The organism is Nostoc sp. (assembly GCF_036917815.1).
GTDB lineage: Bacteria > Cyanobacteriota > Cyanobacteriia > Cyanobacteriales > Nostocaceae > Nostoc.
This window is the reverse complement of the sequence record NZ_JBALEK010000014.1, coordinates 57,672-103,835: the sequence shown is the minus strand read 5'-3', so window position 1 is coordinate 103,835 and position 46,164 is coordinate 57,672. Positions and strand designations below refer to the sequence as shown.

The following is a 46,164-nucleotide window of genomic DNA, read 5'->3' as shown; positions in this document are numbered from 1 at the left end:
CGCCTCTGGACTGTTGTAGCCGACTACCTTGGATGAAGGAGGAAGAAATCTCTATTCTCAGCTTTGGCTAAGTTTAGGTAAGTATTTTGAAGCAGTGTTAGAGATAAAGAGCCTTTACTGCTCTGTTTTGAAGCTGACCCTGTGGCAGCAACCGAAAGTATCTTAGTTAACCATTAATAGCTGCTTAGAGTAAGCCTGTAGTCCCTGCCTCAAGTGTGGGGATTTTACTTTATGGGTGCGAACGCGCAGAGAGTCTCCAAAAGTTACCCGTCGCAGATATCGCTCCTTTGTCGATTTCCTCTCCGCGAGACGCGAGTAGCGCGTTCGCTTCAACCGCATCGCACCCCAATAAAATAATATTAGCGCCTACCTAAATATAGGTAAGCGCTATTGTTTTAATTAAATTCAGGGAGAAAATATAGTGAAATGAATTCCCTGATTTTTAGGATTAATTGATTCCAATTTAATTGATTACACAGCACTGCGACGATTCAGCAAGTTCCACAAGAAAACAGCGACAATTGCGCCAAGAACCGCTACTGCAATACCGGGAATGCTGAGTGTGGGGGCGGCTAATGTCAAGGTTCCTGTACTGAAGAATACACCCAAGCTACCACCAACAAAAGCACCGATAATTCCTAATAAGATTGTTGCTAAGATTCCGCCGCCTTGATGACCGGGGTAGATAGCCTTTGCGATCGCACCAGCAATTAGACCTAAAACAATCCAAGCAAGAATATTCATTGTTTTAATTCGATAGACGTTTTTTACTGACAAATAAACAATAGCAATCCCAACATTGACATTCAATCTACCAACAGAACCAATTATTAATAGCCTTGAGGATGAATGCTGTTACTTCTGGTGATATACCCCCTAATTGAAATGGATAATAAATAAAAAAGCTCCTATTAGGTCTAAAACTAGGAGCTAATAAATTCATTGCTTGATAATTGCAGTATATGCATTTTTAATGATTTCTCTCATCTACTTAAGGAATTAAGCTCCAGTTGAAAGCAGATACTCTTGTGCAATAGCGTAACCGCCCGTCGGAGGTGATCGCACTTACTCAACTTGTAGGATTCTGGCGCTATCTAGTGATGGTGATTGAATAAATGTGAAATGTGATGCCTACCCAAAAGAAGCGATCGCTGTTGGGGTGCAACTTTTTCTCTCTTGATTTGGTGGGGGCGATGGTCGGGAGCGATCGCTTGTATTTGCTGGGGAGCGATGGCAAGAGTGTAGTTTCTTTCTCAGTCAACATTGTGCTTAAACTCCATTTGGGCGAAGTGGTCTTGCAGTAGTTTGTGGATGAAGCGGTAGCGACCACCTACACGCTGAAGGAATAGGCGATCGGTGCAGTAATTGAGGAAGCGGGCATCGGTGAGAGGTTATGTAGCCTGCCCATTTTTCAAGCGAACGCGAAGAGCGTCTCGTAGAGAGGAAACTTGAGCGATCGCCTGATGCCCAGCTGGGGAGCGATCGCTCTTCTAGCCCCGGAACGGTTACGAAAGATTAGGACTTTGAGGTTCTTATTCCTCGAAATAGCCCAATCGCAGAATGGCGCATTACAAAAGATCCGTAACTTCAGTTATAAGTTTTTTATTTCGATTGCGGAGATTGTGGAATTTAGAACTCTAACCATGTAGTAATAAATAAGATGCCGTGCAAAAGAGGTAGCAATATGGAGCCATTGACTGCTGGTGCGATCGCCATTGGGACTGTGATTGCGACTAAGGCTTTGGAAAAAACAGGCGAAAAAGTAGGCGAAACTTTATGGGATAAAACTGGTCAGTTTCTCGTAACTCTGAAAAAACACTCTCCCCATACTGTAGTTGCTATTGAGAAAGCGCCCTCTCAACCACTTGATTATGGTCAAGCTGTATTAGAGGTAGAATCTGCTGCTATTGCTCATCCTGAAGTAAATCAAGCTGTGCAGGAATTGGTTGCAGAAGCATCCGCTAATCCACCATTAAATTTAGCGGAAGCATTGAAAGAAATTGCCAAAATTTTAGCAGAATCGGCAATACAATCAACAGGTGACAATATTCAGATGAGCGGTAAGTCCTACGACCAAAGTACTTTTAAGCAAGTAGGGAAAATTCAAGCAAACGAGGTGAATTTTTAGTAGGAGCGGATTGTAAACATCCCCTGTAAGTAATACTTGTTATCCGCAATGGCAGAAGCAAACAACTCTAATCCTTCAGATAAGTTCAACCTTGAAACCACAGCGCACGAAAAGAGTCAAGTTAATCAAGTAGGGCAGATAATAGCAGATACGGTAATTTTTGGGACTGCACAGCGAACTGGCAAACCCTTCCAAGCACCACCTCTGCCAACTTACTATGTAGACCGTCCAGAATATAGTCAAGACTTAAAAAAACGTTTGCTTACACAGTCGAATGATGTGCGTACTTTGGTAGTGACTGCCATTCATGGCTTGGGTTCGGTTGGTAAATCTACCCTCGCAACGGCTTTAGCGCACGATCAAGAGGTACAAACTCACTTTTGCGACGGTATTCTCTGGGCAACATTAGGTCAGCAGCCTAATCTTCTATCCCTGCTTAGTGGCTGGGTACAGGCATTGGACGATTACAATTTCAAAGCCACTAGCGTAGAAGCTGCTTCCACTCAACTACGCACATTGCTGTATGACAAAGCTGTGCTGCTAGTAGTAGACGATGCTTGGAATACAGAAGATGCCCAAGCTTTTAATGTTGGTGGAGCGCGTTGTCAAGTTTTAGTAACAACCCGTGACGCTGCGATCGCTCATGTATTAAGAGCAAGCACTTATAGCCTAGATGTCATGACACCAGAGCAGGCTATAGAACTGTTAACTAAGAAGTTAGGACGCGCGATTACTGGTGCAGAACATCAGTCAGCGTCCGATTTAGCCAAAGCCATTGGTTATCTCCCACTAGCATTAGAATTGGTAGCTGCTGAAGTGGCTAGTGGTACAACTTGGACTCAATTGTTAGAAGATTTTCAGCAAGAGATAGCCCGATTAAAAACTCTTGACCGACCAGAAGCAGAAGAAATTACTGATGAAGCCATTTTAAAACGCTTCAGCTTAACAGCATCATTAAATTTGAGTGTCAAGAGAATGCCTAAAAAAAAGCAGGAGCATTTCTCTTGGTTGGGAGTATTACCGGAAGATGTCACCATAACTAAGATGATGGCAACGACTTTGTGGAAAATGGATGTACGTGATACTGCCAAGACATTGCAATATTTGCAAAATAAAGCACTGTTATTGTCTGGAGTTACTTTGGCAGATGGCACACCAACCTACCGTTTACATGACTTATTTCATGACCTTGCACGTAATTTGTTAACCGCTCCACCAAACCCAAAGTCCGAAGGCGATTTACCAGGGTTAGGTATAACTCTTACTAATGCTCATGCCACCTTTATGGAGAAATACCGACAAAAAACCCAAGATAGTTTGTGGCATACCCTGCCCAATGATGGTTATATCCATCAGCATCTAGTTTGGCATTTGGAAAAAGCTGAAAAGGTAGAAGAAATTCATTCATTATTGCGGGAGGAGTCAAAAACAGGAGCTAATGGTTGGTATGAGGCGTGCGATCGCTTGGGACAAACTGCCAATTTTGTAACTGATGTTGCTCGTGCTTGGCAATTGGCAGAATCCACCTGGACTCTCGCAACCCTACCTCAAGTTATTGGATTGCAGTGTCGCTATGCTTTGATTATTGCATCCCTTAATAGTCTGGCAGCTAATTTACCAATTAAATTGCTTCTGGCGTTGATCGAAAAAAATGTATGGACTCCCGAACAAGGACTTGCTTACGTTCTACAAAGCCCGAATCCAATACAGAAAGTATACTCGCTTACTAAGCTAGCCAATCATTTACCACCAAACTTAAAAGAATTAGGACTCTCAAAAGCACTGACTGTTGCTTGGGAGATTCCGGATAAGTCGAATCGCGCAAGAGCCCTAATTAGTTTGGCTGATAAATTGCCAGAATTGTTACCTGAAGCACTGGCTGCTGCTAGGGAGATTCCGGATGAGCAGAATCACGCCGATGCCCTAATTAGTTTGGCTGATAAATTGCCAGAATTGTTACCTGAAGCACTGGCTGCTGCTAGGGAGATTCCGCATGAGAGTAATCGTACCCATATCCTACGTAGATTAACTGATAAATTGCCAGAATTGTTACCAGAGGTATCGCGCAAAAGCCCTAAGTAGTTTGGCGGCTATTCTGCCAGAATTGTTACCAGAAGCACTGGCTGCTGCTAGGGAGATTCAGTCTCAGGATAATCGCGTCATTGTCCTAAGCAGTTTGGCTGGTAAACTTTCACAAATACAAAAAACTCCACTTTTTGAGTACTGGCGAGAAACACTTCACATCTTATCTGTTCACACTCGCACAGACTTACTCAAGGATATAAAAGCATTAACTCCTGTTATATTTATTTTAGGTGATAAACTTGCGCAGACCGGCACGGGTACGCTCTATGGTCAGTTCCCGCTCCATCTCTGCGAGGCTTGCCATCACATGAAAGAAAAACCGCCCCGAAGCTGTACCGGTATCTATGGCATCGGTCAGGCTCCTGAACTGCACACCCTGTTTATGCAGGCTTTGCACCATATCCACCAGTTGCTTGACACTACGCCCCAGCCTGTCCAGTTTCCAGACCACGAGCGTATCGCCCTTCCTGAGCATATCCATTGCCTGGTTAAGCCCAACGCGCTCGGTGCGGCTGCCGCTTACCTTATCCTCAAAGATGCGTTCGCAACTTGCTGCTTTAAGCGCGTCATATTGCAAAGCCAGGTTTTGATCCACAGTCAGTAGACCGAAAAGTTTTGCGATCGCTAAAAAAAAGTAGTCTGTGATACCGTTTATTCAGGAATGTACAAAAGCTGATTTCGAGAAGTGAGTTATAAGCTCAACTTATAGAAAGAGTGGTAAAACGACCAAAATCAGCCAGATGGTAAACAAACTTCGCAGGCTACGCCATACTCGCGGTCTACGGCTTGACATAAAAATTCAAGCATTTGTTTGAGCGTAAATAGGTGAGAAAGAACTTGTCTAGAACTTCTTTTTAAACGGCTGAGATAATGCCAAACTAGATAAATCCAGATGTTAATAATTAAAAAGGATAAGGCTACAAATAGAAAACGGATGGTAGGATTTTTGATAGTAGTTTTAATCCGACACTGGTTTTTCATCCGGTAGCTGCTCTCAATCCCAAAACGAAGGCGATAATCATCATGTATGAGATGTAAAGACATCTGTACTTTATAGACTGCATAAATAAAGAACTCACGCCCATGCGCTCTTCTTTTACCGTTTTTGTATGTACAAACTATCCATACTTGAAACGTAACTGACCCATATTTATCACTGTTCAAGGTGTAAGAGGTTTTATAACTACGCCTACCTCTAATTAATTGTCTAGTTCCTCCAGTTTTACCTCGAATAATAGCTGGCATCTTCATTGGGTATATCCAAAGCTTGTAACCATCTAATCACTGGTACACAGAAGAATTCTCTATCTAAATAAAGGCGCTCAATTTTCAAGTTAATTGGTTCAATCAGCGCTAGAAGATAAGTGATAATTGCAACTAAAGTATCCTGCTGCCGAACAGCTTTAATGGATAACGTTACTCGTTTATGCTTTTTAATTACATACAAGGTGGCATAAGCATAAAAAGAACAAGTACCGTTTTTTGCTTGACTTCTATAAATATATGGCGCTTCTAATGGCGATGGCTCACCATAATAAGGAATTAAATTAAAGTCAATGGCAATTTTTTGTTGTCCTTGTCGAATTCCGCTTGGCAGGCGGCTTTGAAGCGCCTCATTTAAATGCTTTTCTAAAGAAGCAAGGTCTGAATATTTCTCTAAATGATAACGAATATCGTTAATTGTAGGAACATTATTCAAAATTTTAGTAGTATTTTCAATACTATCTCTTTGAGTAGCTGCTCGAATTAAAATTTCAAATATATTTTGTTGTTCACACTTGCCTTGAGTTTTAATTGAAACATTTTCTACTAAACAGTTAACTACTTCATTCAAAGTTTTACTATCAGTTAGAACTGGGGTAGTTGCAGTCATAGCCAAACCAGATATTCCTCTAGCTTAATTGTCACGCAATTCCTTAACAAAATTTTCTGAAACAGTGTCTCAACATGATTGTGCTTCCAAATTTGCTTTTAGTTAATGATTACTTTTACTTATATATCAATTACGAGTTAGCAGTTCACCACTAGTATTTAAAAACACATATTTTTAAGTAAGAATTTACTTAAAAAGCTATTTATTACATAGCGATCGCAAAACTTTTCGGTCTACTGAATTTGGGAAAACCAAGTACAGAGAATTTAATCGATGATCGTCCTTGAGAAAACTTTGCGATTACTGAAATTGACTTTGACGTTTCACAGATGGTAGCAGTAGAAAAAATGCTTGCAGACTCGTAGTAGTATGAACAAAAGTCAAGATATGAATTTTTATACAACGTCAAAAAATAGGAGTAATCTGAATGTCTACATTTACCGTCACTAATACTAACAACAGTGGGGCAGGTTCACTGCGGCAGGGAATTCTAGATGCCAATGCCCTGACAGGGAAAGACATCATCAATTTTGGGGGACTATTTACTGATGGGCTGGCTCATACCATCAGTCTGGCTGGTAGTGGTCTGAGTATCACAGATAGCCTGACCATTGAAGGCACAAATCCGAGCTTACTAACTATTAAGGATGATACTGCTGACCGTGTTTTTGATATTGGCAAAGGTGTAACAGCTGCAATCAACGGGCTGACTATTACCAATAGCTACGATGGCACAGGAGGAGGCGGTGGTATCTTCAATGAAGGCTTCCTTGGACTGAGCAACAGCATCATCAAGGGCAACACCGTGACGATAGGCACTGGTAGCTACGGCGGCGGTATTTACAATACTGGCAGCCTCACTGTGAACTACAGCACCATTAGTGACAATACTGCATTATACAACAATAATACTAACACTATCAACTATGGCGATAGCTACGGTGGGGGCATTTACAACACTGGTAGCCTCACACTGAACCACAGCAGTATCACTGCAAACATCGGTGGCATGGGCGGCGGCATCTACAATCATGGTGGTAGCCTCACAGTCAACTATAGCACCATCAGTGGCAACACTGGAAACGCCATCATTGTAGATGCCGACGGCGGTGGTATCTACAATGATGCTACTGCGACTGTGAGTAACAGTACCATTAGTTACAACACTACAAACGGTGGCTCCGGCTACGGCGGCGGCATTTACAATAAGGGCAGGCTTACACTTAACCACAGTACCATTAGTGACAACACCATTAGTGTCAACACTGTAGACAGTACCTCCCGCAGCTTTGGCGGCGGCATCTACAATGATGGTACTGCGACTGTGAGTAACAGTACCATTAGTTACAACACTGCAAACGGTAGCTCCGGCGAAGGCGGCGGCATTTACAATAAGGGCAGGCTCACAGTTTACTACAGTACCATCAGTGATAACACTGCAAAGGGCGATGAGCGCAGCGGCTACGGCTACGGACTAGGCGGCGGCATCTACAATGATGGTACTGCGACTGTGAGTAACAGTACCATTAATGACAACACTGCAAAGGCCGGTGCTTTTGGCTTTGGCGGCGGCATCTACAATGATCGTACTGCGACTGCGACTGTGAGTAACAGTACCATTAGTTACAACACTGCAAAGGCCGGTGTTTTTGGCTTTGGCGGCGGCATCTACAATGATAGTACTGCGACTGTGAGTAACAGTACCATTAATGACAACGCCGCAAAGGGCGATTACGGCTACGGCGGCGGTATTGCCAATGATGCTACTGCGACTGTGACTGTGAGTAACTGCACCATTAATGACAACACTGCAAACGGCGGCATCAGCGGCGGTGGTGGCGGCGGCATCTACAATTATGGTACTGCGACTGTGAGTAAGAGTACCATTAGTGACAACGCTGCAAAGGGCGATTACAGCAACGGCGGCGGCATCTACAATGATGGTAATGGTACTGCGACTGTGAGTAACTGCACCATTAATGATAACACTGCAAAGGCCACTGTTTTTGGCGGTGGTGGCGGCGGCATCTACAATGGTACTTTTGCTACTATGACTGTGAGTAACTGTACCATTAGTGACAACACTGCAAACGGTGGCTCCAGCTTTGGCGGCGGCATCTACAATGAAAATGGTACTGTGACTGTGAGTAACAGTACCATTAGTGACAACGCTGCAAAGGGCAATCACAGCAACGGCGGCGGCATCTACAATTTTGCTACTATGACTGTGAGTAACTGTACCATTAGTGGCAATGAGGCACACTTTGGCGGTGGCATATACAATAATTTCCACCTAACGGTGGGCAACAGCACTATCAGGCACAATAAAGCTTTCGGCATCGAACTCAGTTCTGGTGGAGAAGAGTCAGGCAAGGGTGGCGGTATTTACAACTCTAACTCTAGCTATGGCACCGCCACAGTAGACTACAGCACGATCGCTTGTAACTTTGACACCTCACAAGAGGATTCAAATAAGCATATCAAGTCTGATGATGTGGTAGGAAAATTCATCACCAAGCACCATCATAACCGGATTGGCAACCTCAGTGGCAGTACAGGTTTTTAGAGTAACCCAAGTTGCTAGGGCATTGCTGGTTTGATTGTTTTTTCCCGTGTCCATGATTCTCTGACTGTGCCAAAACGGGGAAAATTGGGGTGGATCTAGCGAAGCTGTCATGAGGGGCAAGATAGGTGGAAACAAGCCACAGAAGCGTTTACAGATTTATTTTTTCTAATTCACCGGCATTAATCCATAGAAAAATTGTGAGGTAATGGATGCATCGCCTGAAATTTTGGGTATTTTTGTCAATTGCATTGATATTCGGTTGCTCAGATAAACTGTTTCAATTTAACCCGTCTATGGCTAACTCTAACCCAGCAGTAGTTCCAGAAACTAGTTCGACTTTATTAACAAACGCAAGTTACCTTTCACAATTGGAACAACAGGTAATTGTTGAAACAAATAAGGTACGAACAAATCCTAAAGCATACCTCCCGATTGTGGAAAACTATAGAAAGCGCTTTGAGGGGAACCTAGTCAAAGTTTCTAATAATACCTATTGGCAAACTCAAGAAGGAGTCAAAGCAGTTGATGAGGCGATCGCATTTTTGAAATCAGCACCTCCTGTGGGAGCATTGAGTGCATCTAAGGGTATGTTTTTAGGAGCAAAAGACCATGTTAAAGATCAAGAACTAAAAGGCACCATAGGTCATGATGGTAGCGATGGTAGCAACCCCTTTACTCGCATCAATCGCTATGGTACATGGCAAACAACCGCAGGTGAAAATATCACTTATGGCTTCAACACTGCTGAAGATATCGTCATCCAATTAATTATTGATGATGGTGTAAGCGATCGCAGTCATCGAAAAAACATTTTTAACGGCGCTTTTAAAGTCTCTGGTGTTGCTTATGGAACTCACAAAGTATATAGAACAATCTGCGTAATTGACTACGCTGGTGGCTATATAGAAAAATAATTTCAGTCTGGAATTGGGGATATGTAGAGCGACGAATTATTTGACCGCAGCGACAAATTAGAAGTCAAGTTTTTTACGCTTACTGTGCTTTGCTTCCAGCAAATGGTTAATGGAATTTATCTGCTTATCCTTCAGAATTGGCTTCAAAACCAACTTGCCCATAAACGATAGTTGGGAGAAGTGAAATTGGTAACGGTATAATAAGCTTTCTAGGCTATTCCAGGTAAACAACTTGCCCAAAAATGGTTATTTTTGGCAATGATTAATGCCACTTCAGAGCTTTTAACTTAAAAAATCAAAAATTTTCAAATTTAAGAAGCTGTAACTCACTCTGGACAATACTTTGGGCGATTATCTAAATTTCTTAGCGTACGATTTTCCCGTTTCGGCACGATGACCCCAATATGAGTCCTAACCAATACCAAGATATGGCGAAAACTGACTCAGATTTTGATAATATTCGTTCAGATGAACAATTTCAGGCGTTGATCACTCCTGGTTCGCTCATTTTATAGGCGGTTAGAAAAAAGACGGAACGGAAAAATAGGGGTTACAGTGTTTGTACCAGATGGCGAACCGTGATTGTCGGCGCTTTGCGATGGTCGCTCCGCGAACCGCCGCAGGCATCGCCAGCGTTGTGAATTAATCTTGGGTATTGCTTCACCGCTTGTCACCATCCAAAAATCTTAGCTAACACCAAAGGCAACCAAAACAATAGCAGTTACTAGCAAGGTGGCAACTGCGGCTTGAAACTTGTAACGATTTTGTTGCTCTGGTGAGGGATACTCAGCGTAGTAAAGCTGGGGTTCAGAAGCGTAGTTGTTGATAACGCCGTTTTCGTTAACTGTGGTGTACATAATGTTTTCCTGTATTTGTTACTTTATGTAAACTAATTTAACAATATTGTTACAAATGGTCAATATTAGTTGACAAAGAATGCCTGATAGGATTTATCAGAACTACTTATCTTGGGGCATTTTCTTAGAGGATAGCGTTGGTGCAGCCTAAGAAGAGATGACCTCTGGCTGGGCAAAGCACCATCACTCATACACTCCAAAATGAATCAAGGTAATTATCATGATCAATAACGACGCGCTCAGTTCCAGTTTTACCTAGACATTACCTAGATGTGAGCAATACTTTTTTTAAGGATATTAAACAAAAAGGCGATCGCAGCATTACAACTGAATTACCTTTTCCTCTAAGAAACTGATCGCTTTCCTGACTCCCCTGACCCAGCTTGTAGTGCTGGTGCATTGGTGATGGGTGCGTAGTTTACCGCCGCAGACATTACTTTTCCTGAACTCAAACTCAAAGGCGATCGCAGTACAACACTATGAGCCGCCTACTTTTTACTGCAATATCAGCATATTTAAGCGAAGCCAATTGGCTTTGACCCTGACAAAAGTTGTGCAGGGAACTCTATTTAGGAGAGTGATTTTTTTTCGGGGAAGATAGCAAGCAAGCGCTTTGTGTGCCCTGAGTTTCTATTTCTTCAATCGGCATCCCGTTCCACAATTTGGGCTTGCAGTACCCGATTTTGTAAGGGGGAGGCAGTACGATCAACTCTACCCACAACTACGACTGACTCTCCTACCGTAAGCGAGTCGGAGACAAGTGTGCCATCTGCGGACTCAAACAAAGCAAAAGTGGTATCAACGGTAAACGTCACCCCGGCAATGATGTACTGTGGACAAGGCCGACCTGGTTGACACACAGGTCTAATGTCAGGTGTGCGAACCGTTGCTGTCCGACCCTCAATGCTAATTACCTTACCTTGAATTACAATGAAGCGAGTTGTCTGGGTATTTGGCGGATAACAAGGACCACCATCAACACCAATACAAACACCGCTGGAATTGATACCGATTGAGCCTTGTATGATTGTCAGTGGTTTAACAACTTGAAGTTTGGTTTGCTCTTTGGCAAACGCAGGAACACTAACCATAGTAGATAGTAAAGCCAGTCCGACAAAAGCTGCGGGTATTCTAAGGCAGCTAATAAGCATAGTAATGTTTCCTTTTTAAATATCACCTGTACTTACTTATTACTGTCAAGCGCACAAGTTTTATGCAAAACGCGCCACTTCTTTACAAAAGTTCCTGCAATATTTTCATGAAAAAATGGTTTTAGTAAACCTAAAACTACTATTCCGACAAGCTGCTAGGGTGTTGGGAAGTGTTCTAGGGTGTTGAGAGCGTTCTAATAGGCATTGAGCCGAGATACGTGTAAAAACCTGCAAGATGGTCTGGAAACACTTGCTGTATCTATGTTTTAGTGTTTTTGACTGCTCGGTTTATAAGGCTTTCCGCATATTGGACAAAATTTATACCTTAACGACACGACTAACTGGGGGTAAGCCGGGATACGTGCAAATTGAGACACGCTGCAAAGAATTATTACAATGATTGTTTTCTTAGTTTCTTAACTTGCCCATAAATGCTAAAGGAGCAGATGGTCAAGAATGATGAGCTGACAATGTAGATCAGCCGATCCGCAAGCGACATGCCTGCGTCGATCTTGGGGTGCCTGAATGTCGAGCGCCAATCAGGCGGCTAGGCCAGCCCCCTCAGGACGCAGAGGATCGGGTCCGGGCAACATATCCATGCCATACCTGCTCAGAAGTTCAGGGGTCATCTTGATAATCGCGGAAGCATTCTTCGGCGGGAGAACGCGTTCGGTTGCTGGCGTCCCGAACTCCACCAGGGCCGCCTCAAGGCTGGCGGGCGTGTAGCCGTTGAGGAAACGCGCGGTTTCACTAGTCACGCGGAAGGCGTGCCGTGTATTGCGCGGGACCATGAGGAAGTCACCTGTTCGCGCCGTCTTGATTTCGTCGCCGATCAGGAAGGTAATCTCACCGTCGAGCATGTAGAAGGTTTCGTCGGACCAGGTGTGTTTATGCGGCCCTGGGCCCGAGTCCTTCCGCGCTAACTCCTCCATCATGGAGAAGCGACCGCCCGTGTCCTTGGCTGACGCGAGGACGATCCACAGGGTGTCTAGCCACCAATAGGCGGGCGCGGCGTCGACGTTATGAATGAAAAGTTCCGAGCCAGGCATCGGCGGCTGGGTATTTGGGGTTTTTGTGCTCATAGTAACGTTTGATCTCCAAATTAGTTTTGAATTGGGTATTTGGCGCTTGTACCAAAGATACTGAATGTTTTGAACGGGGCGCATCTAGCGGTTGGGGGAGGGGTAAGTGAAGAAAGTTTCTGGGATGAGATAATTGAGTAATTATGCTCAAAATTCTTGGTTGTTTGTTTTTCTGTGTCATCATTTTGGTTTTTGCTACAATCTACCGCCGGAAATCTTTGAAATCTAGATAGGGTAGGGGTTTCCAGACCATCTTGCAGGTTTTTACACTTATCTCGGCTCAATGCCTAATACTTTAAATCCCTGCCTAAGTGCCTTTAAATGGCTTCTAGGACAGGGATTTTGTGAAGCATTGGGTTGAAACGGACAGAGTGTATTCTGTTTAACAAGCAAGTTTAAGGCTTACATAGCGATTTAAGCTAACATTTTGCTCTGCTGCTTCTATAGCTAATCTACGGTGATGCTCTGGAGGAATGCGAACTTGAAATTTACCACTGTGTAGGCTGTGGATTACAGGGTCAACAGTCAAGCAATGAAAATCAATCGGCATGGTCGCGCCAAGGTTCTTACTCAGCAAGAGATACAGCTAATCTTCAGTGATGGCTTAGACAATAACCGCTCACGCACTTTGTACGGGGTTTATCAGCTCCTACTAACAGGGGGGTTGTGTTCAATCATACCCCCTATTTTTTTCCTTTCAATTGGCTATCTAGTCTAAACTCCAGTCATATCGCTTTTAGTCTAAACTCCAGTTCTAATACTTATCTGTGTAAGAAAAGTGCCTGACCGCCTTTGCATAGCAACGAAGAAATTTTGATGCTCATCTGTGATTGATGGCTAAAATTCAGTTTAGTTTGCCCCTGGATGCAGCTACCTTCGCACTATCCCAACTCAAAGGCGATCGCTTATTTGAATGCGATCGCCATTTTCCTCTAAGAAGAATTGTTAGTTAAGAGTAGCATCAGCATCTCTTACCTCTTGTAGAAAATCAGGTAACAATAACTTTAAAGAACTATCTACCTCAATTTCATCATTATTTATCTTACGAAAAACAGTCTTCATTACTTCACAAGCTTCATCAAATGAACAATCAAGCTGTTGCTCAATGATAGAAACTAACTTGGTTGTCTCGTCTAAAAGTTCAATACTATACTTCATAAATACCTCTTTTATATGAAAGCGATCGCTATCATAACCGCGATCGCCCTTTTCCTCTAAGAAAATTGCTAGTTGAGAGCAGCAGCGATCGCACCCTAAAACGCGTAGGCATTCGCGTAGCGTCTCCAAGAGTTGCCCGCCGTAGGCATCGCCTTTTTCCTCTAAGAAATTACCTGCTCAACTGCATCAAGCAACTTTCTTGATAGTTCTAGCCAACGCTTCAGCCTTGGATTTGTTTCGGCTGCTGAGTGAATTGTGGAAGGGTCAACTTCCTTTCTTCTCATAGGCTGCAAGTTTAACAACAAATACATGCTCTAGTTGGTTGCGTTGTTCTGGTGTCATTTTAGTTGAGTGCAGATACGATGCCTACGGCGGCAAGCTACGCATAACTGTTGCTCATGGTAACTTGCCGCGATCAATAAACTCACCAGCAGCCAACGAAAGTTCAAGCCTTTTTTTCCGAGCTTGATACTTTAACCAGCCCAAAATTTTTAATTCAACGTAGTTGGCTTCGACGTTGTTCTGTTTGCATAAATTTTCAATGTAAGCATTGTATATCCCATTTATTCCAGGATTACTTGCAAATAAATTCAAAGCATAGGTTAGCAAATCGGATTCACTAAAACCGATTTCTCTTGCTCTAGAACAAGCTAATTCATAGGTATTGGCTGGGACAAAGGCAGGGAATTCAGTATTGTACCAGCCGGAATCTGCTGGCTTGGGGATAATCTGCCTACTATAAATCGATTCGTCTGTCAGAAACAGAGTTAGCGCAGATTCTGCTATTTGGGATTTGGAATAGGTTAAGACTGTTCCTCTAAGAACTGCCTTGTAGTAAGTATCTTTAGGAACAAAAATATTACGTAGTTCCTTTACATCTTCGCGGATGCTTACCACTTCTTGACCATTGATTTTACCAAAATCCTCATGAGTTTCTAGAAACTGTTGTAATTGCTCGATAGTCCTTGGTATAGGCATATTATTCTCCCTTCTGTTGATTTTGGCGGCGGAGTTTTCTATAAACTTCCATCTTGGTACGAGACTCAATGAAGTCTAAAATTCCCAGTTTTATGCAGTCTGCCGCGACTGCTGATAAGGACTGTCCAGTATCATCCGCCAATTCCTGTAGCATTTCTTTAAGGTCATCTGGAATTGTTACGTCTATTTTGGCCATTAATTTTAAGATACAGCACAACTACCGCTTATTACTCTATTTTTGCCCCAAATCTGAGGCTATAGTGATAAAATCACAAAAGTTAAAGCGATCGCCCCGGCAAAGACGCGATCGCTCCCACCCGTAGGCAGTTCCATCCAAATAGACTTGGAGGCAATTAACATTATGAGTCCAGAGCAGGAAAAAAGGGAATACGTGCTTAATGCGATCGCATCCTACCCAACACAAGCCGAAGCAGCGATCGCACTTGGGACAAGTCCTAGAGTGGTTTCGCAGTGGAATACCAACAAAGCCACACCCAGAGAACTGGCAGTTAGAGTAATTCAATTATTGGATGCTTTAAAGAATGCAGGGGTTGAGATACCACCACCACTAAGTTTTAGTGGCAGTTGATAAAGCTAGAAATTTACTACCTCAGTTTATAGCTGGTGAAGAATTTATCAGATTGCTAATTACTCAGGAAATTCGACCAGACATCTCGACAATTTATAGATGGTTTAAACAATCTGGCTCTAAATACAACAAATCAACCTGTTATTCAACTGAGATAATGTTTGCTGTGATTTATCGAGCAGTTGTTTGGAAATTCATTGATACAAGGAAGAATAGAAACAATGGCTAGTTTACCATCTGGAGTAAGGCGAGTTTACAACTCTCTCTACAAGCGTAGAGTTACTGGCGGTAACTCTTATACTCCTACTCCTACACAGATTAAAGAGTATTTTGATTCTCAAGGTTTTAACATTGAGAGCATCACTGATGAACAATTCAATCAGGCTGTTAACCATTTTTCTAAAGGTGAATTGTCTTTAACAACTCAGCAAGAGTCCAGCCTATTAGAGAGCCAGTCAGTTGCCGGGGTTTCGCCGATTGTAGAAACTGGCGTTTTGAATCAGAATGATGTGAACGAAAGTGACAATATGCCTGAATCTAGCCTTGTTTTGACTGAGCAGCAGTTACAAGGCATCGTGAGTACTAAAGCCGTGGAAATGTCACTTCAGTTATCTACTTCTGATATTGAGTATGTAGCTGGTCAAATTGATAGTATTGACACCACATTAGATGATGTTCTCACTCAAACTGAAAACTTATTGTGTGCCTACGCTGACCACAAAAAGCAGGAAGGTATACAAAAAATCGATGCAATGTTTGGGCGGGTTTATAACCATGTTCAGTCTAACAATGAGGATACATCGCAGCATATCTCTAGAGGATTGCAGCAGTTTGGGCGTGATGTAGAGCAATCACAACAAGACTTTAAAAGCTCAGTCTTTACTACTCTCGAACGCCTTAAAGTTTCAAACAATTCAGCGTAGAGTTGCACTGCTAATCGTTGCATTTCTCTGGCTAATGATTGGGTGCAGTTGGAGCGTAAAAATGATGAGCGATCGCTACTCCTATCGTCAAATCCAACAGTTGAAAAAATATCACAGACAAACTGAGGTATGGAATGAATATAAAAAACCACATGAAAACTAAAGGTAGACGCATCCAATCCAGGATGCAACGTACCTTTGGAATTGACCCAGCTTTTTTAATTAAGTGCTGTGAAGGGGATGAAACATCACTGAAAAAGCTAGGACAAATGGGGCGTGAGGGTGCATTAATTACTAAACTCATGCCTAAAGTTCAGGCGGCTGCACTTTCAACAATTCAGGGAACACAGGATTTAAATGTTGGTATTGCTCAAGTTATTAAGCAAGCTGCTACCTCATCAATCGCAATTGATAGAGCCTCGGCTGAGGTAATGCTTGCTAATCAGCGTTATGGAAACGATCGCAAAGAACTAGCAGCAACATTCGCTACATCTAAGCAAACTGAAGTAATCCGCCACAGTCAAACAATTGACTACATCAAGCTTAATGCTTACATTGACCAACACATGATGCGGATTGATGGCGATACTCGTCTATTGGAAGCAAGCAATAAACCAGAGTTCCGACAAATTGACGCTGATTTGGCAAGAAAAGATAGAGTTGCTGACCACCTACTGAAATATGGCGATATATCGCAACCCGAATTAATACCCCAGAAAAACTATCTAGGGGAAGGGTTTGTAGAATCACTAGCCAAAATTAAACGGGCAATCCTCGGATTCTAGTAAAAATATAGTGACACTACCCTATGCTGTCAGAGGAATTAGAAGAACTGAGTGAAAGTGATGAAGGTGCTGTGTATGCGTCAGATACAGCGCTTCCTAAAGACTTAGCAGAGGTTTTGCAACAAGAATTGCAACGCAGAGAAGAAACTTTACTCGTCAGAAAAAAGATTTTTACTTTTTTTGTGAGTTGGACTTTTCACGCCACAGGAGTAGCGATCGCTAAATGGTGTTTGGTTATTGGTGGTAGTGGTGCTTTGTGGACAGCTGCAACACTGTGCTTGGCATCACCGTGCCAAAAAAGGTTTTTTGTACGCTAAGAAATTTTCAAGTGTCTGAAACGACGATTTTTCGTTCAAACTAGATTAAAACTAGCAGCAGAACCATAGTTATTTCACCAATTTGATGGTGGAAATCACTTCTTAAAAAGCTTACCCCATCTTGGATTAAACTAAGCGAGACTCTCACAAGTCCCGCTCGTCTTCAAAACCGGACGTGACACTTTCGCATCATCTGGCTCCTCAATGACTTGGCTCTTGTTATGAGTACCTCTAACCACCTTGGGGCTGGGCTTGACGCTATTACAGTCAGATTCACCGTTTTTGTTTATTACGGCTTTGATGCCCTTACTGCCATTGCTGGCAGTTTTTGTGTCATGGCAATGTCTGTGTAGAAGTTGAATATTTTTGTAATCATCCTTACCACCTTGCGATTTAGGGATAATATGATCAACTTCTAGCACGTATACACCCACTGTATGGTCAGTCACTTGTAATACTACAAATTCGTAAAGTAGGGCAGGAGACTAAAGTAACTGTGGAAAGTCCATTGGGAGGATTTTTATCTCTAAGAGCAACGGAAACTGACCTATGGACACAACAAGCTAAGACAACCCAAAGAGTTGAGAAGTTTTTACCTGAGAAACTACTGCGATTGAGTGAATGGGTAGCAGAGCGATCGCTATCTTTTCGGAAAGAATTTTCTTGTGTTTCTGAAAATAAAGGAGTCGAACACAGGAAAAACAATAATGAGACAAAAGCATCTACTACCAACCGCTCAACCCGAAAACTCAGAAAAGCTAAGTCGTCTAATCAAGCTAACAGCACAGTTAGTAGACAAGATACTCAGAAGCCAAAGTCTCGACGAGGCGATCGCAAGGAGTAAACCAGATGAATAGTAAAATTAGAACGATCCATTTGGAACGCCGTGCAGTTGTTTACTTGAGACAATCTACACTAAGTCAGATAGAGCTACACCGTGAAAGTACTGAAAGACAGTATGCTTTGGCTGACCGTGCGTTGGTCTTAGGTTGGGACAAAAGTCAAATATCAGTTTTGGATAGTGACCTTGGTAAAAGTGGGCAAACCACAACGGGACGTGAGGATTTTCATCGACTAATGGCTGCTGTTGGTTTAGGAGAGGTGGGGGCTGTTTTGGCTCTCGAAGCCTCAAGATTTTCTCGTTCCCAAGCAGATTGGCATAAACTTTTAGATATCTGTGCCCTTACAGATACCTTGGTAATTGACCACGATGCTTTCTCTGTCGTTGGAATTGGTTTGTCCGGTTGAACTACTGCTTCCATTGGTAAGGGATTGATTTGTCGCGTTTTAGACATATTTATTGCTACTTGTGACTTTACATTCCAAATCATCGTGAGTCCGTCTGCATATCCTCACCATTACAGTGGGGCATTCGCTTCTGACTCAATCCTGCCTATCGCCCCATGCGGTTAGCACCTACTCAGTTATCGACCTAACTGAGAGAGAACGATAGGTTACTTCGTTCCGAATGACCATTGGTTGAATCTTTAGAGTTGATACTCTCCACCGGGTTTCTTGGGAGTGCATACTGGTCAAATCGGAATTGCCAGTCCTTATCCTTTGCCTTTTGGCTCCAGCGCATATAGCCTTATTTCGCTGGTTCTGCGTGACGATGGTTAAAAACGTATCTTCGCTTGCGCTACTCATGGATTCTTGCTTGGAGGGAACCAGCTTAGGCTGCTAGTTAGGACTCCTTTTCTTCCCGCTTTACGGATTGATGGCTAGTCGCTATCGTAGGGAAGATGCTGTCACCGCTGCACCTGCGGGGTAGGATTTGCACCTACATGGTCATTCAGTTGTCATGGTTCTATGAACCAAGCTAACCGTCCCTGAGTATTTCTACTCATTTAGGTTAAACGAATCGCACTCCAGTACCACAGCCGATATCAAGTATATTTGCTGGCTCTGGTAAATCGACGTACTCCAACAACCGTTTGTGAATGGCTCGATAAAACACTGAAGGAAAGAGCCAGTCATAACTTGGTGCCCATCGATCAAAAAGTAGCTTTTTATTACTGAAAAAGTCATTAGTCATTATTTTTCGCAGCTTCCTTAAAACTTGATGCTTTTTTTTAGGGTAAGTTTAGCTACGCCTCCAAAAAGTTGGTTAACAACAAAAGTTAACTATAGCGGTTCTCGGTTTAGTGAGGTACAAGAACCCCACCCCCAACCCCCTCCCCGCTCTTCGAGAGGGGGCTAAGATGTACCTTCTATGATTAGGAAACGCTATAGCGGTTCTGAATTGGTTGTAATACCGATTTTTTGTAGGGTTAGGGACTGACAAGAAATAAATTATCCATCTTGTGGGGTGGGCAACATGAGCGCCCTAAATCTGGGACGGGTGGGGACACCAATCCCACAAAAAATTTGGGATGTTTTTTTTATTTGTCAGTTCCTTATCTTTGTAGAGAACCAAAGTTAAAGCGCTCTGTTAAGCTAATCGGCATTTAAGTTGCATAATCAAGGCGCTCATGTTGCCCACCCCACAAGATATTGAGAAAATTTTAATATGCAAATTAGATGTGTTTTAGCTTATTTTGCTGATGAATGCGGTGAAGATGTCGCAATTTATTGCTAATAGCGGATTGAATCGTTCTTTGATCAAGCTGCACAACAGTTTAATTGCAGACTTACGGTTGTTACTTGCTCAGATTTATACTAAGCTAACCTACACTTAATTAAATGTTTGGCTATTGAGTAGCTGGCATCTGGCTAAAGTGTTTCCAGACCGGATTGTTGCTTACCGTACCCTGCTAAAATCATTAACATCATCATGACGCACATCTTATTGGTTGAAGATGAAGTCAAATTGGCACGATTTATCGAATTGGAATTGAATTATGAAGGCTATCAAGTCAGTGTTGCCTATGATGGATTAACTGCACTCACCGCAGCGCGTGAGTTACATCTAGATTTAGTAATTTTAGACTTGATGTTGCCTGGTTTATCTGGATTGGAAATTTGCCGCAGCTTGCGAAGTATTGTTGATAAAGTACCGATAATCTTATTAACCGTCAAAGATGAAGTGAGCGATCGCATTGCAGGCTTAGACACTGGTGCTAATGATTACCTTATTAAACCCTTCAGCGCTGATGAATTATTAGCCAGAGTTGGCACTCACCTGCAAAGAAGCCACCAAATATCTGCGGCATCTGTTTTAGAATTTGAAGACTTGAGTTTAAATCGTAGACGGAATCATATTCAATAATTTTTGCTTATTCCCTCAGTCCCCAAAACCCACAATTATAGGAAGATTTGGGGTTTTTGACAATCTCAGCAAAAACTTATCCAACTCAGAGTTAATTATACTAGGATGCACAAAGCTGTGATCATCTAAAATCTAAAATCCAAAATGGCATGACCTATCTAGAAACAGCAGCGCAATTCTACCGCGAAGTTGCCCAAACCCCGCAAGTTGGACTTTGTTGTGTGCAAAGTACGCCCCTGCAACTACCAGGATTGAAAATTCCTTTGCTGATGCAGGAAATGAACTATGGTTGTGGCACCACTGTTCACCCCACTGAACTGGGAAACCAACCGACTGTGCTATATGTCGGCGTTGGTGGTGGCTTAGAAGCGTTGCAATTTGCTTATTTTTCCCGCTATGCAAGTGGTGTAATTGCTGTTGAACCGGTTGAGGCTATGGGGGAAGCAGCCGCACGTAATTTGCAAATTGCTGCTCAAGAAAACTCCTGGTTCGACACCAGCTTTGTAGAAATCCGCGAAGGTGATGCTTTTAACTTACCCGTTGCTGATGCTAGCGTCGATATTGTCGCACAGAATTGCCTTTTCAACATCTTTGAACCAGAAGATTTAACTCGTGCTTTAAAAGAAGCATATCGGGTATTAAAACCAGGTGGACGCTTGCAGATGAGCGATCCAATTGCTAGTCGTCCAATTCCAGCACATCTTCAACAAGATGAGCGACTCAGAGCGATATGTTTATCAGGCGCACTCACATATCAAGAGTATACTGAACGGATTACAAATGCTGGCTTTGGTCAAGTTGAAATTCGCGCTCGTCGTCCTTACCGTCTACTAGATTCCCGGACTTATAATTTAGAAGAAAATCTACTTTTAGAGAGTCTTGATTCTGTTTCTTTTAAAGTTGTAATTCCAGAAGATGGTGCTTGCATTTTCACTGGTAAAACAGCAATTTATGCTGGTTCTGAGCCATTCTTTGACGATTCAGCAGGTCATTTACTTCAGTTAGGTATTCCCGCAGCAGTGTGTGATAAAACCGCCGCTAAACTTGCGGCTATAAAGCCAGCAGAAATAATTGTTACCAATTCAACCTGGCACTATAGCGGTGGTGGCTGCTGTTAATTTCTGAAGAAAGAATTCAGGTGTCAGGAGTCAGAATGGGCTAAACCTTAGCTATCCGCTAACAGAATAATTCTGTGCGACTGGAGAATGAATGCACAACTTGAATATTTTGCTAATTTGATTCTGGATTCTGACTTCTTTTTTATAAACCCTAAAATGTTGTTAATTAGTCTGTTTTTAGCTACGCTTTTTTTAGCATATTCAAATGGTGCAAATGATAATTTTAAAGGTGTAGCAACACTATTTGGTAGCCGAACAAGCAGCTATCAAACAGCAATTTTATGGGCAACTTTTACAACTTTTGCTGGTGCAATAACTGCGACTTTTTGGGCAAGTACACTAATTAAAAACTTTTCTGGAAAAGGACTATTACCTGATGCGATCGCTAACGCCCCAGAATTTCATATAGCAGTTGCGATCGCAACTGGTTTGACTGTACTCTTTGCCACTCTTATGGGGTTTCCCATTTCCACAACTCACAGTTTAACAGGTGCGCTAGTTGGGGCTGGATTAGTTGCGATCGGACTTCAAGTTAATTTTGGCGCTTTGGGAACTTCCTTTATTTTGCCTTTATTACTAAGTTCAATGATTGCTATTCCCTTGGGAGCAGGAATTTACAGCTTATCTGCCTATATAAATTCAAAATGGCATCTACCAGTCAACCAGAAAATGATTGATAGTTGCCATTTTCTCAGCGCGGCGATTGTCAGTTTTGCTAGGGGATTAAATAATACTCCTAAGATTTTCTCACTCATTCTAATTATTGACTATTTTTCGATTCAGGGAGGAATGATCACGATTGCGATCGCAATGGCACTTGGCGGTTTACTGAACTCCCAAAAAGTTGCTATTACCATGAGTGAAAATATTACCTCAATGAATCATAGTCAAGGACTATCAGCAAATATAGTCACTGGAGTTTTGGTGATTGTAGCTAGTCGGTTTGGGCTTCCAGTTTCCACTACTTATGTTTCAGTTGGTTCTATTTTTGGTGTGGGATTGATTAACAAAAAAGCCAATACACGTGTTTTTTATCAGATACTATTATCGTGGATTTTAACTTTACCTACTGCTGCAATTATTAGTGGAATAACCTACAGATTATTGCAAGGTTAGAAAAATTTAATTGAATATATTTGTGCGATTTTTAAGGAATAGTAAATAATGCCAACTCAATCAATAATTACACTAGATACATCACTCACACCATTTAATCACAAACTCAATTCACCGTTGACAAAAAAAGGAATCACTGTTTTACAAATTAATCTAGGTAAGCGTTGTAACCTTACGTGTACACACTGTCATGTCGAAGCTAGTCCAAAACGTACAGAAGAACTTTCTCCTGAAATTTGCGAACAATTGATTTCGCTAATCCATAAATTTCCCGAAATCAAAATTCTGGATTTGACTGGTGGCGCACCAGAAATGAATTACGGATTTAAGCCATTGGTAGAAGCAGCAAGAATAACTGGTAAACAAGTGATTGTCCGATCTAATTTGACCATTTATTTTGAAGATGGTTTTGGTGATTTACCAGAATACTTTGCTAAACACCAAGTAAGAGTTGTGGCTTCTCTACCCTGTTATCTGGCAGATAATGTTGATAAAATGCGTGGTGCTGGTGTTTTTGAGAGTTCAGTCAAAGCTTTGCAGTGGCTTAACCAACTCGGCTATGGTAAAGACCAAAATCTAATTTTAGACTTGGTATTTAATCCCCAGTTACCCACGGGTGAAAAATTTTCCTTAGCTCCCGAACAGAGCAACCTAGAACAAGATTACAAAATGTTCTTGCAAGAACATTTTGATATTGTATTTAACAACCTCTTCACCATTACCAACCTACCAGTTGGTAGAACTAAAATGCATTTAGAACGGACAAAACTGTACACCAGCTATTTGCAGTTTTTAGAGTTGCATTTTAATCCCAGCACAGTTGAACATTTAATGTGTCGTAATGAACTTTCAATTGACTATCTGGGCAATGTATATGATTGTGACTTTAACCAAATGATGAATTTGCCTGCAAAAACTTTCAATGGTGCAATCTTGACAGTTAGCAAATTGTTAGAAGCTGGCAGTTTAGACCTAATTAGTGAGGTACAAACTGCTGCTTATTGCTATGGTTGTACTGCTGGGTGTGGTTCTAGTTGTGGTGGCGCTTTGCTCTAAACGTCTGCATTTACAGGCATTTTTAGCTAAAACAGCATTCATCCCACACTCCTAGAAGTGAGTGTGGGGACGCCAGACGAGAGCGACGGGAAACCCGTCTACAGCGCTGGCTCATGAATGCGCGGGAGTGGAGAGAGATAGTAATTAACGCTCTTCTATGACTCTGGAGAGAGAATAATCCAGGCGATTAGAAATCGCGGCTACACCAGCAAAGTCCGCCTGCGCGGACTAACGTCAAAATAGGGTTTCAAATTTAATCTGATGAGAGTAATAAAAGAGCGTTAATGTTTTTTGGCAGGGGATGGAACTGGAGCCACCGCCATCAGTTGTTGGTGCAGCTGAGTTTGAAGAGTGATGCCTAGGTTGGGCTACGCCTACGCCAGAATTATCCAAAAAAACGCTGAACTCGAACGCCAAAACCTGGTAACAGTGGTGATGTGATTTCGTCATCAGCCAACAAAGTTGCAATCAGTTTTAATTGAGCAGTTTCTCGGCGATAAACTTCTAGCTGCTGTAATTGCCAATTTGCAATCCAATATTCTTGGACTCCTGTGGATGAGTATAGTTTCAGCTTGGCTTCTCGATCTCGACGTTCGTTAGTTGTCCCAGGAGAAAGCACTTCTACAATCAGTTCTGGCGCTCCTCTCAAATGCCCTTCCTCATCTAGCAATTGTGCTAAACGCTCATTACCGATCCAAACTACATCGGGTATGACATTATCGGCATCTGTAAAAATGATGCCGGGAGTTTGACGGGTTTCCCCCAGCCCACTAGAGCGAGACCAAATTTGCAACTCTAAGGATATATTACCCGCAGTTCCTTGATGTTTCCAGTGAGGCGCTCTAGTCACAAATAGTTCTCCGTCAACAATTTCATAGCGCTTCCATTCGTCAGTTTGGAGTAATTCTAAGTCTGAGATTGTCCAACGGACTTGATCAGATATTGTTTGGTTCATAGCACTATTTTTCTATGCCTAGTTTAGAGATAAAATTCTATTTTCAGAATATTTGCTCAGGATCAATACCTGCGGCTCGTAAGCGTTCTGCCAATATTGCAGCCCGTTGACGTTCTTGCTCTAGCTCTTGATTTGTTTGCTCTAACTGTTGATTTGCTTGCTGTAACTGTTGGTTTGCTTCTTCTTCTGGCAACATCAACAGTTGCCCATCAGGGGTAAAAAAGCGTAATTTACCAGACTCAACTCCTAAATATAAATCTAACTGCTGACTCCACAACCAACCCGACTCAGTGGGTACAAGTTCTTGGTATTGCCCATCAACTATGTGAAATCCCTGTAATTCTAGGTTATTTGGGTCAAACCAAAAGTAATCAGGAGTGCGAAACGTATTCTGGTATATCTGCTTTTTCAAACCTTTATCAACCGAGGCAGTGGAATCAGATAACATCTCAATAATTACATTGGGATATTTGCCATCTTCTTGCCATACAACCCAGCTTTTGCGGTCTTTTTTTTCTGTATCTAAAACCACAAAGAAATCGGGGCCTCGAAATTCTTCTGATTTTTTCTGGTTCGGACTGAAATAGATCGTCAGGTTGCCGGTAACATAAAAATCCTGACGATCGCGCCACCACCATTTAATCAAACGGATCAGTAAATCAATTTGTTCTCGGTGTAGATCAGATTCCAAGGGGGGTTCGTCACTATAAATGTCGCCTGGTGGGAAAATTATACTCTCAGTAACAGCTTCTAAACTAGGGGTAGTGACCAGGGGCTGAGACATACAAGATACTTTTTCTATTTGTATCTATGCTATCGTGACTAACCTTTGGATTATGAATGCGTAGGCGCAGCCCGTCGTAGACATCGCAATCCTTATTCCTCATCTCGATATAACTCCTGCAAATCCTGTAACTGAGTTTTCCGAGAAATCCGACGATATTTTTTACTTTCTAGCTTGGGTTCGTATTGACTCTGCCCTTTGCCTTTGCTTTTGCTTTTTAACTTCATAGTGGATTCTGGATCAGCTTGTTGATGAAGCTGAGTTTCATGAGCGATCGCAGCGTCCAAAAATTCTAAATAATGTTCATATCGTTCCCAGTCTCCCCGCACCACACACTCAGGCTCGTCTCGATGCAGACAATCACTAAACCGACAGCTAGCAACTGCTAACCGCTTTCTGGCTTCTGGGAAATAACGGATTAATTCTTCTGGGTTACAATTCATGTCAGGCTGATTAAAGCCGGGTGTGTCTGCCAACAATCCACCTTCAGGTAACTCAAATAATTCTATATGGCGAGTGGTATGACGGCCACGAGCTAGTTTCCCAGAAACTTCTCCGACTCGCAGCTTCGCAGAGTCAATTAGCGTATTAATCAGGCTGGATTTACCCACGCCGGAAGGACCAGCAATTACGGTAATTTTATTACTTAAATATCTCGCTGCTTGATCGGTATTTATACCATCTTTAACACTAATAAATATCGGTTCATAGCCCCAACCAAGAAGGCGATCGCTAAATTGTTGTTGTTCGTGCGGTGAAATTAAATCACTTTTATTCAAGCATAAAAGCACATCTAAGTCAGTAGACTCAGCTTTAATTAGAAATCTACTTAGCTGATAAGGTTCCAAAGGTGGATCGGCAACAGCAAATACCAATAAAATTTGGTTGACATTGGCGATCGCTGGACGATCTAACTCACTTTTACGGGGTAAAACCTCAGCGATCGCACCTCGTCCCCCAGCCCAATCTGGCTCTTCTAGCACAACGCGATCGCCTACCATCACCTGTTGTCCGATTTTTTTCAGACGTGTTCGGCGAGTACAGAGAAGGAGCAGGGGCAGGGGTGCTGAGGGGCTGAGGGGCTGAGGGGCATTTAAATCCAGTTTCTCCTCTGCTCCCCTGCTCCCCTGCTCCCCATCTTCTTCATCCATCTGTACTCGGTAAAAATTAGCCTGTACAGCCACCACTGTACCCAATAACTGTCCACCTGCGGCAAAATTTTCCCCTGTCATTGGCCAGCAACTGGACGGCGCACTAACAGAGAAAAATAACTAGTGCAGTCTGTAATTTGTTCCACCTGATAACCTGCCATTGTCAAACTATCAGGAACCTGCTCAATCGGCTCACCAGGGTCTAGCCAGACTTCTAGCAAACCTCCCAATGGCATTTTCTCCAGACGTAATTTTGTCCGCACGAAATTAATCGGGCAAGGGGTGCCGCGTAAATCAAGTTGAGCATCGGGAGTTAAAACAGAAGAGGGCATCATCACTTAAATAAATTTCCCAAGAATCCTTCTAAACCGCCTTTACCAGTGCGATCGCCCTTAATTTTAGCCAGTTTCTCCAACAGTTCCCTCTCCTCTGGGGTAACTTTATTGGGAATATCAATTAATACGTTGAGCATGTGATCCCCACGACTAACGGGATTACCCAAACGCGGTACGCCGCGATTTTCCAACTTCATCACCGTATTTGGCTGAGTTCCGGCGGGAATAATCAGTTCTACCGGCCCATCTACCGTATCTACCTCTAACCGACAACCTAAAATTGCTTGCAGGTAGCTAACTTTGATTTCCGAGAGAATATTAATGCCATCCCGTTGGAATTCCTCGTCCTCATTCACGAACAAGTAAACGTACAAATCCCCAGGAGGACCACTACGTTGGCCAGAATCTCCTTCACTAGAAATCCGTAAGCGAGTGCCATTATCGACCCCAGCCGGAATGGTAATTTTGAGTTTCTTGGTGACTTGATTTGCGCCCTTACCATCACAGGCATCACATTTATCTTCAATTACCATCCCTGTGCCATTACAGGTGGGACAAGTCGAGACTTGGGTGAAACTGCCAAAGGGTGTTCTAGTGACACGGCGGACTTGACCCGATCCGGCACAAGTTGAACAAGTCCGAGGGCGGGTTCCAGGTTTAGCACCAGAACCGCTACAAACTTCACAATTTTCTAGATGGGAAATGCGAATTTCTTTTTCGCCACCAAATACTGCTTCCCGAAAATCTAATTTCAGGTCTAGCCGCAGGTCATCGCCCCTCGCCGGACCACTGCGCCGTCTTTGTTGCGTGGGACTACCCATACCGCCAGCAAACCCACTAAAAATGCTTTCAAATATATCGGCAAAACCACCCATATCGCCGACATCTTGAAAGCCCGCGCCAGCAGCACCAGATACACCATCTGGCCCAAAGCGATCGTAACGAGCGCGGGTTTCTGGTTCCGACAGTACCTCATAAGCGCGGTTAATTTCTTTAAAGCGATCCTCCGCCCCCGGTTCTTTGTTCACATCTGGGTGATACTTCCGGGCTAAACGGCGATAGGCTTGTTTGATTTCTTCTTTGTCGGTGTCACGAGAGACACCCAGGATTTCATAATAGTCGCGGGCCATATAGCAAAGGTAAAAGTTAGAAGGAAGAAAGCAGAAGTCAGTAGAAGGTCACGGTCACTTGCTACCCCTACGGATAAGTGTTTTGCCTACAGATATGCAAGAGCGACACAGTATCCGTTTAGAGGGTGGCTTGCCGGAGGACAGGCAGAAGATAAAATTAATTTTTGTTAATAAATTGATTTTACCCTTTAGCTTTTACAAAAATCACCGACAAATCTAGAGCAACAGGTGCTTTCCTCGTGGGAGACGACAAAAGCTATAGAAGTTAAGAGTAGGGGAAGCCTCTGCTCAGACTTCTCACTGCTGAGTCGGCTGTCTCTTTTACAATTGTGCTACGTAGCAGAGGAAAACCCCGCCCATCAACCAGAGGGGCTAGCCGCACCATTAGGTGTGGAAAACCACACTTATGCAATGGAAGTGCATCTGAACTGACACACTGCCCAGTCCAAAGTAACTTGCTTCTACAATCTAGCAAACGACTGGGGGCTTGGGGGGTTGTGAAACTTCGCTAAATTTATATTAACTAACATACAGGCATAAGCTTTTTTCGACCAACGAGTTAAGGCTTTGTCCCTCTTTTTTTGCTTTAACTACAATTTTTTTGTGTAAATCAGGGTCAATTCTTACCATGAATTTACCAGAGAATGGCTTATCAGGCTCCTAGTCACCCCAAGAATTGAGATGGGGAGATGAGGCAGCAGGGAAAGAAGAACTATTAATTATAGGACCAGCCCTTTGAAGGTGACTCGTAAAATCTCTGTTTTTCTCTCTGCGCTGCGCCAGTTACTTCTCCCAGCAGGGCTGTTTCATTCGTTCAGATCAGAATTTTGTCAAGAGTATCAACCAGAAAATTTAGTGAGTTGGTAATCGAAAAATTACTGTTTCAATCGGTAAATTTAAGTGCGATCGCCTGGTTTTTGACCCAATTAGAGTGTTTAAAAACCTGATTTTTTTGACTGATACGCTTGTAAATTAAGGTCTTTTAGGGAATGAATCAGCCCTGCTTCTCCCAGGGGGAGACGCTACACGTAGCAAGATCCCCGGAGGGGTACAAGTCGGGAAACCGCAAGGGCGCACTGGCAACTCTATTGCCTCTGCGGTTTAAAAGTAATTTATTTAACCACAGAGGCGCAGAGAGCGCAGAGAGGAAATCAGAGATTTTCTGAGTCACCTTGAAAGGGCTAATTATAGGACTTACGCATTGACAGAGAGAGCCAACTGTGAATGACCTCTCATTCCTGGGCTGCTGCCTGGGAACGAGGCAGGGCAAGACTTTTAGTTAAAAAAGCCGAATGTGCATATCATGGTCAATATGTAAAGTGCGTAAGTCCTGAATTATTGAGCAATGCCCAATGCCCCATGCCCAATCCCTAATCTATCGCCTCATAATCAGCCTGGGCAGTACTTTCTTCATCAAAATCAAAGTTGAATTGTGGTATTAGTGTGCCATTCATTGGTGAGTCTATTTCTGGGGTAAAGAGACTAGCTGAATCCTTCTCAATCTCATCACTTTGGCTGTTAGCTCGGTTGTAGACATCAGCACCGATCGCAAACAGGGTTTGTTGGAAGTCGTCTAGGCGCTGCTTAAATTCCACTGTGGAAATATTAGAGTCAATCATTGCAGCTTGGAGTTGTGAAACTTTTTCACTAGCCAAGGTTTTCATCTGATCGCCGATAAAGTTACTATTCTCCTTGATGGTAGATTCGTAACTGAACAACAAATTATCTGCTTGGTTTCGGAGTTCAACCAGTTCTTTACGTCTTCTATCTTCTTCAGAAAATAGTTCCGCCTCTTGGCGCATCCGTTCGACTTCGTTGATACTCAAACCACCTGTATTGGTAATCCGAATACTTTGTTCTCTACCTGTACCTTTATCTTGAGCAGAAACCTTCAGGATGCCGTTGACATCGATTTCAAAGGATACTTCAATTTGTGGGACACCACGGGGCGACGGGGGGATTCCTGCTAACAGAAACTTGCCGAGACTCTTGTTATCTCGTGACATTGCCCGTTCACCTTGGAGGATGTGAATTTCTACTGAGGTTTGTCCATCAACTGCTGTGGAAAAAATTTGTGACCTACTCGTAGGAATTGTGGTGTTACGTTCAATAATTTTGGTGAACACTTCACCCAAGGTTTCAATTCCCAAGGATAGAGGAGTGACATCCAATAGTAAGAGATTATCGACTTCGCCACCCAACACACCTGCTTGGATCGCTGCTCCCAATGCTACGGCTTCGTCAGGGTTGATGGAGCGATCGGGAGCTTTGCCGTTGAAAAACTTAATCAGCGCGTTTTGGACTGCGGGAATACGGGTAGAACCACCTACCAAAATAATCCGATCTATGGCTGCTGGTTTGAGATCCGCATCTTTGAGCGCTTGGATCATCGGTTCGATGGTCGCTTCAATTAATTTCCCTGCGAGTTCTTCAAATTTAGAGCGGCTTAGTTCCATCTCCAGATGCTTTGGGCCGCTGTCATCAGCTGTGATGAAAGGCAAGTTGATGGAGGTATTCATCATACTGGAGAGTTCAATTTTTGCCTTTTCCGCCGCTTCCCGCAGGCGTTGCAGTGCCATCTTATCTTGGGAAAGGTTGATTTTTTCCTCTTGCTGGAAGCGTTCCATCATCCAAAGCACGATCGTATTATCAAAGTCGTCTCCACCTAAATGGTTGTTACCACAAGTGGCCTTAACTTCAAAAACGCCATCCCCCAGTTGTAGGATCGAGACGTCGAAAGTACCGCCTCCCAAGTCAAATACTAAAATTAGCTGCTCTTGGTCTTGCTTGTCTAATCCGAAAGCTAAAGCCGCAGCTGTTGGTTCATTGATGATTCGCAGTACTTCTAATCCAGCAATGGTGCCAGCATCTTTAGTAGCTTGTCTTTGGGCATCTGTGAAATATGCGGGTACCGTAATCACTGCTTGAGTGACTTCTTCACCCAAGAAGTTTTCGGCATCCTGCTTCAGCTTTTGCAGGATCATGGCCGATAGTTCTTGTGGCGTATAGTTTTTTGAGCGGATTTGGACATCAACGGTTTCGTCTCGACCTTTGACACAGTTGTAGGGGACGCGATCGCGTTCTATTTCAGTCTCTTCCCAACGCCGCCCGATGAATCGTTTAATACTGTAAATTGTGTTTTCAGCATTGGTTACGGCTTGGCGTTTTGCCAATTGACCAACCAAGCGATCGCCAGTCTTTCCAAATCCCACAATACTTGGAGTAGTTCGTCCACCTTCAGAATTGGAGATCACAAGTGGTTGACCACCCTCCAAAACTGCGACGCAACTGTTAGTAGTGCCTAAGTCGATCCCAATAACTTTTCCCATAAATATCAGTATTTTTACCGAATTTTTCTGCTGTAATCTGTCGCGGACTAACTTTTTTGCTAAAAACAAAGGCTAGCGGATAACGTCTGTGGAACCTCTGTTGCTGGTAGCAAGAGAGAAGTTGAAACACAGAGAGTTATCCAAAGCCTTGTTTGAGGTACGCGATGCTCGTCCTTGCTAGAACCCAGGCACTTAAGGTCAGCGAGGCGAGCGATTACAGCTTAACTGAAGGCTTGACTCGACTGATCTTCTGGTGCAGCAGGGCTATCTTCCTTGGGAGCAGCTACTTTGACCATTGCATGGCGTAGCACGCGATCGCCCAAGTAATATCCGCGCACTAACTCTTCTAACACTCTTCCTTCAGGATGTTCATCCGTAGGTTCCCGCATTACTGCTTCGTGTAGGTTAGGATCAAATTCTTCACCTTCAGGACGCATTGGTGATACACCCAAGCGCTTTAGGCTATCTACTAATTGTTTGTAAACGCCTTGGTAACTTTTGTGCATGGTCATTTCGCCATCAGATTGGGGTTTGAGGTGCGATCGCGCCCGCTCAAAATTATCCACCACTGGCAGCAACTCCAGAATCGTGTTCCGCTTCATCTGCACCTCTAGGTCTTCTTTTTCCTTGCTAGTGCGTTTCCGATAATTCTCAAAATCGGCGGCAATCCGCATATATTGAGTACTACGCTCTTCTAGTTGCGTTTTCAGGGACTCGATTTGTTGAGTCAGTTCAGCCAAAGCTGTCCTGTCCAGTTCAGTTTTTTCGGTTGCAGGGACGCTATTTTCTGGATTGAGAGTACCCGTATCTCCTGATGCATTTGTTTGGGCTGCCACTTGCTCTATCACCTCACTACCAGATTCATTGAAATTAATTTGGGCTGGGGAGTCACTCTTCATTGCTTGCTTTACCTCTGTTGGTTCACCCAATTGCTGGCTTGTATTGCTTATCTGTTTATTTTCATCGATCATTGTCTATTCATTCCAGATCCTATTTATGGCAGTGTATCTCCACGGCTTGCAACCGTCGTCATCCACGACTTGCAACTAGGGCTGATTTTTTTGCCGACAAGTTCCTGGAAGTGATATAACCGTCCTCTTATTGTGACAAATGGTGAACACGTTAGCCCAGACGCAGCTAAGGCGGGAACCCGAACGAGTAGTAAGTAGGACTAGGGACTGGAGAGTTCGGTTAAGGCAAGAGACGCGATTTATCGCCGTCTTTACAATAATCAGTCCTTTGTAGAGACGGCGATTTATCGCGTCTTTGCGATTAGCGGCGTGTCATGAAAAAACCTTATCCCAACCGTATCGACCCATCTCCGTGGGTTTAAAACACTCAATTTTTCTTTAGGACGAGAGTTTGTGTAGCCGCGAATGACCTTCGCTGGGGCTTAAGTTAACTCAGAACTGTTTCGGTGACTCAGGACTTTTTTGGAAAATGAGAATTCTGTCTTCCCGCCTGGGAATACTTTAATTAGAGGTTTCCCCAAATCAATTGCTCATTTATGAACTCGTCACCACAACGGCGCAGTACCGCTCTAACTACCAGAACAGAGTTTTCGCCCTTCGGCAACAAGCTAGTGCAATCTGGCTATGTCAATACCGAACAGATGAGGCAGGCACTAATTGAAAGCCGCAAATCTGGCCGACCCTTAACGGAAGTACTAGAGTCAATCACTGGGCAACAACTATCGCCTGAGTTGCTCAGACAATACAAAAAACAGCAGCTATTTGAACTTAAAATCCTATACGGAGTTGAATTTCTCGATCCCGAAGTCAACTCCGTTGGCAACACGATGATGGGGAACCTGATTGAAACCCTCATCCCAGTGGATATTTGCCGTCGCCATCGTTTAGTACCACTGTCAAAACACGAAGACCAAACCCCGCCCTCAGTTTTAGTGGCGATGGTGGCTCCAGATAATCTAGAGGCTTCCGATGACCTGAACCGCATCTTGCGCCCCCAAGGGTTGGCATTGCAGCGCATGGTGATTACCCAGGAAGACTACCAACAGCTAATCAACCAATATTTGGATGAAATGGCTGTTAAGCAGAAGCACCTAGATCAAGAAAAGTTTACAGATATTAATCAGGATTTAGAAAACCTCGGAAATCTCGATCTTTCCGATGCTCCTGAAGAAATGGAGGCTGATCTAGGGGCAGCGATGAAGGGTGCTGAGGATGCCCCAGTCATTAACCTAGTTAATAGAATCCTGGCTAAAGCCTTGCATGAGGGCGTTTCTGACATTCATATCGAACCGCAAGAAGAAAACTTACGCATTCGCTTTCGCAAAGATGGCGTACTGAAGGAAGCTTTCGATCCCCTACCGAAAAAAATTATCCCGGCGGTGACAGCCCGATTTAAAATCATCTCCAATCTAGACATTGCAGAACGCCGTATGCCCCAAGATGGACGTATCCGGCGGATGTTTGAGGGGCGGAAAGTGGATTTCCGGGTGAATACCTTACCCAGTCGCTACGGGGAAAAGGTGGTGCTGCGGATTTTGGATAACTCCTCAACCCAACTGGGATTAAATAAGTTAATTACCGATCCAGAGACTTTACATATTGTCCAGGATATGGTTAGCCGTCCCTTCGGTCTAATTTTGGTAACTGGGCCAACTGGTTCTGGGAAAACAACCTCGTTGTATTCTGCACTCTCAGAAAAGAATGATCCCGGAATTAATATCAGTACTGTAGAAGACCCAATTGAGTACAGCCTTCCAGGGATTACTCAAGTACAGGTGATTCGGGAAAAAGGGCTGGATTTTGCTACCGCTCTGCGGGCTTTCTTGCGACAAGATCCAGATGTGCTGCTGGTGGGTGAAACGCGGGATAAAGAAACAGCAAAAACAGCAATTGAGGCTGCTTTGACTGGTCACTTGGTATTAACTACCTTACATACCAATGATGCCCCAGGTGCGATCGCCCGTTTGGGAGAAATGGGGATTGAGCCTTTCATGATTTCTAGTTCCCTAATTGGCGTATTAGCTCAACGTTTGGTGCGGCGTGTCTGTTCTGAATGTCGCATTCCTTACACTCCCACAACCGAGGAATTGGCTCGTTATGGTCTATCTGCTTCCTCTGATGTGGGAGTCACCTTTTATAAAGCTAACACCTTGACATTAGATGCGATCGCCGATGCCAAAGCCAAAAATCAGCTTTGCCCAAAATGTAATGGCGGCGGCTACAAAGGGCGTTGTGGTGTTTATGAAGTCATGCGAGTCACCGAAAACCTGCAAACTCTCATCAACCAAGATGCACCCACCGAACGTATTAAGGAAGTGGCAATAGAAGAGGGCATGAAAACCTTGCTGGCTTACAGTTTGGATTTAGTGCGCGAAGGTTCCACCACCCTAGAAGAAGTAGAACGAGTGACGTTTACTGATACTGGTTTGGAAGCCGAATTAAAAGCCAAACGCAAGACTGGTCTTACCTGTCGGAGTTGCGAGGCCACATTGAAACAAGAATGGCTGGATTGTCCTTACTGTATGACAGCTCGGTTTTAAGACTAGTCATTAGTCATTAGTCATTGGTCATTGGTCATTGGTCACTAGTTGATGCTTACTAACTTTAAACAAATGACAACTGACAAAGGACAAACAATAAACATTAAAAGGAAGCAGAACTATGGAAATGATGATTGAAGACTTGATGGAGCAATTGATTGAATTGGGTGGCTCGGATATGCATTTATCCGCAGGTTTGCCTCCCTACTTCCGCATCAGTGGTAAACTCACCCCCATAGGTGAGCATATATTGACAGCTGATCAGTGTCAAAGGCTGATTTTTAGTATGCTCAACAACACCCAGCGTAAAACCTTAGAGCAAAACTGGGAGTTGGATTGTTCTTATGGTGTTAAAGGTTTGGCTCGCTTCCGGGTCAATGTCTATAAAGAACGTGGTTCTTATGCTGCTTGCTTACGGGCATTAAGTTCTAAGATTCCTAACTTTGAAAAATTAGGTTTGCCAGATATTGTGCGGGAAATGACAGATAAACCCAGAGGACTAATTCTGGTCACAGGTCCTACAGGTTCTGGCAAGACTACTACCCTAGCGGCAATGATTGACTTGATTAACCGCACCAAGGCAGAGCATATTTTGACGGTGGAAGACCCAATTGAATTTGTCTATGAACCAATTAAAAGCTTGGTTCACCAACGACAACTCGGTGAAGATACTAAGAGTTTTGCTAATGCCTTGAAAGCAGCTTTGCGGGAAGATCCAGATATCGTTCTGGTAGGGGAAATGCGCGATTTGGAAACAATTTCTTTGGCAATTTCTGCCGCAGAAACAGGACACTTGGTATTTGGCACACTACATACCAGTTCTGCCGCACAGACAGTTGACCGGATTATTGACGTTTTCCCCCATGAAAGACAAACCCAAGTGCGGGTGCAGTTGTCTAACTCCTTAGTGGCAGTATTTAGCCAAACCTTGGTGTCCAAGAAAAGCCCTAAACCCGGTGAATATGGTCGGGTGATGGCTCAAGAAATTCTGATCGTTACTCCCGCTATTTCCAACTTGATTCGAGAAGGCAAAACAGCCCAAATTTACTCAGCGATTCAAACTGGCGGCAAATTGGGTATGCAAACTCTAGAGAAGGTTTTAGCCGATTTTTATAAAGCAGGAACGATTTCCTTTGAAGCGGCGATGTCTAAGACTTCCAAGCCAGATGAAATCCAACGTCTCATCGGTACTTCTGTACCACCCCAAGCAGCAGGTGCAAAACCTGGTGCGGCGGCTAAAGCCCATTAAAGGAAGTGGGGATGAGGGAGAAATCAATTCAAAATTCAAAATTAAAGAATTTATTTCTGCCTCCTGCCTCCTCTTTCCCAATGCCCCATGCCCAATAAATAACGATTATTTTGAATTTATTTATGCCAAACTTCGTTGCCCGTGTTCGGGATTCGCAAGGAAAATCCCGAACAGAAAAAATTGTTGCTGAATCCTTGTCACAAGCTCGGACTAATCTCAGAGAACAAGGTCTTGTAATCCAAGAACTCAAGCAATCTCAAGGATTTCAGCTAGATGTTGCCTTCAAAAATTTCCAGAATTCCTTAGTTAAGGTTTCTGTGAAAGACAAAGCCGTTTTTTCGCGTCAATTTGCCGTTTTGATGAATGCGGGAGTTGCGATCGTTAGAAGTCTGGGGGTACTTTCTGAACAGTGTAGTAATACTAAACTGAAACAAGCTCTTGTGGAGATTAGCACCGATGTTCAAAGCGGAATGAATCTTTCAGAAGCAATGCGGAAGCATCCTGACTGTTTTGATGGATTATATGTGAGTATGATTCAAGCTGGCGAAGTTGGTGGTGTTTTAGACGAAGTATTGAATCGTTTAGCTAAGTTGTTAGAAGATGTTGCCCGGTTACAAAACCAAATTAAATCAGCAATGTCTTATCCAACGGTTGTGGGTTTTATCGCAGTTTCGATCTTTCTCGGCATGACTATTTTTCTTATTCCGATTTTTGCCACGATTTTTGTGCAAATTGGAATCTCATTACCACCTCTAACGCAATTCTTGATGGATGCTAGTAAATTTTTGAGAAGTCCGAGTGCTTTCATCCTTCTCGGTGCTCTGATCGGACTAAAATTTGCCTATGGTAAATACGCTCAAACTCCTGTTGGCCGCATCACAATTGATCGTCTTTCCCTCAAGATGCCATTATTTGGTGACTTAATTCAAAAATCTTCAGTTGCCCGCTTTAGCCGGACTTTTGGTTCTTTGACTCGTTCAGGTGTACCAATTTTAACTTGCTTAGAAATTGTCCGAGATACATCAGGAAACCAAGTAATTGCCAATGCCATAGATGCAGCCCGCATGGAGATTCAACAAGGGGGCATGATTAGCATTGCTTTGCAAAAAGATGCCGTTTTTCCAGCTATGGCAATTCAGATGATTAGTATTGGTGAAGAAACTGGAGAATTAGATGGAATGTTGATGAAAGTTGCTGATTTCTATGAAGATGAAGTTGAGCAAGCAGTAAAAGCAATGACCAGTATTTTAGAACCAGTGATGATTGTAGTTCTAGGGGGAATGGTTGGAACCATTTTGTTAGCAATGTATCTGCCGATGTTTGCGGTATTTGAAAAGTTGGGATAGAGGATTAATCGTTAGGAGTTATAAGTTAAAGATTTTAATTCCTAAGTTTTAACTCCTAAATGATTAACTTTATTCTTAACTCCTGTAGAGACGCGATTAATCGCGTCTCTACTCCTCACTATTTAATAAATTATGAATGTGCAAAAATCTCACTACGAAGCGAGTTTGGCAGAGTACAGCAATCATCTAGCTGCGATCGCCTTACTAAAACAACACCGCCCATACTTAGAGATGATTCCCAGTCTGCGCCGTCCAGATGAAAGTGTCATCACTATACCTTTACCAATCGTCCGTCTTCGCAACACTGCTACTACAGCCCCACAAACGATTTGCTTACCCTGTGATGTGGCAATTTTGATGTGCGATCCAGAGTGGAAAATCAAAACTGGAGCCGAAATTTTAGTTTTTATTCATCGCGCTCACGAAGACTTTTCTGATTTATTAGGACGTTGGCGACAAACCCAAGTTTATCTAGACAATGATTATGAGTGGTTGATGCCTCTTCGCCACAGTCATATTTTGAGTGAGGGAGCCAATACTATATATCCTCTGTTTGTCGTTTTTAGTGAAACTTTAGAACGCATCCCAAGAGGACTTGTGGGAGCCGAACTCCCATTTATTATGCAAACACCAGATTCGCTGCTTGAGGAAAATTTCATAGATATTTTCTCTCCACAAGTTCCACCAGCTTAGAAAAAGTGAGGAATTAAGGTACTGACAAAAAATAAATAATCCATCTTGTGGGGTGGGCATCTTGCCATTGGTGTCAAGTTAACGTAGAAGCCAGTCTAGAACTAGCTTTTAGAGGTTGTCTCGTTCCCAGTCAGAGACTGGGAATGCCCGTCGTTGAGGCTCCGCCTCAAGACTTGCGGCAGAGCCGCAATTGATCTGCATTTCCAGCCAGAGGCTGGAAACGAGGTTTTAAAGGGGTTTTCTCTTAAGTTGACACTAATGGCATCTTGCCCACCCTGAATATTGGACGGGTGAGGACACGCGTAGCTTGCTTACACTACAAGGATATTTTAAGGTTTTTATATTACTTAACATAGTTTGATTTATTGTTCCCCACTTACTTAGTTATACAAAAATTTATTTTTGCTTTTTGAATTTTTAACAGAAGAGTAATGATGATTTGGTAAAGACCCAGTAGTTTTACTGTTGACAATAAATAATTGTCGTAGAATTAGAGACATTTCAGAGCAGATATTTTATACTAATGGATCGCTTTTCTCAGAAAATAACGAATTCTCAAGAGAGCATTTCACAGCAAACTCAACTTGGTCAGATGTGTGGTTCTAAACGGCTATTTCGCGATCGCTATGAAATACTGCAAGTTTTGGGACGAGGTGGTTTTGGTATCACGTTTTTAGCCAAAAATGCCGTATTACCTGGGAATCCCCTGTGTGTGATTAAACAACTTTCTCCAAAAGTGACTAATCCTCAAAGTTGGCAAAGGGCGTGTACGCGCTTTGAAAAAGAAGCACGAATTTTGGGACAACTCGGTAGTCATTCGCAAATTCCCATGCTCTTAGACTACTTTCAGGCCAATGGGGAGTTTTTTTTAATTCAAGAATACGTGCCGGGTTTGACTTTGGCACGAGAAATGCGGCAAACTGGCCCCAAAAGTGAAGCCTCAGTTAAACAGTTTTTGCAGGAATTATTACCTGTATTACAGTATCTTCATAAACATAATGTGATTCATCGAGATATTAAGCCCCAAAATTTATTGCGGTGTGAGTATGACGGACGGGTAGTGTTGATTGATTTTGGTGCGGTGAAAGAGCAATTAGTTAAGGTTTGTGAAAAGTCAATCAATCAAGCTGCAAATACCAACTTTATCGGGACTAGGGGATTTGCACCACCAGAACAGTTTTCTCTACGTCCAGTTTATGCCAGTGATATTTATGCACTGGGTGTAACTTGTATTTTTATGTTGACTGCTAAAAGTCCTTTAGAATTTGAGTACGACGCGAATACTGGTGAAATATGTTGGCGAAAAGAGGTAAATATCAGCAACAATTTTGCCCAGATTTTAGGAAAAATGGTGAAAATTACCTTAGAGGATCGATTTAAGACTGCCGATGAAGTGATGAAAGCTTTAAGTTATCAAAGCTATTCGCCTACTTTGGCTAACTGTCTAACTACCCAAAAATTAAATAATAAAAGTATTACACAATACGGAATTTCTCCCGAAACTCCTGATGTATATATGCCACCTATAGCCAGAACTGCTAGTGCCATTCGGAAATGGAGGGAAAGGTTCAAGGAAACTAGGTAGTAAAGTTAAATTGAAGCCTTTTTTACCTAAAGTATCAAATGAATAATTAATCAGGGACTATTGATAATAGCCAAAACAAATTTAGTACGAAATTTAACTATATTTGATAGTCAGTGATGATTAATTAATCAGGGTTTATCTTCAATACTTAGTCAGTTATCGCTTGCCAAGATACAAGCAAAATTACTAGGTTTAACACTTCTAAAAAATATTTCTATTCAGATTATTATATAATCGATAGAATAATTAATCTTATGGCTCTCGTAGTTTTCCACAGATGAGGAAGACTGACCACTATTTACAAACGCTAACTATATAAGTAATTCCCCAATCCCCAGAGCAGGGTTTTCTACCACCAGTAAGCGAGAGTCAATTTTCTTAAGGGAAAGTTCGGGGCAAACTTAGCCTAAGTTGTCATGCAGTCGCGCCTGTCAGATCATGATCTGCTGCTTAAATCCCGATTGCTCAAATCCCCTGAATCCCAATGGAAAGAAGTTTTGTCAAAGTTGTAGCACCCCACTGGTGTCACTTTTAAGAAATCGCTTCCGTGTCATCCGAGTCCTTTCAGATGAGGGGGGATTTGGCAGAACCTATCTATCAGAAGATGTCGATAAACTCAATGAGCGTTGCGTTATCAAGCAATTAGCTCCAAAATTCCAAGGGACTTGGTCGCAAAAAAAAGCGATGGAGTTGTTTGCTGAAGAAGCGCAACGACTACAAGACCTTGGGGAACATCCCCAAATTCCGACTTTGATCGCTTACTTTGAGCAAGACGGCTGCCTATATTTGGTGCAGCAGTTTATTAATGGGGAAAATTTGTTAAAGGAGTTGCAACAGCGCAAGACTTATAACCCTAGGGAAATTCAATCTCTTTTGCTAGATTTACTGCCCATTTTGAAATTTATCCACGATCGCAAAGTCATTCATCGAGATATCAAGCCAGAAAATATTATCCGCAATAAAGGTGATGGGCGATTAAGCTTAATTGATTTTGGCTCCTCCAAGCAATTCACCGCCAAAGTTCAGCAGAAATCTGGCACATCTATTGGTTCACATGGTTATTCGCCCCTAGAACAGATTAGAGATGGTAAAGCTTTCCCCGCCAGTGACTTGTTCGGTTTGGGGGCTACCTGCTTTCATCTGCTAACGGGAAATTCGCCCTTTCAGTTGTGGATGGAATCTGGGTATGCTTGGGTGAATAATTGGCGCGCATATTTGCGGAGTCCATTAAATCCTGAGTTGGATTTTGTCATCGACAAGCTTTTGAAAAAAGATATCCATGAACGTTACCAGTCAGCCGATGAAGTTCTCAGAGACTTGACTCCAAAACAACTCCTCGCATTACCACCAGCCGGTAAGTCATCTGGGAAAATACCACCAACTAAAGCGCCATATTTACCAAAAAGTTATCCCTTACTGAGAATTTTAGTCTTGGTAAGTGCTTTTATTCTGTTGTTCGGATTCCAAGAATCTTGGTATAAACATTTTCGCCGGATTCAAACCAGTTTAGTCTCTAGGCTGAGTCAGCATAATAATTCGGGCAAAAATGAGGCACTTTTAGGTCAACCACTAAAGATTACTTTGGGTAAGGTTTCCTTAGCTAATACCCTTCAAGGACAGGAAAACTCAGTTTTATCTATCGCCATCAGCCCCGATGGTAAAACCATAGCCAGCAGTGGCGACAATGGCACAATCCAACTTTGGAATCTCGCAACTGGAAAACCAATCTCTTCACTCAACGGGCATTCTCAGCAGGTGAATGTCGTAGCAATCAGCCCAGATGGAAAACTTCTGGTTAGTGCCAGTGATGACAACACGATTAAAATCTGGAATCTGGGAACGCGAAAAAAAATTCGCACTCTTACAGGGCATTCTGATTCAGTTCATGCCCTGGCCATCAGTGCTGATAGCGAGACTCTGGTTAGTGCTAGTGATGACAACACGATCAAAATCTGGGATTTGGCAACAGGAGAGCTAATTCGGACACTGCTAGGGCATACATTTTGGGTGCGATCTGTGGCCATTAGCCCCGATGGGGTGATTCTTGCTAGTGGGAGTTTTGACAAGACAATCAAAATCTGGAATCTGACAAAAGGCTACTCAATCCGCACACTAGAAGGAAATTCTCAAACAGTAACAGCCGTGGCTATTAGCCCAGATGGTAAAACTTTAGCCAGTGCTAGCCGCGATGTCTCCGACGGGCGTAGCCGCGGCACCATCAAACTTTGGGATCTACATACTGGCAGGGAAATTCGCACACTGACGGGACATGGCAACACTGTGACATCGGTAGCCTTCAGTGCCGATGGTAAAATGATTGCTAGTGGTAGCCGCGATCGCACTATTAAACTGTGGAATATAGCCACAGGTGAGGAAATTCTGACATTGGCGGGACACACCAACACCGTGACATCCGTCGCCTTCAGTCCTGATGACAAAACCCTTGTCAGTGGTAGTGAAGATAATACTATTAAGATTTGGCAGTTGTCTCAGTGAAATCCAAAATCTAAAATCCCAAATTGCCATGAGTGCTTTAACTTTACAGTTCCCTCCGGCGCTGAAATTGACAGACGAAGAGTTTGAACAAGAACGGTTTGCGTCTAGGTTGGTTGATTAATCCTAAAAATAGGCAAGTCGAAATTTATCGCTGTAACCAAGCAGTGGAAGTTTTACAATCTCCCCTAAATCTATCAGGTGAGGATGTACTGCCGGGGAGTGTCAATAGATTTAGACCCAATATTTCGATAATATTATCCAAATAGAATTCAGGAGTCAGGAGTCAGAATTCAGAATGAATTACGACTGGCGAATAGCGCAGCGTAAAGCCTTCTCTACGAGACGCTGCGCGAACGGCATGGCTTCTCTACGAGAGTCCGCGTACCCCCACGGGGAAGCAAGCTACGTGCATCGCTTCGTAGAAAGCGTCTTGATTCAGAATTCAGAATTCTGACTCCTGAATTCTGACTCCTGAATTCTTCTTCAATTGCTTCTCCCTGTGGTGGATAGCCCTTCTACGATCAGAGATGGAGTATAACAAGAACCATTCCAATCACCATCGTTGCCGAGTGTAACCAATTGCTTGAGGGCTGTGTAGACATTACCAGCAACCATCGTATCCTTAACGCGGCCAATTACGTGACCATTTTGGACGCGGTAGCCTAAATCAACGTTGATTGAAAAATCTCCAGAAATACTGCCGCCACCACCCAGCATTTGATCCACAATCAAGCCATTATCTAGTTGTTGAATTAAATCTGGTAGCGATGCCGAACCGGGCTGAATGAGAAAATTAAATAAACCAGGAGTAGGATAGCTGCCTAAACCAGGGCGAAAACCATTTCCAGTGGTATCAGTACCGAGTTCGCGTCCGGTGGTGCGATCGCCATAAAAATGTTGTAAAATCCCGTTTTGGATAAATACTAAAAATTGAGTCGGAGTCCCTTCATCATCAAAAGGACAACTGTAAGGGCCGGCTTCGGGATCTTGGTAGAGAGTCAGGTTGGGTGAAATTACTGCCTTACCCAAGCGTTCTGCCCAAGGGGAAGCTACTTCTAAGACTCGCTTGCCATTCAATGCTGCTTGCACAGTACCCCAAAGCATATCGGCAGCTTTAGAAGTGAACAAAACCGGGATACGCCCAGTTGGGGGTGAGACATTTTCTCTCGCCCAAATTAACCTCTGTAAAATTTGATTAGCTAATCTCTCCGGGTGAAGTTCGCCCCGCTGAGTTTGTCCATCGGAAACATTCAAAAAATCATCGCCGCGCACCCATTCTGCTGATATGTAGCAATTGAGGGTAGTGTCGGTGTAGTGACAATCTAAACCTTTGGTATTGACTAGTCTAGTGGTTTCAATATCACATTCCCAGTCACCATTGCATACAACATCTGGATAGGCATCACGGATAAGTGCGATCGCTTCCTTACCCCAATTTACCAAAACCTCTATCTGCACACTTTCCCCTAAATCTGGGAAAGAGGGCTGAAAGTTAGAGGCTAATTCGACTGTTTCCGGTTGATTAAGTTGACTCAGTGCTAGAGCTTTTTCCACCATTACTTCGGCTGTGACAGAACCGTAAGCCACCGTGAGTCCTGGTTGCCCATTTCGCCAAAGCCTTAGTGCTGTGCCTTCAGATTGACTGGTTTCTAGCTGTTTGAGTCGGTTGGCCTCAAAAAACACTGGACGAGAAAGCGATCGCGACTGATACACCTCAGCAGCTTCTGCTCCAGATTTTATAGCTAGTTCCAGCAGTTGTTCTGCTAGTGTATCTTGTGACAAATTTTCAGAACCCATGACCCTTATGAATTGTGGATTTTGAACCGCATATCAACGCTGTCTTTTGAAAGTCTGAGCGCCAAAAGCCGACGTTGGCGCAGCCCGCCCTAGGCATCAGACTTTCCTTTGATGGACGCAGATAACTATCCAAAAATCATCAGCGTGTTTCGGCAGTTACGATTTGAAACCGCAGATCAACGCTGATGGACGCAGTTAATTATCCCAAATCATCGCCATATCTCAACGGATCTAGTCATTGGTCATTAGTCGAATGGCACTAAGTTACAGCAGTTTTCATGTATTTGAACCACATCTATCGTAGGGGCACAGCAATGCTGTGCCCCTACCGCATGGTCTATTTACCTGAAAACAGCTTCCTCACTGGTTCCCAGCCTAGAGGCTGGGAACCCATTCTGGGAGGGCTGCCGCCTCCAGTGGCTTGACCAGAGGCAGCAGCCCATTCAGAATTCGTTCCCAGCCTCTAGGCTGGGAACAAGGCGACACAAGCCTTTGGGGTTTTCTTAGTGCCATTCGGTCATTAGTCATTGATCATTGGTTATTCTCCACCTATGCCCCATGCCCCATGCCCAATTTTCAAAGATTCACCTCTTGCAACAGCCAAAAACCAGCAAAAGATTCTGCTTTGGGATCAGACTGTACACCGATAAAATGCACTCCATTAGCTTTTTGCTTGGCTTCTTCAAAACCTTTCGCTTCTGCTAAAATTTGAGGCTTTTTGATATTTGCCACAATCCAGCTTTCAGTTACACCAGTTTCTAAAAGCAATCTCGCCTCTTCGCTGGTGTCAAATCTCAAGAAAGCCAACTCCAAACCAGACATCCAGCCTGCTAAAGGCAACGCTCTAGGTGAGAAAATTAAAATCCCAGGAATACGGGCTTTGGGTGACACTTGCGCCAACTCTAGGGGGAAAGCTTCACCAAAGTCAATTTCCCAGTCTGGCATTTCTGCTAAATCCGCAGCATCTAAGGTAACAAATACCCACTGCTGTCCTTCCAAAGCATCTGGTAAACGTTGCGGCAAAGGTTTCTCCAACCGGACTGAAGGATTAGTCCCCCCTTGATACCCTGATTCTTGAGGATACACTTCTTCCATACGCTGTGCTAACCATTGGTTAAGAACCAAAGTGCGGCGGCTAGGCTGGGCGGGAATACTCAAGTCTTGGCAGGCTTTAGTAATCATATTGTTCATTTGCCGGCGGAAAAAGCGGATTTTAATTGGTGCTTTTCCAGCTTGGTTAATAGCCTCCTGCAACGCTGTCCGCAACCAGCCCGAATTTACCTGGGTACTGGGACAATATTGAGCATAACGAAACAAAGAATCTGCTTTTGTGTCGATATCCAAAGGGCTTTCGCAGACTAAGACTTCCCAAATTTTTTTCTGATTAGCGTCCAAAATCGGACGGGAGTAAAAATCGATTTCCCAAATACTGCCCATGTTTTGCGGTAAAAATCTGGCTGTTATGTTTTCTTGATATGTTGATCATACGAGTGTTGGGGCGCATTGGGGATTGGGGATTAGGGATTGCTTATTCTCTTCATCTCCCTCATCTCTCCATACCCCATACCCCATGCCTATTTTTTAGCAAACAGGCTTGTCATGGGCTTGACTCCTTGAGCCGTATCGCCCGCCAGATTTAGGTATTCGTAGATCCCGAAAGCATCCTCGGTGGTTCGCAACAGTGAGTAATGATTGTAGGGTGTTTTATCCACTACACCCCGTGAACCGTGGTTAGTAATTACAATGGTTGCAATGTGACCTCTGATTGATTATTGGTGCATTGGAATTGCCAATAATCTGCTCGGAGGACTTGTTTTCTTCAATAATGACAAAAATGTGTTCGTATTTCGGGATTGGTTTATCTTCTTTTGTTGGGACGGAAGCTACTACTGGTGTATT

General features: G+C 43.2%; 44 protein-coding genes and 6 pseudogenes (1 of these 50 cut by a window edge). 25 read left to right on the top strand and 25 right to left on the bottom strand.

All coding sequences use genetic code 11. The features are described from left to right. Positions 1 to 471 precede the first annotated feature (471 nt). Complete coding sequence (locus V7K97_RS04470; RefSeq protein ID WP_334799482.1) at positions 472 to 744, bottom strand: GlsB/YeaQ/YmgE family stress response membrane protein; 273 nt, start codon at positions 742 to 744, stop codon at positions 472 to 474. Between the two features lie 380 nt (positions 745 to 1,124). On the opposite strand from V7K97_RS04470, the gene V7K97_RS04465 reads away from it, so the two are divergent. The 3 genes from V7K97_RS04465 (at position 1,125) to V7K97_RS04455 (ending at position 4,210) form a co-directional block, all read left to right on the top strand. Beyond that, positions 1,125 to 1,304: a hypothetical protein gene (locus tag V7K97_RS04465; RefSeq protein ID WP_334799481.1), complete on the top strand. Its 180-nt coding sequence runs from the start codon at positions 1,125 to 1,127 to the stop codon at positions 1,302 to 1,304. A 380-nt stretch (positions 1,305 to 1,684) separates the two neighbouring features. Then, positions 1,685 to 2,128: a hypothetical protein gene (locus V7K97_RS04460; RefSeq protein WP_334799480.1), complete on the top strand. Its 444-nt coding sequence runs from the start codon at positions 1,685 to 1,687 to the stop codon at positions 2,126 to 2,128. A 48-nt stretch (positions 2,129 to 2,176) separates the two neighbouring features. Then, positions 2,177 to 4,210 (top strand): NB-ARC domain-containing protein, encoded by a 2,034-nt coding sequence (locus V7K97_RS04455; protein WP_334799479.1) that lies wholly within the window; start codon positions 2,177 to 2,179, stop codon positions 4,208 to 4,210. Positions 4,211 to 4,439: 229 nt separating this feature from the next. On the opposite strand, the gene V7K97_RS04450 is transcribed toward V7K97_RS04455, so the two are convergent. Then, positions 4,440 to 4,808 carry a recombinase family protein gene (locus V7K97_RS04450; protein ID WP_334799478.1) on the bottom strand — a complete coding sequence of 123 codons (369 nt, stop codon included), beginning with the start codon at positions 4,806 to 4,808 and terminating at the stop codon, positions 4,440 to 4,442. 137 nt (positions 4,809 to 4,945) lie between these two features. Continuing rightward, positions 4,946 to 6,086 (bottom strand): annotated as a pseudogene (locus V7K97_RS31900) (ISH3 family transposase). A gap of 427 nt (positions 6,087 to 6,513) precedes the next feature. Between V7K97_RS31900 and V7K97_RS04435 the strand changes: the two are divergent. The 3 genes from V7K97_RS04435 (at position 6,514) to V7K97_RS31895 (ending at position 10,081) form a co-directional block, all read left to right on the top strand. Next, the gene (locus V7K97_RS04435; RefSeq protein ID WP_334799475.1) at positions 6,514 to 8,652 is read left to right on the top strand and encodes a beta strand repeat-containing protein; all 2,139 of its coding nucleotides are present in this window, start codon (positions 6,514 to 6,516) and stop codon (positions 8,650 to 8,652) included. A 209-nt stretch (positions 8,653 to 8,861) separates the two neighbouring features. After that, a complete protein-coding gene (locus tag V7K97_RS04430) occupies positions 8,862 to 9,566 on the top strand; it encodes a CAP domain-containing protein (RefSeq protein WP_334799474.1) in 705 nt (234 codons plus the stop codon). Between the two features lie 404 nt (positions 9,567 to 9,970). Further along, positions 9,971 to 10,081 (top strand): TPR end-of-group domain-containing protein, encoded by a 111-nt coding sequence (locus V7K97_RS31895; protein WP_442938894.1) that lies wholly within the window; start codon positions 9,971 to 9,973, stop codon positions 10,079 to 10,081. Between the two features lie 171 nt (positions 10,082 to 10,252). Here the strand turns inward: V7K97_RS31895 and psb34 are convergent, their stop codons facing one another. The 8 genes from psb34 to V7K97_RS04390 form a co-directional block, all read right to left on the bottom strand. Continuing rightward, positions 10,253 to 10,423 carry a photosystem II assembly protein Psb34 gene (gene psb34, locus V7K97_RS04425; RefSeq protein ID WP_334799473.1) on the bottom strand — a complete coding sequence of 57 codons (171 nt, stop codon included), beginning with the start codon at positions 10,421 to 10,423 and terminating at the stop codon, positions 10,253 to 10,255. Positions 10,424 to 11,061: 638 nt separating this feature from the next. After that, complete coding sequence (locus tag V7K97_RS04420; protein ID WP_334799472.1) at positions 11,062 to 11,574, bottom strand: hypothetical protein; 513 nt, start codon at positions 11,572 to 11,574, stop codon at positions 11,062 to 11,064. 539 nt (positions 11,575 to 12,113) lie between these two features. Further along, positions 12,114 to 12,656, bottom strand: a complete 543-nt coding sequence (locus V7K97_RS04415; protein WP_334799471.1) for a cupin domain-containing protein — start codon at positions 12,654 to 12,656, stop codon at positions 12,114 to 12,116. A gap of 382 nt (positions 12,657 to 13,038) precedes the next feature. Then, complete coding sequence (locus V7K97_RS04410) at positions 13,039 to 13,206, bottom strand: toxin-antitoxin system HicB family antitoxin (RefSeq protein WP_334799470.1); 168 nt, start codon at positions 13,204 to 13,206, stop codon at positions 13,039 to 13,041. A gap of 395 nt (positions 13,207 to 13,601) precedes the next feature. Continuing rightward, positions 13,602 to 13,943 (bottom strand): hypothetical protein, encoded by a 342-nt coding sequence (locus tag V7K97_RS04405; protein WP_334799469.1) that lies wholly within the window; start codon positions 13,941 to 13,943, stop codon positions 13,602 to 13,604. A 32-nt stretch (positions 13,944 to 13,975) separates the two neighbouring features. Further along, positions 13,976 to 14,098, bottom strand: a complete 123-nt coding sequence (locus tag V7K97_RS04400; RefSeq protein ID WP_334799468.1) for a hypothetical protein — start codon at positions 14,096 to 14,098, stop codon at positions 13,976 to 13,978. A 112-nt stretch (positions 14,099 to 14,210) separates the two neighbouring features. Continuing rightward, positions 14,211 to 14,792 carry a hypothetical protein gene (locus tag V7K97_RS04395; protein WP_334799467.1) on the bottom strand — a complete coding sequence of 194 codons (582 nt, stop codon included), beginning with the start codon at positions 14,790 to 14,792 and terminating at the stop codon, positions 14,211 to 14,213. A 1-nt stretch (position 14,793) separates the two neighbouring features. Then, positions 14,794 to 14,988 carry a ribbon-helix-helix domain-containing protein gene (locus V7K97_RS04390; protein ID WP_099102778.1) on the bottom strand — a complete coding sequence of 65 codons (195 nt, stop codon included), beginning with the start codon at positions 14,986 to 14,988 and terminating at the stop codon, positions 14,794 to 14,796. Positions 14,989 to 15,153: 165 nt separating this feature from the next. On the opposite strand from V7K97_RS04390, the gene V7K97_RS04385 reads away from it, so the two are divergent. From V7K97_RS04385 to V7K97_RS04365, 5 genes are all read left to right on the top strand, one after another. Next, positions 15,154 to 15,381 carry a hypothetical protein gene (locus tag V7K97_RS04385; RefSeq protein WP_334799466.1) on the top strand — a complete coding sequence of 76 codons (228 nt, stop codon included), beginning with the start codon at positions 15,154 to 15,156 and terminating at the stop codon, positions 15,379 to 15,381. Continuing rightward, positions 15,371 to 15,610, top strand: a complete 240-nt coding sequence (locus tag V7K97_RS04380; protein WP_334799465.1) for a hypothetical protein — start codon at positions 15,371 to 15,373, stop codon at positions 15,608 to 15,610. Before V7K97_RS04385 ends, V7K97_RS04380 begins: the two co-directional genes overlap by 11 nt. After that, positions 15,603 to 16,304: a hypothetical protein gene (locus V7K97_RS04375; RefSeq protein ID WP_334799464.1), complete on the top strand. Its 702-nt coding sequence runs from the start codon at positions 15,603 to 15,605 to the stop codon at positions 16,302 to 16,304. Before V7K97_RS04380 ends, V7K97_RS04375 begins: the two co-directional genes overlap by 8 nt. 134 nt (positions 16,305 to 16,438) lie before the next feature. Then, positions 16,439 to 17,089 (top strand): hypothetical protein, encoded by a 651-nt coding sequence (locus V7K97_RS04370; protein WP_334799463.1) that lies wholly within the window; start codon positions 16,439 to 16,441, stop codon positions 17,087 to 17,089. 23 nt (positions 17,090 to 17,112) lie between these two features. Then, the gene (locus V7K97_RS04365) at positions 17,113 to 17,406 is read left to right on the top strand and encodes a hypothetical protein (protein ID WP_334799462.1); all 294 of its coding nucleotides are present in this window, start codon (positions 17,113 to 17,115) and stop codon (positions 17,404 to 17,406) included. Positions 17,407 to 17,537: 131 nt separating this feature from the next. Here the strand turns inward: V7K97_RS04365 and V7K97_RS04360 are convergent, their stop codons facing one another. Beyond that, complete coding sequence (locus V7K97_RS04360; RefSeq protein WP_334799461.1) at positions 17,538 to 17,855, bottom strand: HNH endonuclease; 318 nt, start codon at positions 17,853 to 17,855, stop codon at positions 17,538 to 17,540. Positions 17,856 to 17,902: 47 nt separating this feature from the next. Between V7K97_RS04360 and V7K97_RS04355 the strand changes: the two genes are divergently transcribed. Further along, complete coding sequence (locus V7K97_RS04355) at positions 17,903 to 18,250, top strand: hypothetical protein (protein ID WP_334799460.1); 348 nt, start codon at positions 17,903 to 17,905, stop codon at positions 18,248 to 18,250. 5 nt (positions 18,251 to 18,255) lie between these two features. Beyond that, on the top strand, positions 18,256 to 18,654 hold the full coding sequence (locus V7K97_RS04350) for a recombinase family protein (protein ID WP_334799459.1): 399 nt from the start codon (positions 18,256 to 18,258) through the stop codon (positions 18,652 to 18,654). Between the two features lie 619 nt (positions 18,655 to 19,273). Here the strand turns inward: V7K97_RS04350 and V7K97_RS04345 are convergent. Then, positions 19,274 to 19,441: pseudogene (locus V7K97_RS04345) on the bottom strand (SAM-dependent methyltransferase); the annotation flags it as partial. Between the two features lie 738 nt (positions 19,442 to 20,179). Between V7K97_RS04345 and V7K97_RS04340 the strand changes: the two are divergent. The 4 genes and pseudogenes from V7K97_RS04340 to arsS form a co-directional block, all read left to right on the top strand. Next, positions 20,180 to 20,608: pseudogene (locus V7K97_RS04340) on the top strand (response regulator transcription factor); the annotation flags it as partial. A gap of 155 nt (positions 20,609 to 20,763) precedes the next feature. Continuing rightward, positions 20,764 to 21,732: an arsenosugar biosynthesis arsenite methyltransferase ArsM gene (gene arsM, locus V7K97_RS04335; RefSeq protein ID WP_334799458.1), complete on the top strand. Its 969-nt coding sequence runs from the start codon at positions 20,764 to 20,766 to the stop codon at positions 21,730 to 21,732. A gap of 87 nt (positions 21,733 to 21,819) precedes the next feature. Further along, positions 21,820 to 22,848, top strand: coding sequence for an inorganic phosphate transporter (locus tag V7K97_RS04330; RefSeq protein ID WP_334799457.1), 1,029 nt, complete (start codon positions 21,820 to 21,822; stop codon positions 22,846 to 22,848). A gap of 48 nt (positions 22,849 to 22,896) precedes the next feature. Next, positions 22,897 to 23,904 (top strand): arsenosugar biosynthesis radical SAM (seleno)protein ArsS, encoded by a 1,008-nt coding sequence (arsS, locus tag V7K97_RS04325; protein WP_334799456.1) that lies wholly within the window; start codon positions 22,897 to 22,899, stop codon positions 23,902 to 23,904. 385 nt (positions 23,905 to 24,289) lie between these two features. On the opposite strand, the gene V7K97_RS04320 is transcribed toward arsS, so the two are convergent. From V7K97_RS04320 to dnaJ, 5 genes are all read right to left on the bottom strand, one after another. Then, positions 24,290 to 24,859 (bottom strand): Uma2 family endonuclease, encoded by a 570-nt coding sequence (locus V7K97_RS04320; RefSeq protein WP_334799455.1) that lies wholly within the window; start codon positions 24,857 to 24,859, stop codon positions 24,290 to 24,292. Positions 24,860 to 24,902: 43 nt separating this feature from the next. Further along, a complete protein-coding gene (locus tag V7K97_RS04315; RefSeq protein ID WP_334799454.1) occupies positions 24,903 to 25,643 on the bottom strand; it encodes a Uma2 family endonuclease in 741 nt (246 codons plus the stop codon). Positions 25,644 to 25,735: 92 nt separating this feature from the next. Then, on the bottom strand, positions 25,736 to 26,875 hold the full coding sequence (gene rsgA / locus V7K97_RS04310) for a small ribosomal subunit biogenesis GTPase RsgA (protein ID WP_334799453.1): 1,140 nt from the start codon (positions 26,873 to 26,875) through the stop codon (positions 25,736 to 25,738). Continuing rightward, entirely contained in the window at positions 26,872 to 27,129 is a 258-nt protein-coding gene (locus tag V7K97_RS04305; protein ID WP_334799452.1) for a sulfurtransferase TusA family protein, read from the bottom strand. Before V7K97_RS04305 ends, rsgA begins: the two co-directional genes overlap by 4 nt. Continuing rightward, positions 27,129 to 28,259: a molecular chaperone DnaJ gene (dnaJ, locus tag V7K97_RS04300; RefSeq protein WP_334799451.1), complete on the bottom strand. Its 1,131-nt coding sequence runs from the start codon at positions 28,257 to 28,259 to the stop codon at positions 27,129 to 27,131. Before dnaJ ends, V7K97_RS04305 begins: the two co-directional genes overlap by 1 nt. A gap of 228 nt (positions 28,260 to 28,487) precedes the next feature. Between dnaJ and V7K97_RS04295 the strand changes: the two genes are divergently transcribed. Then, on the top strand, positions 28,488 to 28,691 hold the full coding sequence (locus tag V7K97_RS04295; protein WP_334799450.1) for a hypothetical protein: 204 nt from the start codon (positions 28,488 to 28,490) through the stop codon (positions 28,689 to 28,691). 87 nt (positions 28,692 to 28,778) lie between these two features. Here the strand turns inward: V7K97_RS04295 and V7K97_RS04290 are convergent. From V7K97_RS04290 to grpE, 3 genes and pseudogenes are all read right to left on the bottom strand, one after another. Next, positions 28,779 to 28,907: pseudogene (locus V7K97_RS04290) on the bottom strand (toxin-antitoxin system HicB family antitoxin); the annotation flags it as partial. A 722-nt stretch (positions 28,908 to 29,629) separates the two neighbouring features. Then, entirely contained in the window at positions 29,630 to 31,588 is a 1,959-nt protein-coding gene (gene dnaK / locus V7K97_RS04285; RefSeq protein WP_334799449.1) for a molecular chaperone DnaK, read from the bottom strand. A 221-nt stretch (positions 31,589 to 31,809) separates the two neighbouring features. Further along, entirely contained in the window at positions 31,810 to 32,559 is a 750-nt protein-coding gene (grpE, locus tag V7K97_RS04280) for a nucleotide exchange factor GrpE (protein ID WP_334799448.1), read from the bottom strand. Between the two features lie 536 nt (positions 32,560 to 33,095). Between grpE and V7K97_RS04275 the strand changes: the two genes are divergently transcribed. From V7K97_RS04275 to V7K97_RS04245, 7 genes and pseudogenes are all read left to right on the top strand, one after another. After that, positions 33,096 to 35,099 carry a GspE/PulE family protein gene (locus V7K97_RS04275; protein ID WP_334799447.1) on the top strand — a complete coding sequence of 668 codons (2,004 nt, stop codon included), beginning with the start codon at positions 33,096 to 33,098 and terminating at the stop codon, positions 35,097 to 35,099. A gap of 118 nt (positions 35,100 to 35,217) precedes the next feature. After that, positions 35,218 to 36,348, top strand: a pseudogene (locus tag V7K97_RS04270) (type IV pilus twitching motility protein PilT); the annotation flags it as partial. Between the two features lie 122 nt (positions 36,349 to 36,470). Further along, positions 36,471 to 37,694, top strand: a complete 1,224-nt coding sequence (locus V7K97_RS04265) for a type II secretion system F family protein (protein ID WP_334799446.1) — start codon at positions 36,471 to 36,473, stop codon at positions 37,692 to 37,694. A 132-nt stretch (positions 37,695 to 37,826) separates the two neighbouring features. Beyond that, on the top strand, positions 37,827 to 38,387 hold the full coding sequence (locus V7K97_RS04260) for a hypothetical protein (protein ID WP_334799445.1): 561 nt from the start codon (positions 37,827 to 37,829) through the stop codon (positions 38,385 to 38,387). Positions 38,388 to 38,910: 523 nt separating this feature from the next. Beyond that, positions 38,911 to 39,972, top strand: a complete 1,062-nt coding sequence (locus V7K97_RS04255; protein ID WP_334799444.1) for a serine/threonine-protein kinase — start codon at positions 38,911 to 38,913, stop codon at positions 39,970 to 39,972. Between the two features lie 438 nt (positions 39,973 to 40,410). Then, complete coding sequence (locus tag V7K97_RS04250) at positions 40,411 to 42,468, top strand: serine/threonine-protein kinase (RefSeq protein ID WP_334799443.1); 2,058 nt, start codon at positions 40,411 to 40,413, stop codon at positions 42,466 to 42,468. A gap of 92 nt (positions 42,469 to 42,560) precedes the next feature. Continuing rightward, positions 42,561 to 42,734 (top strand): annotated as a pseudogene (locus V7K97_RS04245) (Uma2 family endonuclease); the annotation flags it as partial. 217 nt (positions 42,735 to 42,951) lie between these two features. Here the strand turns inward: V7K97_RS04245 and V7K97_RS04240 are convergent. The 4 genes from V7K97_RS04240 to V7K97_RS04225 form a co-directional block, all read right to left on the bottom strand. After that, complete coding sequence (locus V7K97_RS04240; protein WP_334799442.1) at positions 42,952 to 44,265, bottom strand: TldD/PmbA family protein; 1,314 nt, start codon at positions 44,263 to 44,265, stop codon at positions 42,952 to 42,954. 375 nt (positions 44,266 to 44,640) lie between these two features. Next, on the bottom strand, positions 44,641 to 44,793 hold the full coding sequence (locus V7K97_RS04235; RefSeq protein WP_334799441.1) for a hypothetical protein: 153 nt from the start codon (positions 44,791 to 44,793) through the stop codon (positions 44,641 to 44,643). Positions 44,794 to 44,841: 48 nt separating this feature from the next. After that, the gene (locus tag V7K97_RS04230; RefSeq protein ID WP_334799440.1) at positions 44,842 to 45,702 is read right to left on the bottom strand and encodes a Tab2/Atab2 family RNA-binding protein; all 861 of its coding nucleotides are present in this window, start codon (positions 45,700 to 45,702) and stop codon (positions 44,842 to 44,844) included. A 294-nt stretch (positions 45,703 to 45,996) separates the two neighbouring features. Next, on the bottom strand, positions 45,997 to 46,164 hold the 3' portion of the coding sequence (locus V7K97_RS04225) for a hypothetical protein (protein WP_334799439.1). The gene runs 138 nt beyond the window's last position; the window shows 168 of its 306 coding nt (coding positions 139–306); its start codon lies beyond the right edge, outside the window; its stop codon occupies positions 45,997 to 45,999.

Bases quoted from the DNA above. Each gene is read 5' to 3' on its own strand.
- V7K97_RS04470 (WP_334799482.1), bottom strand. From the start codon at position 744: ATGAATATTCTTGCTTGGATTGTTTTAGGTCTAATTGCTGGTGCGATC.
- V7K97_RS04460 (WP_334799480.1), top strand. From the start codon at position 1,685: ATGGAGCCATTGACTGCTGGTGCGATCGCCATTGGGACTGTGATTGCG.
- V7K97_RS04455 (WP_334799479.1), top strand. From the start codon at position 2,177: ATGGCAGAAGCAAACAACTCTAATCCTTCAGATAAGTTCAACCTTGAA.
- V7K97_RS04435 (WP_334799475.1), top strand. From the start codon at position 6,514: ATGTCTACATTTACCGTCACTAATACTAACAACAGTGGGGCAGGTTCA.
- V7K97_RS04430 (WP_334799474.1), top strand. From the start codon at position 8,862: ATGCATCGCCTGAAATTTTGGGTATTTTTGTCAATTGCATTGATATTC.
- V7K97_RS31895 (WP_442938894.1), top strand. From the start codon at position 9,971: ATGAGTCCTAACCAATACCAAGATATGGCGAAAACTGACTCAGATTTT.
- psb34 (WP_334799473.1), bottom strand. From the start codon at position 10,423: ATGTACACCACAGTTAACGAAAACGGCGTTATCAACAACTACGCTTCT.
- V7K97_RS04420 (WP_334799472.1), bottom strand. From the start codon at position 11,574: ATGCTTATTAGCTGCCTTAGAATACCCGCAGCTTTTGTCGGACTGGCT.
- V7K97_RS04415 (WP_334799471.1), bottom strand. From the start codon at position 12,656: ATGAGCACAAAAACCCCAAATACCCAGCCGCCGATGCCTGGCTCGGAA.
- V7K97_RS04410 (WP_334799470.1), bottom strand. From the start codon at position 13,206: ATGCCGATTGATTTTCATTGCTTGACTGTTGACCCTGTAATCCACAGC.
- V7K97_RS04400 (WP_334799468.1), bottom strand. From the start codon at position 14,098: ATGAGAAGAAAGGAAGTTGACCCTTCCACAATTCACTCAGCAGCCGAA.
- V7K97_RS04395 (WP_334799467.1), bottom strand. From the start codon at position 14,792: ATGCCTATACCAAGGACTATCGAGCAATTACAACAGTTTCTAGAAACT.
- V7K97_RS04390 (WP_099102778.1), bottom strand. From the start codon at position 14,988: ATGGCCAAAATAGACGTAACAATTCCAGATGACCTTAAAGAAATGCTA.
- V7K97_RS04385 (WP_334799466.1), top strand. From the start codon at position 15,154: ATGAGTCCAGAGCAGGAAAAAAGGGAATACGTGCTTAATGCGATCGCA.
- V7K97_RS04375 (WP_334799464.1), top strand. From the start codon at position 15,603: ATGGCTAGTTTACCATCTGGAGTAAGGCGAGTTTACAACTCTCTCTAC.
- V7K97_RS04370 (WP_334799463.1), top strand. From the start codon at position 16,439: ATGAATATAAAAAACCACATGAAAACTAAAGGTAGACGCATCCAATCC.
- V7K97_RS04365 (WP_334799462.1), top strand. From the start codon at position 17,113: ATGCTGTCAGAGGAATTAGAAGAACTGAGTGAAAGTGATGAAGGTGCT.
- V7K97_RS04350 (WP_334799459.1), top strand. From the start codon at position 18,256: ATGAATAGTAAAATTAGAACGATCCATTTGGAACGCCGTGCAGTTGTT.
- arsM (WP_334799458.1), top strand. From the start codon at position 20,764: ATGACCTATCTAGAAACAGCAGCGCAATTCTACCGCGAAGTTGCCCAA.
- V7K97_RS04330 (WP_334799457.1), top strand. From the start codon at position 21,820: ATGAATGCACAACTTGAATATTTTGCTAATTTGATTCTGGATTCTGAC.
- arsS (WP_334799456.1), top strand. From the start codon at position 22,897: ATGCCAACTCAATCAATAATTACACTAGATACATCACTCACACCATTT.
- V7K97_RS04320 (WP_334799455.1), bottom strand. From the start codon at position 24,859: ATGAACCAAACAATATCTGATCAAGTCCGTTGGACAATCTCAGACTTA.
- V7K97_RS04315 (WP_334799454.1), bottom strand. From the start codon at position 25,643: ATGTCTCAGCCCCTGGTCACTACCCCTAGTTTAGAAGCTGTTACTGAG.
- rsgA (WP_334799453.1), bottom strand. From the start codon at position 26,875: ATGACAGGGGAAAATTTTGCCGCAGGTGGACAGTTATTGGGTACAGTG.
- V7K97_RS04305 (WP_334799452.1), bottom strand. From the start codon at position 27,129: ATGATGCCCTCTTCTGTTTTAACTCCCGATGCTCAACTTGATTTACGC.
- dnaJ (WP_334799451.1), bottom strand. From the start codon at position 28,259: ATGGCCCGCGACTATTATGAAATCCTGGGTGTCTCTCGTGACACCGAC.
- dnaK (WP_334799449.1), bottom strand. From the start codon at position 31,588: ATGGGAAAAGTTATTGGGATCGACTTAGGCACTACTAACAGTTGCGTC.
- grpE (WP_334799448.1), bottom strand. From the start codon at position 32,559: ATGATCGATGAAAATAAACAGATAAGCAATACAAGCCAGCAATTGGGT.
- V7K97_RS04275 (WP_334799447.1), top strand. From the start codon at position 33,096: ATGAACTCGTCACCACAACGGCGCAGTACCGCTCTAACTACCAGAACA.
- V7K97_RS04265 (WP_334799446.1), top strand. From the start codon at position 36,471: ATGCCAAACTTCGTTGCCCGTGTTCGGGATTCGCAAGGAAAATCCCGA.
- V7K97_RS04260 (WP_334799445.1), top strand. From the start codon at position 37,827: ATGAATGTGCAAAAATCTCACTACGAAGCGAGTTTGGCAGAGTACAGC.
- V7K97_RS04255 (WP_334799444.1), top strand. From the start codon at position 38,911: ATGGATCGCTTTTCTCAGAAAATAACGAATTCTCAAGAGAGCATTTCA.
- V7K97_RS04250 (WP_334799443.1), top strand. From the start codon at position 40,411: ATGATCTGCTGCTTAAATCCCGATTGCTCAAATCCCCTGAATCCCAAT.
- V7K97_RS04240 (WP_334799442.1), bottom strand. From the start codon at position 44,265: ATGGGTTCTGAAAATTTGTCACAAGATACACTAGCAGAACAACTGCTG.
- V7K97_RS04235 (WP_334799441.1), bottom strand. From the start codon at position 44,793: ATGACTAATGACCGAATGGCACTAAGAAAACCCCAAAGGCTTGTGTCG.
- V7K97_RS04230 (WP_334799440.1), bottom strand. From the start codon at position 45,702: ATGGGCAGTATTTGGGAAATCGATTTTTACTCCCGTCCGATTTTGGAC.